Source organism: Clostridia bacterium (genome assembly GCA_024653205.1).
Classification (GTDB): domain Bacteria; phylum Bacillota; class DSM-521; order Neomoorellales; family SLTJ01; genus JANLFO01.
This window is the reverse complement of sequence record JANLFO010000001.1, coordinates 115344-172534: the sequence shown is the minus strand read 5'-3', so window position 1 is coordinate 172534 and position 57191 is coordinate 115344. Positions and strand designations below refer to the sequence as shown.

General features: G+C 64.4%; 57 protein-coding genes and 4 pseudogenes (2 of these 61 cut by a window edge). 5 read left to right on the top strand and 56 right to left on the bottom strand.

Going from position 1 to position 57191, the window contains the following annotated elements; all coding sequences use genetic code 11:
- Positions 1–201, top strand: partial view of a GerMN domain-containing protein gene (locus tag NUV99_00855; GenBank protein MCR4418696.1) — the 3' portion only. The gene continues 351 nt to the left of window position 1, outside the view; only the last 201 of its 552 coding nucleotides appear in the window; its start codon lies off the left edge, out of view; it ends in the stop codon at positions 199–201.
- Between the two features lie 44 nt (positions 202–245).
- Here the strand turns inward: NUV99_00855 and NUV99_00850 are convergent, their stop codons facing one another.
- Complete coding sequence (locus NUV99_00850; GenBank protein MCR4418695.1) at positions 246–1094, bottom strand: Wzz/FepE/Etk N-terminal domain-containing protein; 849 nt, start codon at positions 1092–1094, stop codon at positions 246–248.
- Between the two features lie 573 nt (positions 1095–1667).
- On the opposite strand from NUV99_00850, the gene NUV99_00845 reads away from it, so the two are divergent.
- Positions 1668–2927, top strand: coding sequence for an MFS transporter (locus tag NUV99_00845; GenBank protein MCR4418694.1), 1260 nt, complete (start codon positions 1668–1670; stop codon positions 2925–2927).
- Between the two features lie 24 nt (positions 2928–2951).
- Here NUV99_00845 and NUV99_00840 read toward each other — a convergent pair whose 3' ends face one another.
- The 11 genes from NUV99_00840 to NUV99_00790 form a co-directional block, all read right to left on the bottom strand.
- Positions 2952–3887, bottom strand: coding sequence for an ADP-ribosylglycohydrolase family protein (locus NUV99_00840; protein ID MCR4418693.1), 936 nt, complete (start codon positions 3885–3887; stop codon positions 2952–2954).
- A gap of 12 nt (positions 3888–3899) precedes the next feature.
- Entirely contained in the window at positions 3900–4805 is a 906-nt protein-coding gene (locus NUV99_00835; GenBank protein MCR4418692.1) for a RimK family alpha-L-glutamate ligase, read from the bottom strand.
- A 10-nt stretch (positions 4806–4815) separates the two neighbouring features.
- On the bottom strand, positions 4816–5787 hold the full coding sequence (gene mch, locus NUV99_00830) for a methenyltetrahydromethanopterin cyclohydrolase (GenBank protein ID MCR4418691.1): 972 nt from the start codon (positions 5785–5787) through the stop codon (positions 4816–4818).
- On the bottom strand, positions 5769–6626 hold the full coding sequence (locus NUV99_00825) for a formylmethanofuran dehydrogenase subunit C (GenBank protein ID MCR4418690.1): 858 nt from the start codon (positions 6624–6626) through the stop codon (positions 5769–5771). Before NUV99_00825 ends, mch begins: the two co-directional genes overlap by 19 nt.
- Positions 6623–7510 (bottom strand): formylmethanofuran--tetrahydromethanopterin N-formyltransferase, encoded by an 888-nt coding sequence (fhcD, locus tag NUV99_00820; GenBank protein ID MCR4418689.1) that lies wholly within the window; start codon positions 7508–7510, stop codon positions 6623–6625. The genes NUV99_00825 and fhcD overlap by 4 nt, the downstream gene beginning before the upstream one ends.
- Entirely contained in the window at positions 7501–9126 is a 1626-nt protein-coding gene (locus NUV99_00815; GenBank protein ID MCR4418688.1) for a formylmethanofuran dehydrogenase subunit A, read from the bottom strand. The genes fhcD and NUV99_00815 overlap by 10 nt, the downstream gene beginning before the upstream one ends.
- Positions 9095–10393, bottom strand: a complete 1299-nt coding sequence (locus tag NUV99_00810) for a formylmethanofuran dehydrogenase subunit B (protein ID MCR4418687.1) — start codon at positions 10391–10393, stop codon at positions 9095–9097. The genes NUV99_00815 and NUV99_00810 overlap by 32 nt, the downstream gene beginning before the upstream one ends.
- Complete coding sequence (locus NUV99_00805; GenBank protein MCR4418686.1) at positions 10390–10710, bottom strand: formylmethanofuran dehydrogenase; 321 nt, start codon at positions 10708–10710, stop codon at positions 10390–10392. Before NUV99_00805 ends, NUV99_00810 begins: the two co-directional genes overlap by 4 nt.
- 30 nt (positions 10711–10740) lie before the next feature.
- Positions 10741–11691: an ATP-grasp domain-containing protein gene (locus NUV99_00800; protein MCR4418685.1), complete on the bottom strand. Its 951-nt coding sequence runs from the start codon at positions 11689–11691 to the stop codon at positions 10741–10743.
- A gap of 77 nt (positions 11692–11768) precedes the next feature.
- Complete coding sequence (locus tag NUV99_00795) at positions 11769–12434, bottom strand: hypothetical protein (protein ID MCR4418684.1); 666 nt, start codon at positions 12432–12434, stop codon at positions 11769–11771.
- A 106-nt stretch (positions 12435–12540) separates the two neighbouring features.
- A complete protein-coding gene (locus tag NUV99_00790) occupies positions 12541–13719 on the bottom strand; it encodes a hypothetical protein (protein ID MCR4418683.1) in 1179 nt (392 codons plus the stop codon).
- Between the two features lie 110 nt (positions 13720–13829).
- On the opposite strand from NUV99_00790, the gene NUV99_00785 reads away from it, so the two are divergent.
- Positions 13830–14642: a HisA/HisF-related TIM barrel protein gene (locus tag NUV99_00785; GenBank protein MCR4418682.1), complete on the top strand. Its 813-nt coding sequence runs from the start codon at positions 13830–13832 to the stop codon at positions 14640–14642.
- Here NUV99_00785 and NUV99_00780 read toward each other — a convergent pair.
- The 27 genes and pseudogenes from NUV99_00780 to NUV99_00650 all read right to left on the bottom strand — a co-directional run bounded on the left by NUV99_00780 (position 14617) and on the right by NUV99_00650 (position 43317).
- Positions 14617–15327, bottom strand: coding sequence for a (5-formylfuran-3-yl)methyl phosphate synthase (locus tag NUV99_00780; GenBank protein MCR4418681.1), 711 nt, complete (start codon positions 15325–15327; stop codon positions 14617–14619). The genes NUV99_00785 and NUV99_00780 overlap by 26 nt on opposite strands.
- 51 nt (positions 15328–15378) lie before the next feature.
- The gene (locus tag NUV99_00775; GenBank protein MCR4418680.1) at positions 15379–16320 is read right to left on the bottom strand and encodes a triphosphoribosyl-dephospho-CoA synthase; all 942 of its coding nucleotides are present in this window, start codon (positions 16318–16320) and stop codon (positions 15379–15381) included.
- 9 nt (positions 16321–16329) lie between these two features.
- Positions 16330–17592 (bottom strand): ATP-grasp domain-containing protein, encoded by a 1263-nt coding sequence (locus tag NUV99_00770; protein ID MCR4418679.1) that lies wholly within the window; start codon positions 17590–17592, stop codon positions 16330–16332.
- Positions 17589–18443, bottom strand: a complete 855-nt coding sequence (locus NUV99_00765; protein MCR4418678.1) for an NADP-dependent methylenetetrahydromethanopterin/methylenetetrahydrofolate dehydrogenase — start codon at positions 18441–18443, stop codon at positions 17589–17591. The genes NUV99_00770 and NUV99_00765 overlap by 4 nt, the downstream gene beginning before the upstream one ends.
- Positions 18444–18477: 34 nt before the next feature.
- Positions 18478–19095: a DUF447 family protein gene (locus NUV99_00760; protein ID MCR4418677.1), complete on the bottom strand. Its 618-nt coding sequence runs from the start codon at positions 19093–19095 to the stop codon at positions 18478–18480.
- Positions 19092–20462 (bottom strand): DUF6513 domain-containing protein, encoded by a 1371-nt coding sequence (locus NUV99_00755; protein MCR4418676.1) that lies wholly within the window; start codon positions 20460–20462, stop codon positions 19092–19094. Before NUV99_00755 ends, NUV99_00760 begins: the two co-directional genes overlap by 4 nt.
- Before the next feature lie 10 nt (positions 20463–20472).
- Positions 20473–21012, bottom strand: a complete 540-nt coding sequence (locus NUV99_00750) for a flavoprotein (GenBank protein MCR4418675.1) — start codon at positions 21010–21012, stop codon at positions 20473–20475.
- 4 nt (positions 21013–21016) lie between these two features.
- Entirely contained in the window at positions 21017–22036 is a 1020-nt protein-coding gene (locus tag NUV99_00745) for a hypothetical protein (GenBank protein MCR4418674.1), read from the bottom strand.
- A 98-nt stretch (positions 22037–22134) separates the two neighbouring features.
- Positions 22135–22884, bottom strand: a complete 750-nt coding sequence (locus NUV99_00740; GenBank protein MCR4418673.1) for an aquaporin family protein — start codon at positions 22882–22884, stop codon at positions 22135–22137.
- Between the two features lie 162 nt (positions 22885–23046).
- Positions 23047–24528, bottom strand: a complete 1482-nt coding sequence (locus NUV99_00735) for a DUF2193 domain-containing protein (protein MCR4418672.1) — start codon at positions 24526–24528, stop codon at positions 23047–23049.
- A 167-nt stretch (positions 24529–24695) separates the two neighbouring features.
- Positions 24696–26690 carry a sigma-54-dependent Fis family transcriptional regulator gene (locus tag NUV99_00730; protein ID MCR4418671.1) on the bottom strand — a complete coding sequence of 665 codons (1995 nt, stop codon included), beginning with the start codon at positions 26688–26690 and terminating at the stop codon, positions 24696–24698.
- Between the two features lie 576 nt (positions 26691–27266).
- Complete coding sequence (locus NUV99_00725; protein ID MCR4418670.1) at positions 27267–27425, bottom strand: hypothetical protein; 159 nt, start codon at positions 27423–27425, stop codon at positions 27267–27269.
- A complete protein-coding gene (locus NUV99_00720) occupies positions 27407–28621 on the bottom strand; it encodes an MFS transporter (GenBank protein MCR4418669.1) in 1215 nt (404 codons plus the stop codon). The genes NUV99_00725 and NUV99_00720 overlap by 19 nt, the downstream gene beginning before the upstream one ends.
- 117 nt (positions 28622–28738) lie before the next feature.
- On the bottom strand, positions 28739–30292 hold the full coding sequence (locus NUV99_00715) for a diguanylate cyclase (protein ID MCR4418668.1): 1554 nt from the start codon (positions 30290–30292) through the stop codon (positions 28739–28741).
- Positions 30293–30606: 314 nt separating this feature from the next.
- Positions 30607–31395: a helix-turn-helix transcriptional regulator gene (locus NUV99_00710; GenBank protein MCR4418667.1), complete on the bottom strand. Its 789-nt coding sequence runs from the start codon at positions 31393–31395 to the stop codon at positions 30607–30609.
- Between the two features lie 150 nt (positions 31396–31545).
- On the bottom strand, positions 31546–32301 hold the full coding sequence (locus NUV99_00705; protein ID MCR4418666.1) for a CpsD/CapB family tyrosine-protein kinase: 756 nt from the start codon (positions 32299–32301) through the stop codon (positions 31546–31548).
- Positions 32262–33683: a Wzz/FepE/Etk N-terminal domain-containing protein gene (locus tag NUV99_00700; protein MCR4418665.1), complete on the bottom strand. Its 1422-nt coding sequence runs from the start codon at positions 33681–33683 to the stop codon at positions 32262–32264. The genes NUV99_00705 and NUV99_00700 overlap by 40 nt, the downstream gene beginning before the upstream one ends.
- Before the next feature lie 143 nt (positions 33684–33826).
- Entirely contained in the window at positions 33827–36187 is a 2361-nt protein-coding gene (locus tag NUV99_00695) for an O-antigen ligase family protein (GenBank protein MCR4418664.1), read from the bottom strand.
- 67 nt (positions 36188–36254) lie between these two features.
- Positions 36255–36461 carry a hypothetical protein gene (locus tag NUV99_00690; protein MCR4418663.1) on the bottom strand — a complete coding sequence of 69 codons (207 nt, stop codon included), beginning with the start codon at positions 36459–36461 and terminating at the stop codon, positions 36255–36257.
- A gap of 218 nt (positions 36462–36679) precedes the next feature.
- Positions 36680–37597 carry a hypothetical protein gene (locus NUV99_00685; protein ID MCR4418662.1) on the bottom strand — a complete coding sequence of 306 codons (918 nt, stop codon included), beginning with the start codon at positions 37595–37597 and terminating at the stop codon, positions 36680–36682.
- 10 nt (positions 37598–37607) lie between these two features.
- The gene (locus NUV99_00680; GenBank protein MCR4418661.1) at positions 37608–38021 is read right to left on the bottom strand and encodes a clan AA aspartic protease; all 414 of its coding nucleotides are present in this window, start codon (positions 38019–38021) and stop codon (positions 37608–37610) included.
- Positions 38022–38188: 167 nt separating this feature from the next.
- Positions 38189–40030: an S-layer homology domain-containing protein gene (locus NUV99_00675; protein MCR4418660.1), complete on the bottom strand. Its 1842-nt coding sequence runs from the start codon at positions 40028–40030 to the stop codon at positions 38189–38191.
- 232 nt (positions 40031–40262) lie between these two features.
- Positions 40263–40418 (bottom strand): annotated as a pseudogene (locus NUV99_00670) (DUF5615 family PIN-like protein).
- A complete protein-coding gene (locus NUV99_00665) occupies positions 40418–40735 on the bottom strand; it encodes a DUF433 domain-containing protein (GenBank protein ID MCR4418659.1) in 318 nt (105 codons plus the stop codon). Before NUV99_00665 ends, NUV99_00670 begins: the two are co-directional and overlap by 1 nt.
- 224 nt (positions 40736–40959) lie before the next feature.
- Entirely contained in the window at positions 40960–42594 is a 1635-nt protein-coding gene (gene murJ, locus NUV99_00660; protein ID MCR4418658.1) for a murein biosynthesis integral membrane protein MurJ, read from the bottom strand.
- Between the two features lie 94 nt (positions 42595–42688).
- On the bottom strand, positions 42689–42943 hold the full coding sequence (locus NUV99_00655) for an AbrB/MazE/SpoVT family DNA-binding domain-containing protein (GenBank protein ID MCR4418657.1): 255 nt from the start codon (positions 42941–42943) through the stop codon (positions 42689–42691).
- Between the two features lie 149 nt (positions 42944–43092).
- The gene (locus NUV99_00650) at positions 43093–43317 is read right to left on the bottom strand and encodes a type II toxin-antitoxin system HicB family antitoxin (protein ID MCR4418656.1); all 225 of its coding nucleotides are present in this window, start codon (positions 43315–43317) and stop codon (positions 43093–43095) included.
- 163 nt (positions 43318–43480) lie between these two features.
- Here NUV99_00650 and NUV99_00645 point away from each other — a divergent pair, with 163 nt between their 5' ends.
- Both NUV99_00645 and NUV99_00640 read left to right on the top strand, forming a co-directional pair.
- Positions 43481–43879: a nucleotidyltransferase domain-containing protein gene (locus NUV99_00645; GenBank protein ID MCR4418655.1), complete on the top strand. Its 399-nt coding sequence runs from the start codon at positions 43481–43483 to the stop codon at positions 43877–43879.
- A complete protein-coding gene (locus tag NUV99_00640; protein MCR4418654.1) occupies positions 43872–44315 on the top strand; it encodes a DUF86 domain-containing protein in 444 nt (147 codons plus the stop codon). The genes NUV99_00645 and NUV99_00640 overlap by 8 nt, the downstream gene beginning before the upstream one ends.
- 115 nt (positions 44316–44430) lie before the next feature.
- Here the strand turns inward: NUV99_00640 and NUV99_00635 are convergent.
- The 17 genes and pseudogenes from NUV99_00635 to galE form a co-directional block, all read right to left on the bottom strand.
- A pseudogene (locus tag NUV99_00635) lies at positions 44431–44979 on the bottom strand (GDP-mannose 4,6-dehydratase).
- Between the two features lie 128 nt (positions 44980–45107).
- On the bottom strand, positions 45108–45752 hold the full coding sequence (locus NUV99_00630) for a hypothetical protein (protein ID MCR4418653.1): 645 nt from the start codon (positions 45750–45752) through the stop codon (positions 45108–45110).
- Positions 45753–45811: 59 nt separating this feature from the next.
- A complete protein-coding gene (locus tag NUV99_00625) occupies positions 45812–46528 on the bottom strand; it encodes a hypothetical protein (GenBank protein ID MCR4418652.1) in 717 nt (238 codons plus the stop codon).
- A gap of 676 nt (positions 46529–47204) precedes the next feature.
- A pseudogene (locus NUV99_00620) lies at positions 47205–47430 on the bottom strand (UDP-glucose 4-epimerase GalE).
- Positions 47431–48122: 692 nt separating this feature from the next.
- Positions 48123–49181 (bottom strand): hypothetical protein, encoded by a 1059-nt coding sequence (locus NUV99_00615; GenBank protein ID MCR4418651.1) that lies wholly within the window; start codon positions 49179–49181, stop codon positions 48123–48125.
- A 1232-nt stretch (positions 49182–50413) separates the two neighbouring features.
- A pseudogene (locus NUV99_00610) lies at positions 50414–50535 on the bottom strand (NAD-dependent epimerase/dehydratase family protein).
- Positions 50525–50791 carry a hypothetical protein gene (locus tag NUV99_00605; GenBank protein ID MCR4418650.1) on the bottom strand — a complete coding sequence of 89 codons (267 nt, stop codon included), beginning with the start codon at positions 50789–50791 and terminating at the stop codon, positions 50525–50527. The pseudogene NUV99_00610 and the gene NUV99_00605 overlap by 11 nt, the downstream one beginning before the upstream one ends.
- Positions 50788–51102: a hypothetical protein gene (locus tag NUV99_00600; GenBank protein ID MCR4418649.1), complete on the bottom strand. Its 315-nt coding sequence runs from the start codon at positions 51100–51102 to the stop codon at positions 50788–50790. Before NUV99_00600 ends, NUV99_00605 begins: the two co-directional genes overlap by 4 nt.
- Positions 51090–51950 (bottom strand): dTDP-4-dehydrorhamnose reductase, encoded by an 861-nt coding sequence (gene rfbD / locus NUV99_00595; GenBank protein MCR4418648.1) that lies wholly within the window; start codon positions 51948–51950, stop codon positions 51090–51092. Before rfbD ends, NUV99_00600 begins: the two co-directional genes overlap by 13 nt.
- Positions 51943–52404: a dTDP-4-dehydrorhamnose 3,5-epimerase family protein gene (locus tag NUV99_00590; GenBank protein ID MCR4418647.1), complete on the bottom strand. Its 462-nt coding sequence runs from the start codon at positions 52402–52404 to the stop codon at positions 51943–51945. The genes rfbD and NUV99_00590 overlap by 8 nt, the downstream gene beginning before the upstream one ends.
- 141 nt (positions 52405–52545) lie before the next feature.
- Positions 52546–53025: a hypothetical protein gene (locus NUV99_00585; protein ID MCR4418646.1), complete on the bottom strand. Its 480-nt coding sequence runs from the start codon at positions 53023–53025 to the stop codon at positions 52546–52548.
- Positions 53025–53270: a hypothetical protein gene (locus NUV99_00580; protein ID MCR4418645.1), complete on the bottom strand. Its 246-nt coding sequence runs from the start codon at positions 53268–53270 to the stop codon at positions 53025–53027. Before NUV99_00580 ends, NUV99_00585 begins: the two co-directional genes overlap by 1 nt.
- A 35-nt stretch (positions 53271–53305) precedes the next feature.
- Complete coding sequence (locus tag NUV99_00575; protein MCR4418644.1) at positions 53306–53635, bottom strand: hypothetical protein; 330 nt, start codon at positions 53633–53635, stop codon at positions 53306–53308.
- Positions 53636–53692: 57 nt separating this feature from the next.
- The gene (locus tag NUV99_00570) at positions 53693–54340 is read right to left on the bottom strand and encodes a hypothetical protein (GenBank protein MCR4418643.1); all 648 of its coding nucleotides are present in this window, start codon (positions 54338–54340) and stop codon (positions 53693–53695) included.
- Between the two features lie 36 nt (positions 54341–54376).
- Positions 54377–55357 carry a hypothetical protein gene (locus NUV99_00565; protein ID MCR4418642.1) on the bottom strand — a complete coding sequence of 327 codons (981 nt, stop codon included), beginning with the start codon at positions 55355–55357 and terminating at the stop codon, positions 54377–54379.
- The gene (locus NUV99_00560) at positions 55354–55818 is read right to left on the bottom strand and encodes a hypothetical protein (protein ID MCR4418641.1); all 465 of its coding nucleotides are present in this window, start codon (positions 55816–55818) and stop codon (positions 55354–55356) included. Before NUV99_00560 ends, NUV99_00565 begins: the two co-directional genes overlap by 4 nt.
- 645 nt (positions 55819–56463) lie before the next feature.
- Positions 56464–57191: the 3' portion of a UDP-glucose 4-epimerase GalE gene (gene galE, locus NUV99_00555; GenBank protein ID MCR4418640.1), read on the bottom strand. Its footprint extends 268 nt past the window's final position; only the last 728 of its 996 coding nucleotides appear in the window; the start codon falls outside the window, past its right edge; it ends in the stop codon at positions 56464–56466.

Genomic DNA, 57191 nt, shown 5'->3' with positions numbered 1-57191 from the left:
ATCACCCGGCTCTCCGTGGGCAGCCAGGGCGAGGCCCTGGTGGTGGCGGCCATCGCCAACACCCTGACCAAGTTCCCGGAAGTGGAAAGGGTTCAGATACTGGTCGAGGGGAAGAAGGTGGAAAGCCTGGCCGGTCACGTTGACATCTCGCAACCGGTGGGCCGGAATGACGCCGTAGTGCGGTTGGAAGGAAGCTCGTAGGCGGCCCGATCGGCTGCCGAGCGGCAAGTTGTGACCGCCGGCCCCTATTTCTCCGCAGACCCGGAGCGGCGCCAGTATTCTTTTCCGAAGGCCCAGAGCACGGAAACCATCAAGCCTAGTACTCCGGCTACGGCCATGTTCAGCGCCGGTCGGGGCCGCACCGGGTCGGGAAGGGTATCGGCCGGCTGCACCACCTGTACACCCTTTAAGGAGGCCAGCTCCCGCTGCAGGCTGAGGTAGCGGTCGGTAAGTCCCAGCTGCACCTCTTCCTGCCCTTGAACGCTGGTAAGGACCATGGCCCGCTCAAACCGGGCTTCTACGGGCTCGTCCGAGGCGGGGGCCGCCAGGAACCGCCGCGATTGCTCGATGGCGGTCTGCACTTCTGCCAGTCTCTGCTTCACCGTGGACAGTTGCTGCTGCAACAGGTTCCGCAGCACGGCAATCTCGCTTTCGCTCTCCCCGGCGTAGAGTTCAATAAGGCTCTTTATCAGCGCCTCACCCGCGGAAGGCTCCGCCGTCTCCAGGGCGATCCGTACCAGGCTGGAGTTCTGGACCGGTTCTACTCTTAGAGCCAACCTGAGCTGCTGGACCGAGACCGGGTCGGAGGCCACGCCCGCCCGCCGGGCCGCCCGGCCCAAAAAATCCGGACTGGTCAGGATCTCCCTGGCCGTGGCGGCGTTAGCGTAAAGCCCTCCCGACATCTGGGGAAGGGCGAACAGGCTCTCCACCCGGTACACCGGGGGCAAGACGTAGCTCCAAACCGCGGCCAACACCACGGCGGCGGCCACCACTGCCGCTACCGGCCACCTGAAGCGCCAGATGACCGCCGCGTATTCCCGGAGATCTATCTCCTCCTCTGCCGCGTATTGACGTCCGATGACTTCCTCGGCCATAAGAGCAACGCCCCTTTCTCAGGACACCGGGTTCGGCCGCGGGGTCCGGCCCCAGGGCGGCGGCCCGGCCCTGCGCTCGTACGACGTATTTAGTGTCATTTCTTCCTTGGAGTACGATTTCCTCCTGGAAACGTGGGCGAGCCTGCGGCACGGACCGGCCGAGCAGCGGCAACAGGGGCATGAGGCGAGTCATCTCCACTTCCCACGGGCAGTCCGGGTTTCCCCCGAGAACCAGGAGTGTCCCCCGGGACAGGACCACGGGATTTTCGGGCCAACAAGCTGGTGGATCCCCACTTCTTCGAGGGCAGTGCTGGTTTTGCCCGAGTACCTGAAGCGTGCCGGGTACCGAACTGGGTGAGAGCGAGCGCGGAGGCCGGTCGGAGGCCAAGGATGGCCGGAGCCGCGCCGGCGCCATGGACGGGTTCTTGCGCGGGAAGCCGGCCGAAGCGCGAAGGTCGAACCCTAGTTTGGTCGGCTAAGCGACCGGTACGAGGGGAAACCAGCACTGCCCCGGGACGAACTGGGGATAACTCGGGCCAACAAGGTGTTGACGTCACGGCCACAAGGACTACAATGGTAAAAAGGAACTACAGAGAAAGGCTGATATGCATGGAGCACGATTCCGGCAGCAGTTCCCCACACTCACGCCTGTGGACCAAGGATTTCTGGCTGATCTCTCTGGCCACTTTCTTCCACCTCTTCTCGTTCCAGATGCTGACGCCCACCCTGCCTACATACGTGCAGACCCTGGGGGCCTCGGAGGGTGTCATCGGTCTGGTGACCGGCCTATTCGCTGCCTCCGCCCTCATGGTACGTCCCTTCATCGGCCGCGAGCTGGATCGCCGGGGCCGCCGGAGTATTTACCGCCTGGGCCTGGTGTTGTTCGCCCTGGCGGTGCTGACCTACCGCTGGGCGTACAGCCCGGGCTGGGTGCTGACGGTACGCCTGGCCCACGGTTTTGCCTGGGGAGTGGCGACTACCGCGGCCGGAACCATTGTAACCGATCTGGTGCCGCCGGAGCGGCGGGGCGAGGGCCTGGGCTACTACGGCATGTTCATGAATTTGGCCCTGGCCATAGCCCCCGCCGCCGGGCTTTACATAATCTACCACTATCACTACCCGCCCCTGTTCTACGCCTCCACCGGCCTGGCCCTGGTCGCCCTTTACCTCGCCACCCGCCTGGGCCAGGATCGGCCGTCTGCCACCTCTCAACGCGCACCGCAGGGCGCGAGCGCCCTTTTCGAGCCCGGGGCCGTTTTCGCGGGCATCCTTGTCCTGCTGTTGAGCTTTGCCCAGGCAGGCATAGGAACCTTTTTGCAGCTTCACGCCCAGCAACGCGGCGTGCCCAACGTGGGTGCGTTCTTCACCGTCCAGGCGCTGGCGTTAATGTGCGTGCGGCCGCTGGCCGGCCGCACTTTCGACCGACGCGGTCCCGGTGTGGTGGTAATACCCGGCCTTTGCGTGGTCATAGTGGCCCTGCTAATGATATCCCGCGCTTCCTCCCTGGCCTGGTTTCTGTTCGGCGGGCTGCTGTACGGCATGGGCCACGGCGCGCTGCTCCCCAGCTTTCAGGCCATGTCGGTAGCGAATCTTCCTCCCGAGCGCCGGGGCGCAGCCAACGCCACCTATTTTTCCGCGTTGGACCTGGGGGTGGGCGCCGGCAGCATTGCCCTGGGCCTGGTCGCGCAAGGGTGGGGGTTCTCGACCATGTACGTTGCCGCAGCCGCCACGATACTGCTTAGCCTGATCATATTCCTTCTGGCCCGACCCGCGCCCGCGCCGCAGGCAACCGCGCGCCTGTCTGAGGAGGAACCGGGGCGCCTCCGGGCCTGACCCCGCCCGCCAGGCCTCAGGTCCTCAGTCGCCTTGTGCCGTCGCCGCCTGCCAGAGAGCTTCCGCCAGAAGCTCCAGGTATTCCCGGTTCTCGAGCTTCTTCACCCACGCTTCCGGAAGCCCCTCGTTGCCGAGCCAGGCCCCGGAAAGGGCACCGGTCATGGCGGCGATGGTGTCCGCATCCCCTCCCAGGCTCACTGCCTCCACCACCGCCCGCTCGAAGCAATGGGGATTCCGGAGAAAACAGCAGACGGCAGTAGGCACGGATCGGAGAGCCTCTACCCCGTTCCCCAACCGGGCGACGAGCTCTTCCTTGTTCCCGGCGGAGACAAGCTCTCTCACCATACGCAGCCTGTCCCTGAATTCCCGGTGGGTGGTAAAACCCATGAGGCGGTCCAGAAACTCGTCCGGAGAAGCCCTGGGGCCCAGAAGCAGGGCCAGGGCTACCGCCTGGGCCTGGATCAGGGCCCCCTCCCGGCCGGAGGGATGGGCATGGGTCAGACTGCTGGCCGACAGGGCCACCTCGCGGAGCCTTGCCGGGCACCGGTGGTAGAAAAGTCCGATGGGTGCCACCCTCATGGCCGCCCCGTTGGTAGAGGAGCCCCCCACGCCCACCGTTTCCGCGGCCCTATCCCACGGCAGCCCCGCTTTCACCATCTCGAAGACGCGCGGCGCCGTCAGCCCGTACCCCCGCCAGGGCTCCCGCTCGTAGTTGTGCAACCAGGTGTTGATCATGTGCCGGGCATCGAAACCCCGGCACGCAATCAAAGACTCGGCCGCTCCCACGGCCATATGCGTATCGTCGGTGTAGCGCAGGACTTCCCGATTGCCGGCGGCCGTCCGGACCTCCGCCTTGCTCACTGCTGCCCGGCCCTCGAAGGGAGCCCCCAGGGCATCGCCGAGAGCCAGGCCCAGCAGGCAGCCCCGGAACTTGGACCGCAACCAAGCGTACGGCTCCATGAAGGCCACCTCTCACCTTTTCCGCCCCCCGATTCTTGCCAGAACATGCCCGGCAATAGCCCGGGCAATATCCGGCTCCGCCACGGATTGGAGTCCTACCCAACCCGGAATCCCGTTGGCTTCGATCACGTACGGGCTACCCTCTACTACGGCCAGGTCAACTCCCAGATAGTCCGCGCCCAGCACCCGGGCCGTATCCACGGCCAACGCCGCCAGCCGCGGGTCGAGATCCGCCGGCTCCGGCCACCCGCCGCAGGCCAGGTTGCTCTTCCAGGACGCCGAACACCTGCGCATGGCGGCCAGGACCGCTCCTCCCAGCACGAAGACCCGCAGATCCTCTTTGTGGTGGCCGAGAAACTGCTGGAGGTAGTACACGTAGCGACCCAGTTCCAGAGAGCGGAAGACCCGGTAAGCAATGTCTGGGTCTTCCAGCAGCACCATCCCCACCCCCCGCGAACCGAAAAGGGGTTTCAGGACTGCCCGGCCCATGGCCTCGAAGGCGGACATGGCCTGGTCGAAACGCTCCACCACCACGGTGGCGGGTACCGGCAGGCCGTGCCCGGCCAGGTGAAAGGTGGTGAAAAACTTGTCCACCGTCTTCTCCAGGACTGCGGGCCGGTTCACCACCAGTACTCCGTCGCCCTCAAGCTGGTGCAGGACGTCCAGCCGGTAGACTACCTGCTCCAGGGAGCCCCCGGGCAGCGATCGCACTACCAGAGCGTCGAGTTCGTGGAGGGCGACACCCGAGAGGTCTTCTACCCGGCAAACGAAGCCCCCTGTCCCCGCCGCCACCCGGCTGACGAACCCCCTGGGGGAGAGACGGCAGACCGTTGCTTCCTCACGCCGCAGGGCTTCCTCCAACAGCCCGGCCTCGCGGCTGTTCCTGCCGGCGAGAATTCCCACCCGTGGACGTTCCATCCCGCCGCGATCACTCCCCCTGGATCTCGGTCAGGGCAAAGGACCGGGCCAGGAGGTCTGCCCGCCTGCTTCCGGCGCGAAAGGTTCGTCCGCTCACCGGGCTGGAAAGGCATACCTCGGCGGGGCTGAACAGGTGCGGATCGATGGCGTAGAAGTCCCCGTACTGCCGCCACAACTCGCCGAAAGGCTTTCCCCAGTCCCGCGAGGCCCGTGAAGGAAGCTCCCTGGCCAGCCTCTCCAGAGCCTCGTCCCCGTCGTCTACCGTGTAGCATACTGTGGAACCGTAAAGCACCGCATCGTTCGTGCGTCCGAGCGCCTCGGTATCGTCGGCCGCGACGGGCGGCACCACGCAGGTACCCCAGGCGCGTACCACCCGCCTGGGGTCGTAATCCACGGCCAGCATCTTGTGGAGCCCGGTTTCCACCATCCGGGCCGCCACCTGCACCGATCCCACCGGGGAGGCGGTGGGCGCCACCAGCACGTATAAACCAGAAGGGGGAACCCCGCACTTCTCCGCGACGTACTCGATTACCGCCGGGGAAGGCAGTTGACCCGCCTCCAGGGCCAGGACGGCGCAGTCGGCCTGCTCCCCGTAACCCAGGCGCCCGACCAACTCCTCTGCCCGGGCCAGAAGGCGGGCCGGACCGGAACCCATAGCCCCGTACCCGTCGCGGCGGAGAGACCAGCCGGCATACTGGCTTCCCAGGCAGGCCAGTGCCGGGTGATCCGTGGCCACCATTACCGCCGGCCAAACCTTTCCCCCGAATTCCCCCGGCAGAAGGGCGACACAGGCCAGATCGGCCAGACAGATCCGGGCAAAATAGAGCCCGGCTTCCCAACCGCCCGGAGCCTGCACGCCGCAGTCGACAACTGTGGCTCCGGCCACTTCGGCAGCCGAGATGCGGAGTTCCCGGCGGCGGGCGAGCATCTCCTGCACCAAGGCTGCCGCCCGCCCGTTCAGGCTCAGTTCGTGCCCGCCCATATCAAGACTTCTCCTTTCCCCAGCTCGTTGTGATCGCCGGTGAACCGGTGAAACCCGCTCCGGACCGCCTCCTCCGGCAGCCGGAAGCCCTCCCTATCCAGGTAATTCTTCAGGACCAGCCAGAAAAGCGGGGTAAAAAGGCCGCCGTACCGGAACGTCGGCAGCAATTCGCAGGGCGAAAAGAGTATCGCGGTTCCCCGCCTCATGGTGGCCCCAACCCGTTCCCCGGCTTCCCCGCAGACCAGGAGCGTGCCGCCCCTCATGCCGTAGCCGGCGAAATCCAGGGCTCCACCGCCCACGGCAATGATGCCCCGGCGCATGCGCGCCCCCACCATCTGTCCGGCCCGGCCGGAAATGATTATCAGTCCGCCTTTCATTCCGGTGGCATAGCCGCAATAGGCCGCTCCCGCCCGGTGCCCGGCATCGCCGAGCACCACGATCTTGCCGCCTTCCAGATGAGCGCCCAGCCAGTCTCCCGCCGTCCCTTCCACCACCAGAAGCCCCGAACGCATTTGGGCCCCGGCGTGGGGCCCTACCGGGCCGACGACGTGGAGCAGGCCGCCGTCCATTCCCGCGCCCACACGCTTGAAGCGGCTCAGATCGCCCTCAACCCGCAAGGCCGCATCTTCTCCCGCTTCCACCGCAAAGTACCTTCCCAGCGGCTCCTCCCGGTTTCCAACCAGGAACCGCAACTCCTCTATCTCGCGCCGGCTCTTGCCGCACAGGTTGGACGGCATGATAATCCCGGCTTCCACCGGTACCGGGGGGGCTTCCCGCAGGCGCAGCACCGTCGGCCGGCGATAATCTTCCGGCGGCCGCCACCGGACCTCGGCCCTCATTGTTCCATCACGTCCCGCAGGCGAATTTGATACTTGCCCAGCTTCCCGCCGTAGTTGCCGGCGGTTATCCTTACCACCCCTTCGCGACAGGCTGCGGTTATACCGAGGCGCATGGCCTCCAGCACCGCCTCCAGCGACAGGCCGTCGAGCACGATCTCCAGCACGGCGTTCGCCTCCTTGGGCACCAGCGTCAGTTCCACTCTTCCCCTGAGGGTGGGGCAGAGCCGCTCGTTGGTGGAGGCGCTGAGGAACTTGTACCTGGACCCCACCTTGCTGCCGCTTCGCACAATGCCGCCGGGAAAAGGAGCGATCACGCCCCGCACCGGGGTTAGGGCTGCCACCGCCGCCTCCGCCGCCTCCAGGGCCGTCTCCACCGAGCGGGCCATGAGGATGAAATTGCCGCCGCCGACTCCTCTGACCACCCCGAATTCCTCGTCTACCAGAAACTCGCCTTCCATGACCGGGATGCGCCAGAAGCGGCGTCCGCCTATCACCTTGCTGGCCTGAAAGCCGTCTCCAAAAAAGCGGAGCCTGCCGCCCACGTTTACCCTGTTCGGCTCCTTGCTCAGCCCGTCAAAGCAAGCCGTGGTGGGAGCGGTCATCACCGCCTGGCCGATACGCAGCAGGAGGTGCTTCTCCAGGTCTTCCCGGCGAGGTGCGAAGAAGAGGCAGTCCACGCCGGGCCGTCCGTCGGGGGTATCCGAAGCCGGCCCCTCCACCCCCGCCTCGATGCCGCAGCCGATTACCGAGGTGGCAAAGCCGGTGGCCGCAGCCGCGGCCTTCCGGGCCCATTGTTCGCTAACGGCGGTAATGGTAACCCGGGCCGCGTACATGGAGAAGGCCTCGGCAAAAGTGTCCTCGATTTCTACCCCGTTCAGGAACAAACTACCACCTCCCGCAGGCGAAAGTAGTCGTCCTCCACCGGGTAGTTGGCCGGAGAAATGCTGTAGTAGCTCGCAAACTCCTGGCGAAAAGCGGAAGGAAACCGGTAGTCGCTTCTGAACTCGACCCCCAGCGTCTTGCCCTCGGCGTCCGCCACCGGCTCGCCTTCCCTGACCACCAGCCGGCCTCTCTTGAAGACGTAGACCGGCCGCGAGAACATGGCCGCCACGTCCTCCTGCTTCCGGTAGAGGACCACATCCGCATCTGCCCCCACCCCCAGATGCCCTTTGCCCTTGAGGCCCAGAGCCCTGGCCGGTCCCGCCCGGGTAGTGATTACCACCTCCTCCAGGCTGTAGGCCCGATCCAGGGACGCCAGTTGGGTCAGCCGGCGCACCCCGGCCGGCAGGCGCTCCAGTTCCGACCGCCGGTAGTCCGGATCCATAAGCAGCCTGATTATTTCCGGGTAGACGTGGAAGGGAGCGCCGTTGGGATGGTCGGTGGTCAGGAACATCTGCCAGGGGTTGACCAGGAGAAGAAGCTCCAGCCCCACGGCCCACTGCACGGCGTTGACGAGAGCGTTCCGGCGGTAGACCATGGGTACCACGCCGGAGCCGGTTTCCAGCTCCAGATCGCAGCTGCCCCACTTGCCCCCGGTCAGGCGATAGAGACTGTACTCCAGGGGGGAATCGGCGGTCATGGTGGCGGCCGGCCCGAACATTACCTGCCCTACGTCCGCCGTGAACTCCGGGTGTTCGTTCAGGAACTCGGCCACCGAGGCCGCCCCGGAACGAAACCGTCCTTTCTTGTTGACGTCATAGGAGTGAAACTGGAGGTGGGCGAAGTGTGCCCGCCTCCCGGCCAGAGCCCGCATGGTTTCCAGCGTGGTCGTCACATTCCCCGCCCGGCCGATGTCGTTGGCGTGAATGTGCACCGGGTGCGGCAGGCCCAGATCTTCGGCGACTTCCACGAGAGCCAGCAGGATATCCCTGGGAGTGATCTCGAAGGGAGGAACCGGCGTGTCCAGGGTAACCGCTCCCCGGCCCCACTTCCAGTTCTCCACCCCTCCCGGGTTGACCACCTTTACGGCGTATCCGCCGGCCGCCCGAAGCAACCAGCCTACCAACTCTTTCAGCAGGCCCCTGTCCCCGGTCTTGATGGCCTTCATGACGAAGTAGTTGTTGCCCATGAGGACGTAGCAGCCCTTGTCCACCAGGGGGAGATCGGCCAGCTCTTCGTGGACGTGCCTGGCCTTAAGAGGCGGCACGCTGGCCTCAAACACGGTGGTGTAGCCCAGGCCGGCGTAGCGGTAGCCGGTTACGAAGATGCTGGGAACCGTGCGGCCGGTACCGGACCGGAAGTCCCGCCTCCGCCTGACCGGGTGCGCGTAGTGGTCCTCGGGCAGCAGGATGCGGCCCGAGGTTACCTTCGGGCCGGCGATATGGCTATGGATTTCCACCGCTCCCGGGGTTACGATCAGACCGGTAGCGTCCAGAACCTCGCACCGCCGGTCCGGGGAAGGCGGGGGGACAATCTTGCCCCCTTCGATAAACAGGTCTCCTACCCGGCCACTCGGCCCGTTGGCGGGGTCAATAATGAGACCGTTGGCGATCCTCAGCACGGGCGATCCTCTCCCTTAATCGTCTCAAGACTTCTTCGTCCGAGGGAAGGCCCAGATCCACGAGCTTCTTTGCCCGTAGGGGAACGTTGTCCATCCGGTAAAAAGTGCCCGCCGCGGCTACCCCGGCCGGGGCTACCGGGATGGTTACCCGGGCGAGGGAAGCCGTTAGGTTGGGGTGAGGATCGATCACGATTACCGGAATGGAGGCCAGGTGCCGAACGCACGTCCCGGGAAGGTGGGCTGCCGGATCGGCGCCTATTACCAGACAGGCGTCGACCTCCCCGCGGGCCAGAAGGTCCACGGCGGTAAACTCGCCGGGATTGAACCGCGGGTATCCGGCACTGAAATTCACCCCGAACGGAAAACCGGTCTGCCAGGCCAGCACGTTCTCGCTCCCGGCCACGTTGCCGTGTCCCCGCATCGGCAGGGCGTGGAACCTGGTGTAGGCGTTGAGTTCCTTTACCAGCGTCAACAGCAACTCCAGGTTGGCCTCCCTTCCCCGGCTCATGGTCAACCCCATGCCGAAGAAGACCGCGCCGTACCGGCATTTCTTCATTAGCTCCGCCAGTCGGGCCCACCTCTCTACGGGCACCCCCGCCGGGTGCCGCCCCTCCACCGCCACCCCCTTGACCAGGGCCCGCAGTACGGTCAGGGCCTCGTAGTCCTGCCCCGGGGCAATCTGCAGGAACTCGTCTGCCAGCCGCGCCGTAGCCGTGGGCCTCACGTCCACTACCACCACGGTTCGGTCCTTTCTCCCTTGGGGCGTCAGCAGTCCCCTGGCGCCGACGGAATAGCGGACGAAATGCCTGGGGCTGGATTCGGCCGGATTGCTCCCCCAGAAGACCACCAGATCGGCCCGGTTCTTCGCCTCGCCCAGGCTGCACGTGGGGAGTCCGGTCTGTTGCCGGGCCATGGTGGAGGGGCCGTGACAGTGAGAGGAAGTGCTGTCGATATTGGCCCCCAGCAGCTCGGCCAGGGCTATGGCCTCCTTCTGCGCCTCGGCCGGGATCGTGCTCAGGCCGTAGATCAGCGGATAGCCGGCCCGCAAGAGCAGCCGGGCCGCCTCCTCCAGGGCCGCCTCCGGGGAAGCCGGCTGCCCGTTTATCGACGGGGAGGCCGTGTCCCGGGCGGCCAGAAACTTGGCCCGGCCAACGGCGCAGGCCCGTCTCACCCCCCGTATGCTCCCGCCCTCCAGCTCCACTTCGAGATCGTCGCAAAGGCTTCCGCAAAAGGTACAGACCACGTCGCCGACGACCACGCCCCTCACTCTCCCGTGCACGGCTCCACACTCACCGCCGTACTCTTGAAAGCAGGCATTCCCGAACCCCCGGTATCCGGATCCACCAGCCGGTTGGCCACCGGGCCCATGGCCAGGCAGAACAGGCCGCCGGGGAGATCTGCTTCCCTGCAGGCGACAACGATCTCTCCGTGAAGGCTCCGCACCCGGACCCTCCCGCCCGGCGCGATGCCCAGTCGGCCCATGTCCTCCCGCGCCATTTCCAATACCGCTACCGTTTCCTGGTACTCGGGCGCTTGCTTGCCCCGGGCTACGGATACGCCCTGCTTCAGACTCCGTACGGTGATCAGGGTTCCGAAAACCGTAGTCAGAAGCGATCACCTCCCGTTGGGATTTTCGGCCAGGCGGAATTCGGCCTGCCCCTCTACGGCCCAGTCTTCGGGCAGCCGCAGGCGCAGACAGGCGTCCAGCAACGCCGCCGCCAGGTTGGTCTTGCTCACCCTGGCCAAAGCCACCCAGGAGTCGGTTATGCGGGGATTGACCTCCAGCACCACCGGGCCGGCCGGGCCGAGAACCATGTCCACCCCCACGTACCCGGCCAGGCCGGGAAGGGCCGCCGGCACGCGGGCGGCCAGAGAGAGTGCCTTCTGGGCCTGGGGATGGGCATAGGGCACGCTAACCCCCCGGTACCGGAAAACTCCCCGCTCGTCCAGGTACACCAATTGCCTGTTCAGGCTCAATGCCAGGCAACGACCCGTGCCGGGCAACACCAGCAGGCTCACGCTCACCGCCTCTCCCGGCACGTAGTCCTGGACCAGGAAGGCGGAGACGGCGGAAGCGGCTTCAATTTGTTCCACCGCCTCACGCAGCCGGGCACCGTCCCGGACCAGGAACGTGGCCGTGGTCCCGGCCCCGTCCAGCGGCTTGACCACCACCGGATAGCACAAGGAACCGGCCACTTCCCGCACCGCCCGCAAGGGAAAAGAACGGCCTCCGGGCACGGGTATTCCCCGTCGGCTCAAGAGGCCGGCGGCAGCTGCCTTGTCCGCCGCCTTTCGAACGCCCAGAGACGTGCTCCCGAGCACCGGTTTCCTCTCCCGTTCCGCCAGGGAGGTCAGTTCCTCGAGCCTCCTTCCGGTTTCCGGGGCAATCAGCACCACCGCCTCGCAGCCGGACAGACAATCCGCAAAGGCCCGCGGGGAACCGGAACACCGAATCTGCAGACGAGGGTGGTCGGCGGGGAAAAGTGGCACCAGATCCTCCCGGAGAACGGTCAACACTTCCACCTCCGGGATCTCTAGGAACTCGCCGATTAGGCTCGCCAGCATTGCATACCCCTCTCGGCCCAGGGCCCCGTTCCCGGCTCCGACTTCCCCACGGGCACAAAACCACTCGTAGGCGAAGACTACCATGCTGCCCCTCTTCCCCCCGGAGGGCACCTGACCGCTCCCCGGCCTTCCTCGGCCTGCCCCAGAACCGCCCTGAGCACCAGCTCCGGATCCGTCCCCTGCACCACCCACGCGTCTGTCCCCGGCGGCACCAGCTCCGGGAAACACGGATCTACCAGTTCGGCCGGCGGGATCGCCGAAGGACATCCCGGTTTTACCAGCACCAGGCGGTCGGCCCCGAGGCGGCGCGCCAGGTAGGCGGCTACAGAATCGGAGGTCGCCTCCCAAGAACGCGGCAATTCCTCCGGCGGCACCTTCCTCATGAAGGAGGCGCACAACAGTACCGTCGGCACCCCGGGAGGAAACGCCTGCCCCGGCCTCCGAAGCCCGGAGATCTCCAGAACCCGGCTTCCCGGCAGGAAGTGGTGCAGAACGTAGCCGTACTGGTCCATAGCCTTTAGCGCCATGAAATGAGCTGCTTCCTGACCCAATCCCAACACGGCCGACCAGTACCTTACCCCGTCCGCAAAAGGGCCACCGCCCGGCACCAGGGCAAGCCGTAGCGGGGTTTCCCGGGCCGCCTTCCCCAAAACGGCAAGGAGCTCCTTTAAAGTCTCCCCGTCTCGTTGGTAAACCAGGCTACCCCCAATCTTCACCAGCGGTTTGGCCGAACGGTTGTCCATACTCCGCCCTCCCCGCCACGGCGGCTGCAAGCCTTTTCGGTCAACCGGCCCCGACCAAGAGGCATTTAACCTCCGGTCACGGCCGGTTACCGGGTCACAGCCGGAACTATCTACGGCCTCCGCCTTGTAGGCAGTCGGCCAGCAGCCAGGCGACGGCGAAAGCGGTCAGGGCCGCCGGCTCCCCGGCCCCGGATTCCTCGCTTGCAGCGGCAACCGGCACGAGCTCCCACCACCGCCGGGCTCCAACCCCCAGCCTTCTGGCCACCTCTGCCAGAAAAGGCACGCCGAGGCCGGCAAGTATCAGCGTGATGCCATCCGGCCAGACCCGGAAGTTCTCTCTTTTCTCCTCCAAACGGTCGGGCCGAAAGAGAAGACGGGCGATCTCCTTTCTGGAAAGCACCTGCCAGATGGCCTCCAGTACCAGGCTCAGGTGTTTTTCCTTTACCTGGTGGGCCAGCAGCAGGATCTCCTCCCATCCCATCGCTTCCAGGTCCTGCGCCACCAGCCGGGCCAACCGGCGGGCGCAGTCCACCGGTCCCGGCGACCTCTTGTCCGGCGCCGGGATACCGTACTGCTCCGCATCCAGCCACCCCAGAAGGCGGTAGACGTCTCCCGCCACGGTGAAGTACTCTGCCGTGGTGCGGCAACATGCGCCGTCAAGATAGACCCGCCCCGCTATGTCCTGAACCGGCGTTCTCAGCAATCCGGTGTACACCAGTTCCCCGCAGGCCAGGCGCTGCTGATCCGTGTATCCGGCCGCCAGCACCTTGTTAGGAACGAGGGGTACGATATCGGTAGTGGTGCTGCCCATGTCCAGCAGCAGGGCCGGGCCCGGACCGGGCCAGCACCGCGACATCACAAGTGCCCCGGCCAGCCAGTTGGCGGCGGCAGCCGCCAGCGGACGGTCGTAAGCGTACGAGAGTTGCTCAAACCGGCAGTCCAGGGTCCAGACCCACACCGGTACGCCCTCGAAGGCCGCTCTCACCGCCTCGAGTATCCGCCTGACTCCCACCACGCGGCTCGCGAACACGTCACAGAGTTCGGCGGTTGTGGTTACCCCTACCGCCTGCAGCCTCTGCTCCGGCACCAAAAGGGAGGCCGAACTCCGCAAGCCCCCGAGGACCCGCTCCAGACCCTCCACGTCTGCGAATACCTGGTGGCTCACGCTCACCCCGCAGCACCGCAGGGGCTCCCCTGCCCCGACCGGAGTTCCGGCAGCGGAAAACAGGAAACAGGCCTTGGTGTTGACGCCACCGATGTCCAGACCCAGAATCAGGCCTGCCACCCCCTGGGTTGGCAGCCGGTGCGCTGCCGGCCGAACCTGTCCTTTGACCGGCCGGCAGTTTCCCTGTACCATAGAGAACGAGGGGAGAATCGTCCGAACGGGAGGAAGCCATGAAGCCTTTTCAGATCATACCGGCCATCGACCTGAAGTCCGGAGTGGTGGTCCACGGCCTGGGAGGAAAGCGGCGGCAGTACCGCCCTGTACGCAGCGCCATTGCCGGTTCCCCCACTCTGGAGGCAGTGGTGGACGCCTGCCAAAGACTCGGTCTTTCCCGTTTTTACGTGGCCGATCTGGACGCTCTGGGCCCCATCCAACCCGGATCCCGTTCCTCGCCGACCCGTCCCCTGCGTCCCACCTCCAACCTGAAGCTGTTGCAGAAACTCCTGACAGACCGGCCGATCACCTGCCTGGTAGATGCCGGCGTAACCTCCCACCGCGAACTGCCCTGCCTTTTCTCGCTGGGAATCCACCAGGCGGTCATGGGGACGGAAACCCTGGCAGACCTCGGCGAGCTCGAAAAGGCGGTCAGGGTCTGGGGACCGGAAAAGATCGTGGTAAGCCTCGACCTCCTGCAGGGCCGGGTCCTCAGTCGCTCCCCGGAACTCCAGCTCCTAACGCCGACCGAAGCCCTTCGCCTGCTTGCGCGCCTGGGCGTTGCCTCGGTAATCCTGCTGGAGATCGACCGGGTGGGTACCGGCCGGGGGATCAACCGCGACCTGGTCTCCCTCTGTCTCCGGACCCTGGAAGCAGAGGCGTTACCGGGCGGTGGTCTTCTCGCCGGCGGCGGGGTGCGGTGCCTCGAGGACCTGAGGTGGCTACAGGAGGCCGGAGCCGCCGGCGCCCTGGTGGCCACCCTGCTTCATCAGGGAAAGCTGACCGTGGAGGACCTGGCCGCCTTCAACTCGGCTGCAGGAGGCGCTTGAGCCTGCCGACCCGTTCCGCCGTGACGCACCCGTTTACCCGGTCGCCCACGCAGGCGGCGGACCGAATCCCGATGACCGTGGGGCACAGGGCGAGCAGTTCGACCACCTCTTCTTCGCCCAGCCTGCCCGCCAGCCCGCTGGTGAGGCCGTTCGCCCGGCAGGTCCCCACAAAGGCCTCCAGCTCGGCGGTGGCCGTCACTCTAGGCAGAGGAGGGCCCGTCTTATCCCAGGTGTCCAGGAGGCAACCCGCGGCTCCGGCTTCCTTTGCCAGCCCCGGCAGGTCGGCCGGGCGCCAGCTACGGCCCGTGGTGTCGGCGTACCCCACGGCCACTACCCGGGGAAGTGTCTCGCCCCCGAGTTCAGCCACCGCCTGCACCACCAGCTTCAGGGTGCGGTCGATTTCCTCCTTTTCCACCCAGCCGGGAAAGCCGATCTTCAAGTAAGCCGGAGCGAAGCCGGCGGCACCCAAGGCCGCCCAGGCGGCCGAGGTGGGCCGGCCGGGATATTCGCCCAGGGCGAGGCTCACCGGTTTTCGTCGGGCTACCGCCTGCATTATCTCGCCCACCGTTCGGGGCTGCGGCGCGCCCAGAGGGCCCTCGGCCGGATTCTTCACGTCGATCACGTCGGCCCCGCCGTGGAGGGCCTCCAGCGCCTCCCGGGCAGAAACCACGCTAACCAGGAGCAACGGCCACGCCTTTTCGGACCGGGAGGTCTCAGGCAACCTTCCTCTCACCTCCTAGGCAACCCCCCGTCTTCCCGGCCGTACTTCCTTCCACCAGCCGGGCCCCTGAAGTAGAAAAGCCAGAAAGAGGGCGGCAGTGACGATATCCGCCGTGGACCCCGGATTGAGGAGGCCAAGGCCTCCGCCGCCCCTCAACCACCGATCCAGCTCGGCCGCCTGCTCCCGGCCGGCCGGCGTCCCCCAGCCCCCGGCGGCGCCGACTGCCCGGGCCCGGAGGGACGCTTCGCCAGAGGCCTCCCGTCCTTTCTTCCGGGCGATCAGGGTATCGCCGGCGCGGGCCAAGAGATAGACGTGGGCGTCTGCCACCGCCTCCGGCAACGGCAGTCCCCGTCTCAGGGCCCGGTCCAGGGCAGGCAGCGCTTCATCCAGAGTCAGGGCGAAGCCGTTCGCGTACTCTCCCGCCACCAGGTCGCGCTCGGCCGCCAGTTTCATGGCCTCGAGCAGGGTAATCTCCGGCCGCTCGGTCTGGGAAACATCGTGGGTGTCCGCCTTTCCCAGGCCCCCGGGTGAGGCCAGCCGGATGGCCCGGTAGACGTGGCCGGCGTCTTCCCGTCCCAAATCCGTCAGGATCCGGGCCAGGGTCCGGCGCAGGGACTCCGGGACTTCCAGGCCCATCCGGCAAGGGTCGGCACATCTTTCGCCCGGCGCCCACTCTGCCCAGGCCCGCGCCAGAGGGGCGAACAGGAGCACGATTCCCAGATTGGTGTTGACCGGCACCCAGGCCCGCGTGGCCTCCACGCACGCCAGGACCGCCCGGCCCACCGAGCAGCTCTCGATTTTTGCCAGCACCCAGGCTATGGCCGCCGCGCTCAGAAGGAAGTCCTCCAGGGTGCAATCGGGAAAGTCGTGATGACGGTTCACGTTGCCTACCTTGGGCGCGGCCACCTCCAGACAGCAGGCGGCCTGGGCCGCCAGCGCGATATCCCGTCTCAGCATCCGCCAACCTCACCGCACGGCCTGAATTCTCCTGCCTTCCAGCGTCCGCAGCGCCCACTCCAGCCTGGCGGCCAGCTGCCGCCGGCAGTGAGCCCAAGAATCTCCGGCCGCCAGCACCGTGCACACCGGGCGTCCCGCCTTCACCGGGGTCCCCGGCTGGGGGATATCCCGCATGCCCCACCGGTACAGCTGCTCCCAGGGCCATTCCGGGCTCACCTTAAAGTCGTAGGGCGCATAAAGTATGGCCTTTCCCCGGCAGGCCGGCCCGGGGCACCCGGCCAGGTCAGGGCCCCAAGCCAACCCCATCCCGCCGCCCCTTTCGTCCCGGTCGCCAAGACCCTCGCCGCTGCAGGCGGAAAGGTGCAGCGGGAAGAGCGGCTTTCCCCTCAATTGCTCGAACAGCTCCACCGAGCCGGACCACCTCGGGTTTACTTCAAGAATCCAAATGCCTTCCGCATTGAGGATGAAATCCACCGTATTCAGCCCTCTGAGGCCGAACCGGGCCGTCAGCGCCCGCGTTGCCTCCACCAGCCTCTCCCTCCAGAAGGGAGGTCTTAGGGCTTCGGGAGGGATCAGGGGGACGATGTTGCCGCCGTAGCCAAACGGCCTTTCCGGCCGGCCGGCCAGGAGCTGGAGACTGGCTCCGATCACTACCGCCCGTTTCCCATCGGCCGCGAAGGTGGCGGAACACGCCAGGCCGGGAACGAATTCCTGTATGACGCAAGTCCCCTCGCCGGCGATTACCGCACCGGACCGTGACCGACCCGCAGGCGGCAGCGGCCGGATCCCTCGACCGCCGCCGCCCCGAAGCGGCTTCACCAGCCACCTCCTGGCTCCGCCCGGCAGCCGGGGCCCTTGCTCCCAGGGGTAGGTCTCCGGGAAGCGGACGCCCGTATCCCTGACGGCCTCGGCCAGCCGAAACGGATTCCTAACCTGCTGCAGGGTATCGGGGGAATTACCCAGCAGCAGCCCTCTCTCCCAGAACCACCGCAGCGCCTCCGGGTGGTTTTCCGGCCCTGAAGCCAAGACCAGGCCGCCTATACCCCCGCCCTTGCCGGCGCCAGACCGGATCTCGTTCTGAGCCAGCTCGAGCAGGGCGGGCACCGTCAACTTCCGTCCTCGCCGCTCCGGGGTAATCACCGGGCAGAAAGCCTGCTGATCCATATCGGCGAAGAAGTCGAAGCCCATTACGCTAAAACCCGACCTGACCGCCGACTCGGCCAGCGCCCGGGTACTGGTACCCACCAGAAGGAGCGTGCCTTGGCTCTTCATAGGTGCCCGCTGAGCTCGTAGATCTCCTCCAGGTCGAAAACCTGGTCGTTGGCCTCGAACAGCCTGCCCAAAGCGGTATGGTGAATCCTCATCTTCAGCCCGCCGATGGCCAGAGCGCCGAACACGATCTTGCCTTCCCGTTCCTCACCGTCGTCCGTGGCCTTGATACCTTCGATCCCTAAAGGCTCTACCGCATTCACATCTGCCAGCACCTTGAGTTCAGGCCGGGAAACCCAGGTCTCTCCGGGCACCAGCCTGACGCCGGCAGCGCCGCAGGCCAGTACTGCTTCTGCTCCGTTCAGGGCTGCCTCCAGGTCCTCCCCTCCGGTGACACAGATGGGCTCCACCTCCAGGCCTCGCTGCTCCCGAAGCTTTTCGGCCGCGGACCGGGCTCTATCCGGGCTTCGGGAGGAGAGCCTGACCCTGGCCCCTTCGCGAGCCAGCAACGCCGCCGCCCTGAGCCCCACCGGCCCGGTTCCGGCCAACACCAGCACCCTTCTGCCCTCCAGCTTCAGAGCCGAAGCCATCTTTCTGACCGCCGCCGCAGCCGTGGTGTTGCAGCCGTTGGCGTCGAACATTACCGAAACCCGGAAAGGTCCGAAGAAGGTCTTGAGAACCTGCCCCATGACCTCCTCCGCCTCGTCCACTTTAGAACCGCCAACGAATATGGCCGTATGCCGCAGGTGGGACACCTTGCGGGTGAACAGTGCCCCGTACACCAGGGCGCCGACTTCCCCGGGCGTCACGCCGCCGTACGGGAGGACCACCTCTGCCCCCGCGTCACAGGCGGTGATGAGGTCGAACGCGCTAGGCTTGGGGTCAACGTCAAGGTGCAGCAGGACCGGTCTCACGGTCTCCTCACCTCCGATCCGAAGCTTTCACCGATCACGAACCCGCCCGTCCCGCCGGCGGCACCGGAGGTCTGAGGCCCCGCGCCTCAAGATAGTCACGTACCAGGCGGAAGGCCGTCTTCTCCCGGGGACCGCCGGTCCTTTCCACCAGCCTCTGCCAGTAGTCCCAGCAGGCCAGAACCTCCGGTCCCACATAACCCACCCGGGTAGCGGCTATCGTGGCCTCCAGCACCGCCCACTGGGCCCGGCAAAAGCCCTTGAACCCGCCGTGGCCGCCCACAGTGTGGACCACCCGGCCGGTAACCCGGTCAACCCTTGCTCCCCGCCGCACCTCCTCCTCCGCCGCCACTACAACGAATTCCCACCGCCCCGGCGCGCCTCTCATCCCCGGCGGACGCACCGCGAACGACGGTTCCCATTCCGGTAGGGCGTCGAAGAGGGCCGTGGTTACGTAGAGCAGCACGTCGTCGACGAGATTGACTACCCCCTGTCGCACTTCCAGAAGGTTGGCCCCGGTTCGCGACCCCCGGTACACCCGGAGCCCTATTTCCGCCCCGCGCCCGATGTCTGCCTCCTCCACGACCACCCCCATCGGGGCAAAGTTGGGGTTTCCCGCCGCGTCCGCGCTGGACACTATGGTCTCCCGGATCACGAACTCCTCCCCCTGCCGTCCCGCTCATCCAGGTATCCCCACCGCAGCGGGCAATCCTGAACGTACTTCTTGCCCAGCCGAAGGGCGGTCTCGGCCCTCTCCAGCTCCCGGCCGAGATAGAACGCGTGCCCGGGGTCCGACACGTCAAGCGCCTCGAACAACTCCTCGGCGCGGCGGCCGCGGACGAAGACGGAGCGGTTGAAGACGTATATGCTTTCCGCCCCTACAAAAATCCGATAGTGGCGGTCTCTTACCAGGGCCTGCATCTCCGTCAGCTCTTCCTCACCGAACACCTCCCGCCGCGGTTCCTTAAGCACCAGAAGGCCGTAGTCCACGTGCTTGGGCAATCTGCCCAGAGTCCGTGCCCGGTGCATGAGGCGGCGGGCAAGGGCTACTTCCCGCACCGCACCCACGGCCCGGGCGCTGACCTCGGTGGTCAGGACGTAGTCTATTTCCAGTTCTGAGGCTATCCCCACCAGCAAAGCGTTGATCCCGATGCTGTCTGCATCCACCAGTTCGGTGACGTTTCCCAACCCCATGAGGAACGGTTTGTCCGGAAACTCGTGCCGCAGGCGCAGGTAACGCTCCAGGGACCGGGCCAACCCCAGCCCGGGCGGCTGGAGTATGGGGTCGATTACGTAGGTCCTGCCCCACCTCTCCATAGCCTCGATCACCCGGTACAGGGACGCCAGGTCGTCTTCCTCCTCGGGGATCACCACCGCCGGGCAGGAGAGTTCGGGAATCAGGGGCAGGTGGCGGAGGCTTAGGCTCAGGAGCAGGTCCGCCCCCGCCTCACTTGCTTCCAGGAGGTCCTCAGACCGGCAGCCGTCCACACTCACGCGGAAACCTTCGTCCTTGAGCGCCCGGATCACCTTCCCCAGACCGGGAAATGGCCTATCCGCAAAGCATCCGAGGTCGATAATGTCCGCGCCGCTTTCGCGGTAATAACGGGCCCGGCAGAGGATCTCCTCCCTGCCCAGCCCGGCGGCATCCACGATTTCCGCCAGGATCTGGGGTCTCCGGGGCGGCCGGGCATCCTCCCCGGGAGGATCTCTCCCCTCCAGGCCCATTTCTTGCCTCCAGAAGACGGCAAGGTCCTTCAGGTCGTCCGGGCCGCGGAGGACCCGGCTGCCGGTTGCCCCCTGTATGGGCTCGAGGGGCCCCACACACCTTCCCGGTATGACCACAACTTCGGGCCGGGCGGGCCACACACTCCGGGCCAAGCAGCGGGCGATGTATTCGGTACTCATCAGCGCCGCCACCCGGCGGTCCAGCACCTTGATCTCATAGCCGCCGGGCGGAAGAATCCCGGCCACTTCCCGCTCCAACGCCCTGGCGGCCAGCTTTCCGGTAACGAAGACGTACATCCTGCACCCCCTAGCCGGCCCGACCGCTATCCCTGACCCAAGCCCGAAGCCGGTCCCCGAGTTCTTCAGTACTGCGGACCACCGTCACCCCCGGCCAGGACGAAAGGCGCTCCGCGTTTTCCAGATCTATCGGACGGGGAAAAGCCACCACCCGCCTTCGGCCCGGAGCTTCGGAGACTACCTCCCCTGTCGTATCGGTGGGAAGCACTACCAGCGGTATCCGGCACTTGCCCGCATGGGCGAAAAGGTTGGTGACCACCGTATCGGATATCCCGCAGGCCATCTTGGCCACCGAGTTGGAGGTGGCCGGGGCGATCACCACCAGGCGGTAGATCGAGGTGTACAGGCGGCCTACCGCCCGGTTACCGTTCCGATCGTCCCGGTAGAACCGGCGCGCCGCCTCCTGGATCGTCTGGAGGAGCCCGTAACTCCTGAGCACCTGATACCCTGCCTCGGTAACGAATACGTCCACTTCCTTCAGCGAACGGAGAAGCTCCGCGCACTCCCGGAGAAAATGTCCCGCGCCGGTAATCCCCCAGGCAATGCTCATGGGTTCAGTTCTTCCCCCGTCCGTAAAGGGCCATGGTGTTCTCCTCGGCCGGACCGCACAGGGCGCCGCGGTTCATGGCGGCCGCACCGAAAACCTGAACGCGAGCACCGAAAGCCAGCCGGGCCTTTCTCACCAGGTCCTCGACCTTCCCGCGGGGAGCAAACCCGTAGACCGTCGGCCCCCAGGAACTCTGGCCCACCCCTGCCGCTCCGTGCCGCAAGAAGAATTCCGCCAGCTCCGCCCCCAGCCCGGTGGAGAATACCCCTCCCTGGACGGAAGCAAAGTACCCGCCGATCGTCTTCTGCATGGCGGTGACCGCTTCTCCAAAGGCCACCAGGTCCTCCTCCACCACCGCCGGCAGAAGCTTCATCAAGACCAGGCGGGCGAGATACCCGGCAGTCCCCTCGTCCATGGGTTCGAGCCCGGCGAAGGCTGCTGCCTCCTCTTCCCCGGCCACTTCCCGGACGGAGGGCGGCAGGCCCACCACAATTCCCCAGCTCCTGGGAAACGGAATCCGGGCAGTTACCGGCGGAAGGGAACGCCGTGGAGGCGATCCGGGAGAAGGCACCCGCAGACCGCCATCAACCACCAGGCCGCCATGGGCAAAGGCCGCCACCCCGATGCCGGATCGGCTCCCCTCCCGGTCGGTTACCTGCGCCAGTTCCCAAACCGAAGGGCGGAGGCCGTACAGCCGGGTAACCGCTACGCCCACCGCCAGGGCCAGCTGGGTTCCCGACCCCAGCCCCCTGTGGGCAGGTATGGAGCTGAGAATGCGCAGGCGGGCCCCCGGCAGGGAGTAATGATCCAGGTACTCCTGCACCAGGGCCGCCGCCCGGGAGGCGGCACTCTCCTCGACCTCCCCCGATACTTCCACGCGAAGCCCCGAACCTCGTTCGACCACCACCTCCCAACCGGGGCGCTCGATGGCCACCCCTACGCTGCCGAACCTCCGACCGAGGTTCCCGCACAGGTCAAGCTGGCCCAGGTGCAACCTGGCTCCCGTGCGTACCCGTACCCCGCCCATCTCTGTCTCCCCTCCGTGAGGGGGCGTCCCGTTCGAGCGCAGGACGCCCCCCGGCACCGTCAAGGCCCGGGAACGCCCCGGGCCAAGCTCGGGCGCAGCTACTCCTTCTGCTTCACCACACCCTCATAAACCAGGACCGCCAAAAGGGCTCCGATAATGGGCCCCACCAGATAAGCCCAGAAGTTGGCCCAGAGGTTGGGGCCCCCTACCAGGCTGTCGATCAGGTAGGGTCCGAAAGTACGGGCCGGATTGATGCCACAACCCGAAATGTTGCCCAGGGTGGTGATCAGACCGCCCACGGTGAGACCGATGATGAGGCCGGCCCAGCCCTGCGGAGCCCTGCGATCCACGGCGATGCCCATAATGGTCAACATGAGAACAAAGGTGCCGAAAGTCTCGGCCCAGAAAGCCTGGAAAACGGTAAGTCCCGGGAAGGGAGCGGGAGCGCCAAGCCCGCCTACCGTGGAGCCCTCGTACCCCAGCAGACCCAGCAAGGTGAGAGAGCCCAGCGCCGCACCCAGAAACTGAGCCACCAGGTAAGGTACCAGCTCTTTGGCCGGAAGCTTCTTGCCCGCCCACAGCGCTATGCTCACGGCGGGATTAATGTGGCACCCCGATACCGGGCCGAAAACGTATATGGCGGCGGCGATAATGATGGCGAAGGCCATGCCGACGGCAAACCAGTCTCCCAGCCCGCCGAGGGCCCCGATACCGATGTTAAAGCTGGAGGCCTTCTGCTCGCCCGCTGCCAACATCAGCGTCACCGCGGCGGCTCCCGGCCCCACGATCACCAGCATCCAGGTGCCGATGAGTTCGGCCAGAAACTTCTTTCCCAGGGAGTAAGCCATGGCAATCCTGCTCCTCCTTCTTTGTGAGAACTGACCGGAGCCAAAAAAGAAGGACGGGCAGCGCGCCACTCCACCCCGGTTCGCAGCTGCGCACCGCCATGACGCCGACCGCCCGTCCCTTGCTCCCTCGCCCGTCTCCACCTCTGCTTCGGGTTCCTCTCCTTACACCGCTTCCTTCCAGTTGCAGTGGTTGTGACGCTTGACCAGCGTGCACACCGCACAGTCCTTGCACACCCGCGCCGGCGAACCGGGCTTTGTCGGCTCCAGGGCGATGATGTTGGTCATCAGAGTGGCGGTCACCGGCTCGCTGGTGAGCAGGCAGGGGAAGTCGGCCAGGCGCATCAGCGAAGAGAACCTCACGGTTATGGCGCAAGCGGGATAGGTGTACCGCTGCGGGTTGCTCAGCACCTCGTTCTGGTCCACCGGAGCGAGCTGCACCTCCACGCCGCGCACCTTGCCGCCCGAACCTATGGGCGCGGGCTCCAGAATCTTGGCGCCCCGGAGGATCATGTCCATGAAGTCGCAGTTATGCAGCTCCGCCGCCGCTCCCCGGTTCGGGTACATCTGGACGTAGTTGGTGAAACGCTTAACCAGCAGATCGACCACCATGGGAACGGTAAACCCGTCTTTCTCCAGGATGTAGGCGGTGGCCGCCGCCGTAGATCCGGTGGCCACGCTGAGAACGTCGTAGGCGCTCTTGTAGCCCTGCTGCAGGCCGTGGTTCAGGGTTTCCTCCATAACCCGGGAAACCGCGTCGATGATGGCCATGGTTACGTCGTCCTTGGCCATGTTGTACATCGACTGGCTGATGTGGTGGGCCACATCTCCCACACAGTAAGCGGGTACGGTTACGATGTTGCCGTAGTGGACTCCGGCCTTGACCGCCGCCTCCACCGCGGGCTTGATGCTCTCCTTATACCTTTCCATGTAGGCTTTCACGTCGAACGAGGCATGGCCGGCCTCGGCCATGAGCTTGGCCTGGGCCTCGATCGGCCGATCGTAGACCAGCTTGAGGGTCTCGATCTCTGCCCTTACCGCTTCGGCAACCGTCTTCCCGGCTTCCAGCGCCGCGGCGAAAGCCGCCCCTATTCCGTAGGAGGTATTCATTCCCCAGGACTTGGCCGACAGGATGGCCTGCTTGTACGCCCTATCGATGTCGAGACCGTTCAGGATCGTATTCACCACGTTGCGGGTTGAGCCGGGGCAGAAGGCAAAGTCCACCACGCAGGTGGGGCCGTAAAAGCCCCCGTAGCGGCGGACCGCCTCCCGGCCGATAAGCACCTCGTTATCCTCGATGGCTTTGATGAAGGCTTCTACCGCCCTGCGGAAGGGCGGGTCCAGTGCGTAGAGGATTTCCAGAACCGCCGGCGTCTGATAGTGCTCTACGAAGGGATCATCCTCTGGCCGCACCGTGTCGGTGAGCTGGCAGAGAATCTGGTAGTGGGCATTGACCGAATCCACATGGAGCCGGAAGACTTCCGCACTCTGCCCCTCGGCGGGCTGCATACCGTTGACCGCGTCCACGTAGGGTTTGGCGTCGGTAACGCGAAAACGGCTACCGCGCTTTTCCCTGATCACCTCGAGGTCCGCCTTTTGTGCGGCCATGGCTTCGGCCGCCATCTTGGAATAAAGGGCTTCACTCACTGCTCAACACCCCCACCGGAAGACTTTTCAACTAAGTCTGTCTACGCAACTACCATGCCAGCCCCTCTTAGGGATGAAGTGCAGCTGCCAGGCCCTTTCTGCGTGCCGCAGGTGCGCGGCCTGTGGCCCAATCTGAAGCATGTGTCACCTGTTGCCTGACACAGGTGCTACATGATCTTTCGAGGCACGCTGATCCCGTATCTCTTGAGCTTTCGGTACAGGGTGCTCCGGCTGATGCCCAGCACGCGCGAACACTTGGCAATGTTACCCTCAACCGTCTCGAGCGTTTCTACTATCAGCTGGCGCTGCTGACGATAAAACGCCGCCTCCGGCAAGTGGGGGACCGTCAGGTTGGCCGTCCCGCCGGCCTTGAGCATCGCCTGCAGGTAGTCGGGCAGATGCTCAACGGCAATGGGCTTTCCCTGGGCCAGGTTGACCGCCCTCTCGATCAGGTTGGACAACTCCCTAACGTTTCCCGGCCAGGAATAGAGGTAGAATATGTCCAGCACCGCCGGGTCTATCTCATTGGGCGGCATGCGTAAGAGGGCGGAAAACTTCTGGATGAAGTGCTGAACCAGAAGGGCGATGTCTTCCCTGCGCTCGCGCAGCGGCGGCACCCTGATGCTTACCACGTTGAGCCGGTAGTAGAGATCGCCCCGAAAATTGCCTTTCTCCACTTCCTTCTTTAGATCCCTATTGGTCGCGGCGATCACCCTGATGGTCACCGGGATTGGCTTTAACCCACCCACCCGTACCACCTGTTTCTCCTGAAGCACCCGCAGGAGGGCCGCCTGCGTCTCCCAGGGCATGTCGCCCACCTCGTCCAGGAAAACCGTCCCGCCGTTGGCCAGCTCGAACTTGCCCGGCCGACCGCCGCGCCTGGCGCCGGTAAACGCCCCCTCCTCGTACCCGAAAAGCTCGCTCTCCACCAGCTCCCGGGGAATTGCCCCACAGTTTATGGCCACAAACGGCCCCGCCGCCACCGGGCTGGCGTTGTGAATGGCCTGGGCGAACATCTCCTTGCCGGTTCCACTCTCCCCTTCCAGCAATACGGTCGACGTGCTGCGCGCCACCGACTTGGCTGCCTGGATGGCCCGGCGGATGGACGGGCTGCTGCCCAGAATATCCTCGAAGGTGAAACGCGCACTCGCGCCCACCATCTTGGTTATTAACCTGTGCACGCTGCCCATGGGCCGCAGGGTGACCACGCCCCCGCACACCTTCTGCTCTCCGTCCAGTATCGGCCGCCCGGACATCAGGAAATACATGGGGCCTCGCCCCGTGTCTACGAAGATCTCTTGATCGGTGAGCACCTGCTGGCCCTCAATGATATTCCTAATGGTCGCCGTCGGCAGGTTGAGCATCTTGTCCAGCGGCTGTCCCAGGCAATCGGCTACGGTGACCCCCAGCATCCTGGCCGCCACGTGGTTCACCATGGTCACCGATCCGTGGTGGTCAAAGGATACCAGCCCGTCGGAGATGGCCTCCACTATGGCGGCAATATTGCTGTAGGAACGAGAGATCTCCGCACCGGCCGCTTCCAAGCGCAGATGATTCTCGATGGCCTGAACGGCCGCCACCACCATTCCCAGGGTGTGGGCGTGAGCCCGCCGGTAGTCCCCGGAGACGTCGAGAATTCCGATCATCTCGCCGTCCTCGTTGCGGATGGGAGCGGCAGAGCAAGTCAGCCAGTGGTTAGCCCGGCAGTAGTGCTCGGTGGCGTACACCTGCACGTGCTTCTGCTCCACCTTGGCCAGGCCCATGGCGTTGGTTCCCTTGCTTTCTTCGTCCCAGAATTCGCCCACCCGAAAGTAGTAGTCCCGATTGAGGATTTCTTCGTCGCCCATGAGCTCGAGGATGCAGGCTTCCCGGTCCAGCAGAACCACTACAAAGCCGGAACCCGTAACCAGGTGGTAGAGCCGCTCCAGAAAGAGCCGGGCAATCTCGATCAGCCTGGCGTACTGCTTTCGTCGGGCTCTTATTTCGCCGTCGTCGAGCCGCTTGGCTACCGGCCGCTCGGGACTGAGGTTCCTCGACAGACACCGCTGCCACGATTGAATAATGGCCGGGTCCACGTACCTGGCCGCCGTGTCGGGACTGCCGCGCCGAAAAACAACGGCCTCCCAGAGACGATAAACCCTTTCTACTCGGTTCTGCCCCATCTGGTCCACCCCTCCCCAATCTAGTAGCCGAGTCCTCCCACCGACGGTAACCGGCCCTAATGAAGATGCTGTCCCGGAAGATGCCGTGACGCACAAAGGACCCTGTTCGCGGGGCAATCCGGATAAGTGTAGTCAGAAAGCCAATCCTCCGAAGAGGACTGCCTAGGCCCCCATGGCCGGCCATGCGGGTGCCGTTTGTGGGTTTGTCCAAACTAGGAAGCAACAACAATGCCAGGCCCGTGCCCTGACTGGTAATTTCATGCAGCACGGTAGTGTCCCGAAACGGCACATCGGTTGCGTATGCCTGCCGGTCAGGTTGACTGCCCGTAGCCTGCCGAGGTGGAGGGAGATTCCTGTAGCGCTCCGCTACATGTGCCAGGATGAGCCATAAAGAACTCCGTAAAGCGCGGGCCGAAGGAGGGTCCAATACCCAATATGGCGCCGGGTTGGGGGTTTTGGGTCACGCAGGTGAGGGCAATGGCACTCCTGCCTCCGCCCGCACCGGGCAAAGGCATGGCAACACCTCCGGGGTTGGCCGGATCAACCGCCGGCAGGTGCGCCGGGCTCGGACGCCGGTCAGGCCGGCGCCGAGGCGCTCCGCACCTGCCCTCCGGCCCTGAAAAACGGCAGCAGCACCAGCACCCCGCAGAGGAAGCAGGGCAGGGCCAGGACAAAGAAATTCAGGCCCGCGCCGAACCCCGCCACCTGCAGGGCGCCTACCAAAACCGGCCCCAAAATAGATCCCAGCCGTCCGAAGGTAAGCGCCCAGCCCACCCCGGTGGAGCGGACCCGGGTGGGATACACCTCTCCTGCCACCACGTGCTGGGGCATAGGCACGGACAATATGAAAGCGCCGGTAGCGGCAGCCGCCACCACCAGGCCAAGCCCGAGGAGACGGCGGCGAGAAGGCACAGGGCCGCGCCGCCGAGCAGGTAGTAGCCCGCCAGCACCGGCTTGCGGCCCCAGCGATCCATGAGCAAGCCGGAAACCAGCCCTCCCCCCACGGCGCATACCGACTGAAACATGCCCAAGCCATAGCCCTGGGTGACGGAAAAACCTGAAGCCAGGAGGAGGGAAGGCAACCATATAGAAAGCCCGTAAACGGCCAAGAAGGCGAAGAAATAGGTGATCCAGAGCAGGAGCGTAGTCGGCGCCAGCCCTGACCCGAAAATGTCCCGAGCCCGGCTCCCGGATGATGCGGTGACGAAGGCGAAGTGTTGCCGGCCCCATTCCCGGGGCGGCGTCCCGGCCGCCGCCTCCAGGCGCCGGACTTCGCGGAGCGCCTCCAGGTAGCGGCCCCGAACGCTCAGGAACTGTACCGACTCCGGCAGCCGGAGCCAAAACAGAGGAAGCAGCAGCAAGGGAAGCATGCCCACCAGCAGGGCCGCCCGCCACCCCAGGGTGGGCACAATCAGCATCCCGCCCAGCGCCGCCACGGCCCAGCCGAGATTAAACCCGCAGGCCATGATCGTCACCGCCTTCCCTCGGGCCCGGGCAGGGGCATACTCGGACACCAAGGCAATAGCTATCGGCAGCGCCCCACCCATGCCTATGCCCGCCAGAAAACGCAGTATCGCGAACCAGAAGAAGCCTCGCGCCAGACCCGCAAGCCCTCCGAAGAGAGCAAAAACGGTCACCGCCAGCATCAGAGCCCGTTTGCGCCCTATGCGGTCCGCCACGGCCCCCAGGACCGCGGTGCCCACCATGAAGCCCATGAAGGTGTAGGAGGAAAGAGTGCCGCCCAGGACCGGGTTGAGGCGCCAGTCCCGCATGATTTGGGGCAGGGTGTAGGCGATAATTTGGGAGTTGTAACCGGAAAAGAGCTCCACCGATCCCACCAGGAGCATCAGCCCGTAGTGAAACCGGTTCAGGCGCAGACCATCCAGCCAGCTTACTACCGTTTCGTCCTCGGTCAGAAGCCGTCCCCCCAAACCGTAAGTTTTGCCTAAATATTCGTTGCCGCCGGCCGTTCTCCTGCCCCTGGAAAAGCCGATGGCCCGTTGCCCCGGATTTCAAGAGGGTAGCCCGGGCCCGGCGAGCCGGCCTCATTATGAGTCCCCGATTAGCCCAAGAAAGATCTCTACCAATTTAGGGTCGAACTGCCTCCCCGCACCCCGCTTCAGTTCCGCCACCGCTTCCTGATGGCTCAGCGCCCTCCGGTAGGGCCGATCCGTGGTCATCACCTCGTAGGCCTCCACCACCGCCAGTATCCGGCACAGGAGGTGGATTTCCTCTCCGCGCAGGCCCTGCGGGTAACCCGTCCCGTCCCACCGCTCCCGGCACTGAAGGATAAGGTCGGCCACCGAGGCCAGCTCGGGCGAGGACAGCGCTATGCGGTACCCGATCTCGGGGTGGCGCTTAACCTCCTTCCACTCTTCCGTCGAAAGCGTGCCCGGCTTGAGAAGAATATGCCGAGGCACACCGAGCTTACCGATATCGTGTACCTCTACCAGCAGGCAGAGACGGTCCATCTCCTCCCGCGAAAGCCCCACCGCCTCGCCCAGCGCACAGGCCATTTCCCGCAGGCGCTCGCTGTGCAGGTCCTTCTCGGCCAGCACCGCCTTTAGCACCCGGAGTACCGCCAGGCGCGGCTCGCGCCCTCTGGCCAGCTTGTCCCGGTACATGGCATCGTCCGCTTCCTTGTAGACGGACCACAGGGATACGGAGGCGTCCTGCGCCGCCGCCGTGCCGATAGAAAGGCTCAGCGGCAACTCGGGGTGGGACAGGTTATCCTCCTCCACCTCCGCCAGTATCCGCTCCGCCACCGCCTCCGCCCCCTTCCGGTCGGTACCGGGAAGGAGCACCACGAACTCGTCTCCGCCCACCCTGGCCACCACGTCCGAAGCCCGCAGGCAGGCCGCTATCGCCGCGGCCGCCCGGCGCAGAAGCTCGTCGCCCCGTTCATGCCCGAGCGCATCGTTTACCACTTTTAGCCCGTCCAGATCGCAGATCACGAAGCTCACAGGGAAAAAATGGCTCTTCTCCAGGCGGCGCAGCTCCTCTTCAAAGTAGGCACGGTTGTAAAGCCCGGTGAGGGTATCGTGGGTGCTAAGGTACTTCAGCTCCTCTTCCGCCTTCTTACGGTCCCCGATGTCGCGAATGCACTGGACGGCGCCGATCAGCTTTCCGTCCGGGGCGTAAATCGGCGCCGCCAGGGTCCAGAAGCGAAGCCCCTTGCCTTCGCAAGCGTTCGGGGCAAACCCCTCGGCGGCCACGACCTCGCCCATGCGCTCTATCTTGTCGTACTCCTTCTCCCACTCCCTGCCGTTGCCCAGCACCAGGTTGACCAGCAAGGGCCGGGGCTGACCGTAAAAGGGAACGGCGCAAGCGTAGCCACCCTTCCCCAGTATTTCTTCCTTCTTGACTCCCGTCATCTGTTCGGCGGCCCGGTTCCACACCAATACCTTTCCCTCGCGGTCCACGGCCAGGGTGGCGTCGGGAAGATAATCCACAACCTGCTCCAGGAGGATCGCCCTCTCCTCCGGCTGGCCCCGGCCGAACCCCGAGCCGGCGTGCAAGATCCCCTCAAGCAAATCTTTGGCCGCTCCCACCGCTTCCTCCGGAAGCAGGTCCACCAAGGCGTGAAGTTCTTCCCTGCTCACGCGTATATCGCCTCGCCGCCGCCGACCATTACGCCGGCGGACCTCCTCTGTGAGAATAGCAATTCTTCACTCATAAGGCAAGTCCTTCCTAGAAGGAAAGGCTCCGCCTTGGGAGGTCAGGCAGCGCGGCCCCTCCTCCCATCTGAGGAAGCGTTCGCCGCCCACCCGGACAACTATGCCATAGCCGAACACCACTTGCGCCGGGCCCTAGAGTGCCTTTTGGACATAGGGCGGCACATCGTGGTAAAGAAGAGACTTCGGCCGCTTTGCCGGCTATATCCTGGAATACCTGGAAAGCGAAGGCCAAAACCCGGTTACCCGGGAGGGGTCTGGGCGTCCAGGTCGAAGGCCTGGCGCACCCACGTCCACAGCTCCTGCTCGTCCGGGAGCTGCGCCCGCCGCCAGGGGCCGGTCAAGCTCCGAGCGGCGGCCAGTTTCTCCGAAAGTTCGGCCACATAGCCGGACAGGCCGGCCCGCAGGTACTCCTCCAGCGCCGCCCGCACCAGGGGTTCGTCGCACACCAGGTAGGCGGCGGCCCGCACCGCCCGGCGGCCCCGGTTTACCACCGGCAGCCAGGGCGGGGCAAAGCGGTCGTGGCGGTCGGCGGCCAAAAGGCGTAAGTACCGCTCCGCCTCCAGGGCGCCCAGCACCGGCTTTAAAAAGAAGCGCTGGTCTCCCGAAACCTTGAGCAGGGTTCGGCCGTGGCTGCGCAGCAACAGAGAGGCCGCCACTCGACGCCCCTCGCGAGCTTCCCGCTCGTACCGGGCCACCGAGAGGTAGGTGCCGCCGGCCTCGGGAACCTCCCGGCCAGGCCCCGACCCAGCCGGCCGGGCCTTATCTCCAGAAGGAGAAACCCCGGCCGCGAACGCCGGCCCGGCCCTCCCCTCGAGGGCTTTATACCCCGCCTCGTCGCCCGGCTTTTTCGGCGGTACTCTTTCCCGCCAGTCCGGCCCCAGCTTGCCGCGTATGTCCCGGAGGACCGCCTTCACCGTGCCCGAAGCTATTCCCAGGGCCGCGGCTATCTGGCTCCGGCTGTACCCCGCCCTCGCCAGGGCGGCCACTTCCCTCTCGAAGGGCGTCAGAAGACTATGCCATCTTCCCACCCACCAGCCTCCCCTTACGGTCCACGGACCTGCCGCAGCCGCAAAGTACCGGCCGATAGAAAGACCGCTCGGCGGCCATCGTCTGCGGACAAACCTGCCGCCCTTCAAGGAGAGCGTCCGGTCCCCTGCACGGGCCGCAGGGCCCCGTACCTACAGCTCCTCGCCGGCGCCCTCGGTGCCTTCCCCGCGGTCCGTCCGGCGGCCGGCGCCGTCGCCGTAGTAGTACCGGTAGTGGTAGTAATAGTACCCCTCGGTATCGGGCCTGAGCCCGTTGAGCACCGCGCCCAGCAGGCGCACCCCGGTGCGCTCCAGGGCTTCCTTGGCCTCCTTGAGCAGGTCGGTGCGGGTAACCCCCGCCCGGGCCACCAGAATGGCGCCGTCCACCAGGGGCGCCAGCACCGCCGCGTCGGTGACCGCCAGCACCGGAGGCGTGTCCACCAGCACCAGGTCGTAGGCCGCGGCCAGGGCCGGCAGCAGCCGCTGCATGCGGGCCGAGCCCAACAGCTCCGCCGGATTGGGCGGGATGGGACCGCTCGTGAGGACAAACAGGCCGGGCAGGTCGGTGGAGCGAACCAACTCCGCAAAGTCCAGGTCCTCGACCAGGGCGTTGGTGAGCCCCCGCCGGTTCTCCAGCTTGAAGGCCTTGTGCATCACCGGCTTGCGCAGGTCGGCGTCCACCACCAGCACCCGGCTCCCGGCCTGGGCCAAAACCACCGCCAGGTTGGCCGCCACCGTAGACTTTCCTTCTTCCGGCCCGGCGCTGGTGAAGAGGAGGCTCCGCAGGGGCTGGTCCGGGGAAGTGTAGCTGAGGTTAGTTCTCAGGGTACGAAAGGCCTCGGAAACCGGCGAGCGCGGATGCCGTTTGGTCACCAACAGCGGCCGACGGTCTCGGTCCTCCCCCGCCACGCCTCGCCCACCCCCTTCCTAACCCTGGCTTCGGGCACCGTGCCCAGCACCGGCAGGCCCAGGTGCCGCTCCAGGTCTTCCGGCTCCCGCACGGTATTGTCCATGTACTCCATCAACAAGGCCAAGCCCACCGCCACCACCAGGCCCACCGCCGCAGCCACGGCCAGGTTCAGCCTCTTGTTGGGCTTCACCGGTTGGTCGGGCACCAGGGCAGGGGCGGCCAGCAGCAGGGAGACGGAGCCCAAATCCATAGAGCGGGCCACCTTGGTCTCCGTGATCTTCTCCGCCAGCAGGGCCTCGGCCTCTTCCAACTGCTGCACCTGGCGCTCCAGGCGCGAGCGCTCCGTGGTCTTGGCGGTAAGCTCCGCCTGCAACTGCTCCAGCCCCTTCTGCACTTCGGCGATGAGGCTACGGAGACTCGCCATCTGGGCCTCCTTTTCGGCAATGGCCGCCTCCTTCTCCGCCACCGCCTGCTGCAGGCTAACGTAAACCGGGTTCACCTCTTCCACCGTCACCGTCAGCGGGGTCGCCGGCGCCGAGCCTTCCCCGGCGCCGCCTGCTCCCACCAGGGCGAGGGTTTCGGCGGAAACCGGCTTCTCCACCTTAATGGTGGGCGAGGTGGAGCTCAGGCGCTCTGCCAGGGCCGCCCGCGCCGCCTCGAGCTGGGCCAGCTCCACCTGGGCCTGGTCTAGCTGGGACTGGTACTGGGTGAGGTCGGCCATGCGCTTTTCCGCTTCCTTCTGGAGCAGATCCACGCCGCGGGGCTTGGAATTGAATTCCCCAAGCGCCGCGGCGGCCTTGGCCAGGTCCTGCTGCACGCTCTCCCGCTGCTGCTCCAGGAACTCCACCGACTTGGCCATCTGGGCCTGGCTGTTCTCGGAGATGAAGCTCAGGAACTCCTGGGCCAGGGTGTTGGCGATGTCCGCGGCCAGCTTGGGGTCGCTGTGCCGCACCTTGATCTCGATAAGGTTGGTATCCTTCACCGCCGTAGCCTGGACCATCTTGCCCAGGCTAGCCGGGGTGTAGAGCACGGGGTCCAGGTTCAGCCGCTTGATGACCCGCTGCAGCACCGCCTCGGCCTTCACCTGCCCCACGTAGGTGTTGACCGTCATCTGGGGCAGGCGCGAAACCGTGCCCACCACCTGCTCCAGGCCTTCCTCCTGCTGCCGCACCTGCTGCCGGTCGGCGGGCTGGGTGACGATCAGCACCGCCTTCGCCTCGTAAACCGGGGGCAGAACAAAGAAGCTGAAAATACCGCTGGTCACCACGGCAATGACCGTGAACAGCACGATCATGGTCCGCCACTTACGGATGATCCGCAAATAATCGCGCAGGTCCAGCGTCTGCAGTACCGGCGCGGATCCTGTGACTCCCGGTTCCATACTACCCCTCCAACCCCGCCGGGCTGTGCCGTTGCCGGTCGATACTCTTCACCCGCCGCTCCCCTCGCTTATCCCTACTTTTCGACCCCAACTCGCCATATCCTTCCTGGCCCGTCGGCATCTGGCGCCGAAAATGCGCCGGCTCAGCGGCCGCGCAGCAGATTCTCGTACTCCTGCCTGGCGCCGGGGTAAAGGCGCAGCACCTCCCGCGCCTCCTCCTCCCGGCCGTCCCGCGTCAGGGCCGCCGCCAGCCAGGGCGCGGCCTCCCGGGCCAGGTTCTTGTCCTTGTAGGCCACCTCTAAGGCCGCCGCGGCCTCGCCCGGCCGGCCCAAAAGGTAGGCGGCCTGGCCGTACACCAGCCGCAGGGCCGGAGTGACGCGCAGGGCCGGGCCCTGCCAGGGAATCTCGGGACGGCGGCGCGCCGCCTGCTCTTCCACCCGCTCGGGGAGCTTCAGAGCCATCTCCAGCAGCCGTTGGGCGTCTTGCTCATAACCGAAGCGCGAGTAGTACTGAGCCCCGCCCACGTAAGCGCGTCCCAACTGCTCCCAGGCGCCCACGTCCCAGGGGTTGGCCCGCACCACCGCCTCGGCCTCGGCCACCGCCTCGTCCACGTACCCCTGGAGCAGGTACACCAGGGAAAGGGCAGCCCGCACCTGAGGGTTGTAAGGCTCGGCCCGGGCCGCCTCCCGGGCCAGGTCGCGGGCCCGCGCCAGGTCCTCCTCGCGGTTTTCGGCCAGGCCTAAGGCGGTCAGCACCTGGGCCAGATCGGCGGCGTAGGTGGCGGTGTAGGGGTCCAGGCGCCGCGCCTCCTGGTAAAGGTCCCGGGCCCGCACCAGCTCCTTGGCCTCCATGGCCCGGGCCGCCTCGGCGCCGACGCGCCCCGCACGGTAGAAGCACCACGACGGATAGAGCAGCAACACCGCCAGGGCCGTGGCCACCAGCGGCTGCGCCACCGGGTGGCTAAACATTCGCCCCAGCCTCTCCCGCGCCGGCCCCGTCCGCCGGGCCCGCCGCGCCGCCCGGTACCCCTCCTGCGCCCGCACCGCCCCCCAAAGGGACCAGAGCACGTAGGCCAGGGCCGGCAGCGAAAGGTTAAAGTCAAAGAAGCTATGCGCCCCCAGGGCCAGGGCTCCCACCCCGGCTGCCCAGATCAGAGCCCAGGCCTCTTCATCTTCCTCCGGGTCCAGGCGGCGCCGCAGCCGCCACAATTGGCGGCCGAAGCCGTACCAGGCCAGGCCGAAGGCCGCCAGGCCCAAAAGCCCGGCTTCCACCGCCACCTGGAGGAAGTGGTTGTGCACCTCGGTGGAAAAATAAAGGGTATCCTGGTAGCGGTGGTAAAGCGCGTTCCAGGCGCCGCCGCCGGCTCCGACCAGCGGGTAGTCCGCCAGCAGGCGCAGGGCGTCGCGGTCATACATGAGACGCATCTGAAAGCTGGGATCGTAGCCGGCAATGGCCTGGGCCCGGGCCAGAACCGGCGAAGGCAGGAGGGCTCCGGCCAGCGAGGGCGCGCCCTGCCCGGCCAAAGCCAAATAGAGCACGGCCACCAGCGCCGCGTAAACCACCCCGCCGAAACCCACCGCCCGCCGCACTCTCTCCCGGGCGTGGCGCCGCAGGAGCCGGTCACCGAAGTACACGCCCACCTGCACCCCGGCCACCGCCGCCGCCCCAAAGGCCAGGGCGCGCAGCGCCGCCGGCCCCTCTCCGGCCATGGCCGCGGGCAGGAAGCTGCGGGTAGCCAGCACGGCCGCGCCCACGCTGACGAAAAGGCCGAAAAGCGTGCGGTACACCCGGACCCGGGGCAAAAGCAGGCAGTAGGCCAGCGCCGCCAGGCCGTACATTATCCAGCCGCCCCGGGACTGGCTGCCCAGAAGGGCCACTACCAGGGCGAACTGGCCCAAACCGTAGAGCACCATAGGCGCCGGCCGCCACCGCCGGGCCTGCAGGGCCAGGCCGCCCAGCGCCGCCGTAGCCAGGTAGGCGGCCAGGGCGTTCTTGTACTGAAGAGTGGACATGATCACCCGGCCGTCAAAGGCACCTGGGTAGTAGAGGTAGCCGGCCGCCGCGGCCAGCCCTACCAGGGCCACCCCCACCGCGGCCCAAAAGTGAAGGGCCAACACCCGCGTCAGGCCCTTCGGGCCCGTGGCCAGCCGGGAAACCATGAAATACAACAGGGCGTAGCTCAACGCCTTGAAAAACGCGGATACCGCGTTAGGGCGCGACACCGGGGCGACAAGGGAAAGAAGGTAGGCGCCGGCGAAGGCCAGCACTGCCCAGTCGAGAAGGTCAAGGGAAACCGGGCCCTGCCGCCGCAGGAGACGGTCGGCCAGCCAGAGGAGAAAAACCGCGGCCAGGAATACCTGGGTGGTCAAGAGGTCCGGAGCAAAAAACAGGCCGCGCAGGTACGGCGGCACCACCAAAAGCGCTCCCACCCCGGCCCAGACCAGGGGGCGAAGATTGATATGTAAAAGCGGCGGTTGTTTCCCGCCCGCGGACGAACTTCCCATCTACCGAAACCTCCCGTTCCGGGTTCCGGTTCATTCACTTCGCCGCGGCGCGGGAAACTCCTGCCAACTATTCCCCCCGGGTGCTGAGACAACGCCGGGCAAAGGCCACCTGCTCGGCCAAGCGCGCGGCCACCCTTTCCGCCACCTCGGAGGAAAGCCTTTCCACGTCGGCGGTTCCGGCCGCCTCCCGGATGATCTCCCTAATCTGAAACTCGTAGTAGCCGAGCTGCCGCAGCTCCCGCACCAAAGCCCGAATCCGCTCCCGGCCTGCCACCACACCACCCCCGCAACCGGTCTTTACTGGGGCAGGCCGGTTTCGCCATTGGCTCCGCCGGCCCCGCGGCGACCATCAAAAAAGGGCCGGTTTCATTGCCTCCTGCCGTGCCGGATTGCACTTTCTGCAAGTCAAGTCAAGTAAAGAAACTTTGCCGCCCGGAACCGGAAATCCTTCCGCGAACCGGGGCAAAAAGTGTCGGCTTCGCTCGGCTCCGCTTAAAGCCCGAAAAGCGCGGCCGCGTTCTGCCAGGCCAGGCGCCGCGCCGCCTCGGCACCGGCTATTCTCTCGGCCCTGACCACAGCCCCGGCCAACAAGGCCGGCCGGTCCGGGCCGTGGGCGTCGGAACCCAAAAAGTGTACCAGGCCCCGCCGCACCAAGCCCGCCGCCGCCCGGGCCACCTCCCCGCCGTAGGCGCCGGTGAGGCTCCCGCCGTTCACCTGAACCAAGGCACCCCGCTCTACCGCCGCCGCCAGCCACTCCGGCCGGCGCCGCACCCCGGCGCAGCGCTCCGGGTGGGCCAGAACCGGCGTCACCCCGGCCAGAGCCAGGGAAAACAAAACCTCATCCGCCCAGCGGGGAACCTCAGCCAAGGGCAACTCCACCAGCAGGTGAGTTCCCAGGTCCCCCAGAGTGAGGATCTTGCCCCGGCCCACAAGCTCAGGCAAGGCGGGGTCCAGATAGGCCTCGGCGCCCACCAAGAGCCGCAACCGAGGGTCCGGACCGGCGGCCTCCCCCCCGGCGGTATCGGACGCGCACGCGACCTCGGACGGTCCGACGCCGCCGCCCGGATCTGCCGCGCGGGCAAGGTTGGAAGCTTCGGTGGCGGCCGTCTCGGCCCGGGCCGCCGAGGCAGGCCTTCCCGTGCCCAGGGTTACGGGCACCACGCCCTCGAGGCGGCGGGCCAGCTCTTCTGCCGCGGCCTTTATCTCGTCCGGCGAGGGCTCGTAGCTGCCGACCATATAATGAGGTGTCAGCACCATTGCCCGCGTGCCCGCCTGATAGGCGGCCGCAATGAGCTCCTCCGCCTCCTCCCAGGTAGAGGCGCCATCGTCCAGACCCGGCAGCAGGTGGGTGTGGCAGTCGAAGAACGGCTCCTCTGGTGTCGCACGTCTACCCAGGCCGAACCACTTCATGGTCCCGCGCTCATTTTACCTTGGTAACCGGCTGGTCCGGGTGGGCCGGATTGGGAACCACGCGCTGGGCCACGCAGTCCACCAAAAGGTCGAGCTTCTCCAGCACCGTCAGGCCGATTATGACCTCGTCGCCCAGAACCAGGGCCTCCTCCAGCGTATCCCGGCCCTGTAGCTCTATCACCAGCGGCTCGGTTACGCCCACCGGTTCCTTGCGCCCGTCCGCATACTCGGCCACCCTCTGACCCCGCAGGGCCAGACCCGGGCGTTCCACCACCTGCGGCGGCACCACCGATCTCACCGCCCCGGTATCCACCTGGGCGTCCGCCTCGTAGCGCCGGACTTCCCCGGGCCGGATCTGGCCCCGGCGGGCCAAGGCCTCATCTACCGCATTGGTCAGTCTAGCTCTAACCCGCACCTCGCCCATGCCTTTTAGACGCCTCCCCAGACTGCGCCTGAACCGGCGGCTACTCCCATTATAGCATAGCCGTGGCTACGGAAAATCGAGGGGAGCGGGTGCGGGGCCCGCTCCCCCGTTCCTTTCCGGGTCCCGGCTACTTTGCCGGTTGCCCGGGCGCGTATGCGCCTCTCCGCTTACTCGTTAAGCTCGCCCAGGTTCACCAGGGCCCGCTTCAGCATGACCGTGGCCTCGGCGCGGGTGGCCGTGCCCTTAGGCACCACCGTATCCGCGGTGCGGCCGCGCAGGATGTTCGCGCTCACCGCCGCGGCCAGGGCCTCTCTAGCCCAACCGCCGATCTGCCCGGCGTCGCTAAACCGCGCCAGGACGGTCTCCGGCGGCCCGGCCAGGACCGGACGCTTGCCCGCATAGACCAAAGCCCGGTAAACCATGGCCGCGATCTCCTCCCGGGTGATGCGCGCCTCTGGCCGGAAGCTGCCGTCCGGATACCCGCCCACCAGCCCGGCGGCGCGGGCGGTCTCCACGGCGCCGTAGTACCAGTCAGAGGCGGCCACATCCGTGAAGCTGGGCGCTGTGGGCTTAGCCTCGGTAATGCCCAGGGTACGGATCAGCAGGGCCGCGAACTGGGCCCGCGTAACCTGCCCGTTAGGCTCGAAGAGGGTCTCGCTGACCCCACCGGCGATGTGCCGCGCGGCCATGATCTCCACGTCCCGCTTGGCCCAGTGGCCCACCAGGTCGGCGAAGGTCTTCTCGTAGGCCATCACCGCGTACTTGGCCAGGGTCAGGGCCGCCACCTTGGCGGTCACCGTGTCGGCCGCCTTGTCTACCCGGCCGCCGATGTACTCCCAGGTACGGGTGGCCTCGTTATACCGGTATAGACCCAGCTTATCCTCGTCCAGGGCCACAGCAGCCACCTTCTGCCCCCGGAACAGTCCAAAGACATCCAGGGCCGCCAGAAGCCCGCTCCGGGCCGAGGTCGCTCCCGCGTAGCTCAGGGTGAGGGTGCCGGGCAGGGCCTTGCCGTCGAAGGCCAGTTCCAGCACCGCCACCGGGCCGGCCAGCCGATAATCCGCCGGCATGGCCACCGCCTGCCTGGCCTCCGCCTCGGAAAGCACGGTCAGGCTAAGGCTCAGCTCCGCTTCGGGCTTGGCCTCGAATTGAGCTTTGAGGTCGGCGGGAAGCTTAGACGGGTCGAAAGCCACGCAGGTATCGGGGGTACCCAGCAGCAGGCCAACGCCGGCGTTCAGGGCGGCCAGGACCGCCTGGGCCGGAGCCTCCACGGTGAGGGTCTTGAGGGTCACGTCAGCGGGCGGGGAAACGCGCAGGTCCACCGCGGCCTGGCCGGCCTGCTTGGCCTGCTGGGCCAGGTCGGCGAGCAGGTCCGCGTTCACCTGGACCGTGCCCTTGCCGGCCTCCTCATCCCAAGCCACGGTGCCGAAAGGAGTGGGAGTGGCTTCCTCCTCGGTTACGGGCGCAGGGGCAGCAGCAGGACCACCTCCGCCACTTGGGGGCCTCGGCTGCACCTCCAGATAGTACTGGGTATCCAGCGCGTCGCCCGCAGCAAACGCCAGCACGAACTTATCCCCGTAGCCCAGCTCATAGTTGGAGGCCACAAAGTTGTAAACGATGCTGTAGGCGTAGTAGGTCGTGGAACCTACTGTGCCGTATACCTCGTAGGTGATCGAATAGACGGTGTCCTTCACATAAACCGTCTGGCGAACGTCGCCGTCTACCATCACCTTGAACAGCAGTTGCTCGAATATCCCATCGAACTCCTCCGGGGTAAGCGGCTCTAGCTCCAAAGTTAGTTTGGCTCCGCTGCGGGGGACCTCGGTAGGATCACCTTCATCCGAGCTGAGGCTTTTCCCCTGATACTTGGCGTCAAATTGGAGCGGATCGGGCTGGGCGTAACCGGGGCCGGGCAGTGCGGTCACCGCCAGCGTAACCAGGAAGGCCACGAAGAGGACCAGGCACAGGTTGCCCGCTAAGTAGCGATCGCGGCTGAACAGCTTTAGCATCTCGTTTCACCTCCTTTCCGCCGCAGACTTAAGAAATACCAGGATTATTCTACCATGCTTGGCACGGCTCCGCAACCATACTGCGCAACTTCGCCCGCTTTGCCGGGGTGTATCCTGCAGTAGATAGAAGGGGAAAGTCCCGGTGGGCCACCCTGAACCGCACCCGTAGCGCCTTGAGGGCTTTTCGGCCACTTGCCGGGCCAGAAAGCCGGCTGGCGCCGCGCTAGCCCCTTATCCGCCCCAGTTCCGTAGCCCGGTCGAGCAAATCGGCATCAGATGCCCCCGACCTGCCGTCTTCCTGGGCTGTAAGAACGTCAACACCCCGCAGTCGCAAACCGGTGGTAATGGCTCGAGGTATATGTTCATCCAGGTAGAAAGATACGGTCACTAAAGGGACTCCTTTGTCCGCCTCAACCTGGCGGTCAGGCTAGGCGCGGCCAAATCCTTTCTGAACCTGGCCAGCTTCTTCAAACGTTTGCCAATCTCTTTCTCCATTTCCTCTTGGTGATCAGCATAGTACGCCAGCGCTGAGTAAATTTGACCCAGGCTCAAATATGGATGCTGAAAACGGATCTCTTCCGGGCTCCAGCCATAGGCCAGCTTCTCTGAGATAAGTTCTACAACTTTTAGGGTCGTCCCAACGATAATCGCATTGCCCTTGTGGTCTAGGGCTATATATCTGTACTCTGCTTCCGGCAAGGTCACATCCGTACCCTCCTGAATTGGCTCGGGATGATTTGCGGAGGCAAAAATAACAATACGCTCTCACCACCGCACGCCCTATCAGGACTATTCTACCACAAAATAGGGGCGATGGCGCCGAACACCGCCGGGAACCAAGGCCGTATACCACCACGTGCGCCCCTTTGCGCACCCGGAACCGAACGAAGCCGGCCGGGTCACGGTGGTTGTCCACCGCAGAGCCCCCTTTACGCCGGGGCGCTGCCGCCGGGCGGCCGCAGCAGGCGGGCGCACACCAGGACCACCAGATTTCCCACCTCGCGCACCAGCAGGGCCCGGCAACCCGCCAGGTACACCAGCGCGCCCGCCAGGGCCAAAAGCCCCACCCGCAGGCCAAGGAGCGCAAAGGCCGCCAGGCTCCCGCTTCCCGCCGCCACCGGCGGGAAAAGGGGCTCCGCCGCGCGGTTGAGCGCCCACACCGCCAGGCCCATCACCAGCGAGGCCGCCGCCACCCTGGCCGTGTCGGCCAAGAAGTAGCGGCCGCCCACGCCGCCCAGGCGCCGGCGCAGCCGCACCAGCATCAGTACGCAGTTGGCCAGCGCCGCCGCCGAGGTGGCCAGGGCCAGGCCCCCGTGCGCCAGGGGTCGCACCAGCAGAAGGTTAAGGCCCACGTTGATCCCCACCGCCGCCAGTCCCGTGGTCATGGGGGTGGTGGTGTCCTGCAGGGCGTAGAAGGCCCGGGCCAGGCAGTCCCGCCAGGCGAGAAACAAAAGGCCCAGGGCATAGAAAAGCAGGGCCACCCCGGTCATTTCGGCGTCGGCGGCGTCGAAGGCGCCCCGCTGGAAGAGCAGGGCCACCACCTCGCGCCGCAGCACTATGGCCCCCACCGCTACCGGCACCACGGCCGCGGCCAGCGCCGCCAGCCCGCGGGCGAGGGCCATCCGCAATCCGGGCAGGTCATGCGCCACCGCCTTTTGGGCGAACGAAGGGTAAAGCACGGTGATTAGGGAGGCGGCCAAAAGCCCCTGCGGGATCTGGATTACTTTGAGGGCGTAGTTCAGCGCGGAGATGCTGCCCTCCGGCAGGCCGGAGGCCAGCATGCGGTCCACCACCAGGTTGAGCTGCCCCGCACCCACGCCCACCAGCACCGGCAGCACCAGCACCGCCATCTTCTTCAGCCCCGGATGGGCCGGGTCAAGCACCGGCGCATAGCGCAGGCCCCGGCGCCGCAGCGCCGGAAGCTGGATGACAAACTGCGAGGCCACGGCCAGCACCGTGGCCCAGGCCAGGCCGGTAATGCCCCAGAAGGCGCCGGAGAGGAAGATGGCGGAAATCAGCACGAGGTTGTAGGGTATGCCCACGGCCGCGGGCACCAAAAAGTGCCGGTGGGCGTTGAGCACCCCCTGGGCCCAGCCGGCCAGGCCCATGAAGACGGCGGCCGGCAGCATGATGCGCACCATGGCCGCGGTGAGCCCGGCCTGCTCCGGCCCGAACCCTGGGGCCAATAACCGCACCAGCCACGGCGCCAGGGGCAGAGCTGCCAGGCAGATCAGAGCCAGTACCAGCAGCACGGCGTGGAAGCTGCTCCACACCAGGGAGGGCAACTGCGGCCGCTTTTCCTCCCGGTGCAGGTACTCGCTCAACACCGGGATGCCCACGGTGGTGATGGCGGCGTTCACGATGCCGAAAAGCATCGTGGGAATCACCGCCGCCACCAGGTAGGCGTCGGTGAGGGCGCTGGCCCCAAACACCGCCGCCAGGGCCGCCTCCCGGCCGAAGCCCAGGAACTTGCTCACCAACGTGGCGGCCATCACCCCGGCCGCGGCCCGGGCCACGGCAGCGCCGGCATTGCGCTTTGAAGGGATTACCTCTGCTTCAGGCAAGCGCGTTCCTCCTACCCGCTCGCGCCAGCAGAAGGGCGTGGGGCGTTCATGGCGGCCACAATACCGGAGGTATCCACAAAAATCCTGCGCAAGATTAATCCTCCGCCAGATAGCGATCGTGGTTCTCGGCCAGATCTTCCGGGCCCGAGAAAGAGCCTATGAGGTCGAAGAAGGGGCTTTCAAAAGTGAACGCCGGCGGCCGACCCTCGTTCAGTTTCCTGATTCTTATCTCGTTGTGTTCTAAAAGAACCAGCAGCCTGGCTCCTTTTTCAAGACCCAGCTTCCGCCTGATTTCCGCCGGGAGGGTTAGCTGCCCCTTGCTACTCAGCCGCACCACATTTGCTTCCATTAGTAAAAACCTCACGGTCCTTCGTACCCCGTAAGCCGACATCGCGCACGTCTAAGGCCCTGTATCCTGCCGCGGAAAGGACCCTCGCTGTAGAACGCTCTACGCACAACCTCCTACCGGCAAATCAAGTATACCACATCGGCCGCCTACTAGTACGCGGTGAGGTCCAGGCGCAAGTACCACTGCTCCGCGTAAAATCTCTCTTCCGGGACAGGGAGACCGTCCTCCTCGAGGGCGGCGATATAGCCGGCAATTGCCTCTCTTATGTTGGCAATTGCCTCCTCTTTCGTCCTCCCTTGGCTTATGCAGCCCGGAAGACTCGCACACTCCGCTACCCAGTAACTGCCTTCCAGGGCGTCCTCCCAGGGCGACAGAAGGTAGCCCAGAGTTTCCTCCAGGGGAAACGGGTCCAGCACCGAATTGGCGCAGTTCGACTAGATCCTTGACCCGGCAGCGCCGTCCGGCTATGATCAAGGTGTAACCGAGCTGGGAGGCGAATCACCTCTGAAACCGGACCCCACAAGAATCGGCAAAAAAATCGCACCCGTGCTGGAAAAGTTCGGGTCGCATACCTGCTACCTTTTCGGCTCTTACGCCCGCGGCCAGGCGGCGCGGGAAAGCGACGTGGACCTAGCCGTGGTCTTTTCCGGCTACGAACCGGCCAAACACGGCCTGGACCTCTTGGCAGAGATGGAAGCGGAGTTGACCCGAGCGCTCGCGCCCCGGGCGGTAGACCTGGTTTTCCTCCAGAGGGAAGGCATTACCTTTCGCTTCGAAGTGGTTAGCACCGGAACCGTGGTTTACTGCCGCGACCACGTGGCGCGGACCGACTTCGAGGACGAGGTAATCCGCGACTACCTCGATTTCGCCCCGGTTCTCGCCCGCTGCGAGCAGGAGCTGGTCGAAGCCATCCGGGAGGGCCACTTCTTTGCTTAACCGCCAACTCATCTTAGAACGCCTGGACATGCTGCGGAACTCCGTGAACCGCCTTAACAGGTTCAGGGAACTGTCGGAGGAAGCGTTTGTCGCCAACCCGGACAACTATGCCATAGCCGAGCACCACTTGCGTCGGGCCCTAGAATGCGTGTTGGACATAGGGCGGCACATTGTGGTAAAGAAGGGTTTGGGTCGGCCTCGTGACTACCGCTCCATAATTGAAATCTTGGGGCAGAACCAGATACTGCCCCCGGCTTTCGCCCGGGAAATCGTGGGCATGGCCGGCTACCGCAACCGCCTGGTCCACGGCTACGCCGAAGTCACCGGCCAGGAAATGTACCGAATAATCACCAGCCGTCTAGAAGACTTCGCCCGCTTCGCCAGCTATATCCTAGAATACCTAGAAAGCCACGGCCAAAGCCCAAAAGCAGAATGACCTGCCGCACCTCAGCTCAAAGGTTTGACTCACCGGGTCGAGGTCGCTGTACCGTAACACTAATTCGGGGCGCCGTCAAGGTGATCACTGGGTCTTCTTGTTGGCCGCTCTGGTTTCAGCCCTGCCCAACCTTGTCCAGGCCGAGGCGGGTGTACCACTCCTCGGCGTAGCGGCGGTACTCGCCGCTTTTGACCCGCTCCCACCAGGGGCGGTTGGCCAGGTACCACTCCACGGTGCGGGCAAGGCCCTCCTCGAAAGGCACCTCCGGCCGCCAGCCCAGCTCCCGACCGGCCTTGGCGGTGTTGAGGGCGTAGCGGCGGTCGTGCCCCGGCCGGTCGGCCACGAAGCGGATCAGGCCCTCCGGCTTGCCCAACAGGCGCAGGATCGCCCGCACCACCTCTAGGTTCTCCCGCTCCTCTCCCGCCCCTAGATTGTACACCTCTCCGGGCACGCCCTTCTCCACCGCCAGGGCCAGGCCCCGGCAGTTGTCCTCTACGTAGAGCCAGTCGCGCCGGTTGCGGCCGTCCCCGTAGACCGGAAGGGGCTTATCCTCCAGGGCGTTGGTGATCATGAGCGGGATGAGCTTCTCCGGAAACTGGTAAGGGCCGTAGTTGTTGGAGCCTCGGGTGATGACCACCGGCAGGCCGTGGGTCTTGAAGTAGGCGGTTGGTTTCTATGAAGGGCCCCGGGTCCATAATGCTGCAGTCCACGTGCGACTCGGCGGCGAAGTACTAAAGCCGGCCCCACCGGTCACCAAAACGGTTTCCACAGCTCCTCACCAACTTCTTATAGTTAATTCCTGGAAGGGATAATGTGCAGGAACGCAAGCCCCTTTTGAACGTTGTTCTCGTAGTACAGTGCCGGGTTAGAAACGGACTCGCCCACAAGGCTGAGGGCGGCAAAGTGAAGCACAGCCCCGACTTCCCGTGCTAGTCGCCTCAGGCCTTTTTCCGTTTGCCGGGTCCGGGAGGAGCTGATCCCGGCCAGCCCAGACAAGAGTGGCGGGCCAACGCCCTGTCCACCGCCATCACCGTGGCCGGGGGGCGCAGGAGTTAGAGAGGCTGCAGGAAGTTCGCTCCCTAATAGAAAGGCGGCGGTAGCGCCGCCGCACGGTAAGCTTCCTTCTCCCTCCGGCCATCTGGGCTCAGGGTCGCCATGCAGTTCCCAAGGGTCCCCACCGCTGGCCCTGAAAATCTCGTAGTAGTGGACCCACTCCGCCAGGTCCGCCTCATCGATAAAGGCCAGAATCCCCCCCCTCTGGCCCCCCAGAAACTGCTCGGCGCGCCTGTACTCGTCGTAAACTTCCATCGTGTCTAGCCCATAGCGCGCCTGTAGCTCCAGAAGCCGGCCTCGAGAGTAATCCGGCTCCCAAACTACCGCCTCCAAAAACCCTGCCTCAACCAGTTGCGGGTCGGCCAGGAAGTCGTCCAGGTACACGCGATCATCCCCAATCCACGCTTCAAGTTACATCCTCAGCTTGTGTTAGTACCGTAACACTAATTCGGGGCGCCGTCAAGGAGATCGTTCGAGGTACAGGGCTCGCCCTGATCCGGCGTCGCCTCCTGTCGGCCATTCTCTTCGGTTTTCGGATTAGGCTCCCGGGTGCCGACTGCGTCTCGCTGAAGAGGCTTACATATCACTTCCTTAACCTGAAGGCCTTTTTCGGGGTGGAACAATAAGTAGGTAGGGCAACCGGTGGCCACGATCGCCGTATCGGCACTCATGGAGATCACTTCCTCTAGCGGGTCCACATGACCGGCGTCGGTGGCCATCAGTACTGCCTGCACGCAAATCCGCATTCCGATACCGAACATACTAAGCACGTGCCGAATGGCGAGCAGCTTGGAGTCCCTAGTCCCAGGCAGAATAATCTCGTGGAAAGGGACGTGGGCGGAAACTAAGGGTATGTTTCGGCTCGCCAGCAGCGCCTTTACCTCCTCGGACACAGCAGGAGGCCTTGCCTCGCTGGCGGCGTCCCCCTCGCCCACCCTGACTACCTGGCCATGAGAAAAAGTGACCGCAATAATGCTAACCCCCGATCCGGAAAGGGAATCGGCCAAGCGAACGGGGCCCTCCCCGTCGGCGGTAAAGACGACCACCCTTTTAATTCCGCCCTCGAGTGCCCTACGGGCCACTAAGTCGATGGTTGTGGGCAGGTTGTGTCTACCCTGTCGCCAGAAATAGCAAACTTGCCTAGTAGTGAACTGGCTCAAGGCCCAGCCTCCTTTTTAGACGCGCTATTGTCCTATTATATGTATGCGCGACCCCGGGAGTCAAAGGATAGGTCTCAGCCTTTAAGTACTGTAAGCAAATGGTAAGAAAAATGGCCAAATTTAGGTCCGCTAGGTCCAGAACGGTCTCCGAAACCTCAACGGCATGCCGTCTGAACTGGCGTTCCGTTGCCGGGGAGGGGTTGGCATGTGCTCTACCTTCCTCTAAGTCCACGCGAAACTGATCCAATCCGGTGCCCTGGTGGGGCTGCAGGTGATAGGAGTAATCAAAAATGACGTAGCGGTCGCGGAATTTCTCGCGGGCGAGTTCCCTGTGGGCGTACACCGCCGCGCGGCGCAGTCGCAAGCGCTTGCCTCTTATGGACCACCCCACCAATCGCCGCTGTCTATCAAAGTTAAACTCTATCAGTTCGGGCAATCGGACGGGATCCTGGCAATGTTTGGCCAACAACTGTGCCAATTCGCTAAAGTAGGCGTGCGGATCAGGCACTCGCGATTCCACCGATAACCACCTCGGCTTGGTCTTCTCATTGAAGGCTCTGCTCTGTGCGAGGCTCAAACGTCCGTGGCCAGGCACGCTCACCCCCACTTGCCTTGCTACGAGCAGCGCGTGCCCCGTAACCACCCGGCGACCGCCTTAGTTCGCGCTTGTCGCGCTCTAACCCGCCTCCGCGTAACCCTGCGGGTGCCGGCGGTGCCACTCCCAGGCGGTGCGGACGATGGCCTCCAGGTCGGCGTAGCGCGGGCTCCAGCCCAGCTCCTGCCGGATGCGGCGGGAGGAGGCCACCAGCACCGCCGGGTCCCCCGGCCGCCGCGGCCCCTCCTTCACGATCAGGCTGCGGCCGGTGACCCTCGGCCGCTTCTATTACCTCGCGCACCGAGAAGACCCGCCCGAACGCGCATCAGTTTGAGCCTCCTTGACCGTTACGCGGGCCGCAAGGCACACCCTGCCGGGTCCGCCCAGCCGCTGAAGGGCGGGATTGTCCCCTGCCCGCGCCTGCCGCTGGATGAGGCGGATATCGGTCAGACAGAGGTCCGAGCCTGTGAGAGCGGTTACACCCCAGCGCTCTTTAGCACCTGGGTCCGGGCGCTTGGCAGGAGGCTTGCCCATAGTTTTACTTCGTCGACGTCCCATCCGCCCGCAGCAAGTGACCTGGCCACGCACTCAAGAACCGGTTGAGCACCAGCCTTGCCAGGCACCAAGTAACAGTAACTTTGGGGAGGACGAAAGCCTGGCCACAACGCCTTCAAGTGATACAGGCTCAGAGGCTTTGGTAATCGCCAAGCCTCACTGATCACGATTCCGTACCCAATTCGGGCACCTAGATAGTAAAGATCGAATTCCTCGCGCGTTAGGCCTGATTGGAATTGCACCTTTGCCCAGAGGCTCTGGGGCCGTTCCGCCAGCACCTTGTCCACCCTAAAGCCACCCACTAGACTCTTGATTGGGGAAGACACGTAGACCAAGACGAGGTCTCCCTTCGCCAGCTTGGGACAGAGCCGGCGTAACTCGACTGTCTTAACTCCGCTGAAGATTTTATCGGCGTGCTCGGGACGCACTGACAGCATCAGTATCCTATCCAACAGCATCGCTCCCCGTTTTGGTTTGGCCGAGCTGGTAAAGGCGTATAAAGATGCTATTAGATATGCGAATGGGTGACTGAACCTGAGAACCGCACCCCCTCTCCTCTAATAACAGTTGCTGTAGGGTTCCCCATGGAATCGGACTGCCAAATATTTCAGTATTGCTAAACTGAATGGCCATGATATCACGATCAAGGTCGTTTCTCGCTAAGGCCAACACATCTCTCCACTCGTATATGCCTAGACGCCGAAACTGCCGAAACAGGTCCTTGGGTTTGCCGATTACTAGTTCGTCAAGCATGGAACAGGCCCTAATGTGCTTGGAACCCAGACAGCCTTCCTCCTGGCTTACGTACCAAAGTACCCGACCAGGAGCTGAGAGAACCTTAGGACGGGCGGCGCGATAGTATACGTTTTCCTGGGCAAGTGCCACTTCTGCCTTCGCTCCGAAGAGGCTTTGCCTGGCCAACTCCTCGTCGAAAAGATGCATAGCCCAGCGAGGCTGTATCGGTACTACAAAGCACGGAATGTGTGCATCCAAAACCTTTACGGGCCAAAGGTATTTCTCTATAAGCGCTATGGTGCGTACGTCGTTGGTGTCCATTGCCTTCTGCAGGACGTCGGCTATGCGCAAGAGGTGATTGCGTACGTCAGAATACCTCGTAGCCAGCGCCTGCAGTTCAGCCGTGATTGTTTTGGCTTCCTCTACCGCAGGCAGATTAACTTTAGTCCATATGCCATTACGATGGCAAAATCCAGTGTCTTGGAGGATTGGCGGGATAACATCGTGGAGGTATTTATCAGTGACCCTCGTAAGCACACGCTTCTCTCTGCCAGCGCTGAGTACGCCGCAAAAGACCAGTCGCTGTGCCATGGCTTGGGCTAGCGGGCCGGGCGTCACGCGAAGGAGGGGTATTTGGAGTTCATTCTCGCTTGGCCTTGCGTATACAACTAACGCAAGGTAATTCTGTTCAGCATCGTTGACCATATAAGTCTCAAAGGTCTTAGGATCAGCCAGAAAGCGATTAAGCTGCCGACGGAATTCGGCCATACTCTCGCCCTGCTGAGGGCAACGGAACAGTCTGGTTATTAGATCACCTTGCCCGCTAGGCAGCAACTTAATCCTTACTAGCGAACCTGCTAAACGAGCAGGCTGATATTTTGCTCGCCTGGATAACGCATCCAGGTGTATAATGAGATCACAGGGGCGTATTACTGCCATCCCGCTGGCCTGGTAAATATCTTCTGCCTTAGCTAGTAAGTCCTTGTCTCGAGTAACGAAAAAGTGAGCGCCGCCACCAATTGCGCGGGCGACCTGACGGAGGTCGGACTCCTCACGTGGTTTCATTTGGCTAGGAAAAAGTCTACCTATTACCGTGATTGCGTTTTGCATATCTTCTAGCTTGCACGGTAGATGTGTGAACGTCGACGCAAAAGCACGGCGACGCTTTCGCTCGTGCGGGTCCCGATTGCGGTTAATTTCGTTGTAGATCTCGTCAGTAAGGCACAACTCTACGCTGTCATGAAGCCAATCGGCAACAAGTGCCTTCGATTCTTCGTTGTCCAAACTCGGCTCGGCGTCTAGGTCGTAAAATACGTTAGCATCCATCACCGCTTTGAGTTTCGAAGCCAGGCGTTTTTCATCAGCCGGGGTAAAAAGATTGGGATGTCCATGGTCTAGCCACCAGAAGGTTAGGTAGCTACCGGTGTAGCTTCGCCCTTGTCTGTCCGATCTTGCCACGAAACCCAGACGAGGCCACAGATCATGTGCCACGTAGTCGCGGCGACACCACAAGCCAATTCCTTGTAGGTGCTTTGTCTCTCTGCGCAAGTGCTGAACGAGGGCCCTTGCTACTCCTTGCCCCCTACTCGCCGGCTCAACGCAAAGGTGGACGATCATGGCGCGGTTGTTGGAAACTCTATATGCTAAGTATCCTACGCACTTTTGCTCTGCGGGCAGTGCAACAAGAATCCAGCCACGACGCGCGTAGTCTACAAAGGCGCCCTCAGGGAAGTACCCCAACGTTGCGCTATGAGCCCGCCACAGTTTTATTACTTCCTGCAGGAAGGAGGACGAGTGGTGCACCGGTACAATCCTCAGCCCACGGCACTGGCCTTCCGCACTTGGGGTGGCCCCGTTCACAGCCTGCATTGCCGCATCCCACCCTCCTTAAAACGTATGGGGGCACTGCGAGCCGCCACCAGGCGGTATGCCTGGAACCTGGTGATGGCAACTGGGACACGCCGCAAGGGCTTCTCACAAGGCCTGCCCTGCGGGCTGGGGAGCTTATCCAGGTTCACTATTCTTCGGTCCAGTAATTCGCCAGGGCGTAGCGGATGAAGTTCGAGCCGATAAAGCCGGCTCCACCGGTCACCAGAACGGTCTTGGTCTGTCTAACGCTCAATGGCAACTCCTTCCAATCTTGAGGTGCTATGCGGCCTCAGCCGCGAAATCTTCACGAAAACCACCTTGCCGCCCTCCTGCTGGATCTCCCTGGCCATCTGGAGGTTGAACTCCCGCAACTCGTGGTCAAACTCGGGCAGGAAGATCAAGGCCGCGTCCCCGGGCAGGCGGTTGTCCAGCTCGGGGTGCTCCAGGAGGTAGCGGCTGAACTCGATGGCCAGCTCGGAGTTCCTTTGGAAGAACTCGTCGCTTGTCAAGGGTTCTCACCCCTTAAGAAGTCTCTCTTATACATCCGCCAGTTAGATTTTATGTCATACTCGGCAAAGATCAAGGCCTCGTTCAGGCTCCTGGCGAAGATAGGAGCCTTTCTCTGCCTTCCGTGCCTGTCGATCAGGTCACGGTGAGCGAACCCGTGGGCCGTATCGTACCGAACGACCGGGTACCACTCGCCGCCCAATTTGGTTTCGTACTGAACACGGAACTCCACCACCCGTTTGCCCACCCGGCGGTGGAAATGGCGGTATCTGTCCTCCGGCGTGAGCATGGCCACGAACTCTAGGCTTCGCATGACCGCTCTCGCAGGTACCTCTCCAGCGCGTCCTCCCAGGGCGGCAGCCGGTAGCCCAGGGTCTCCTCCAGGGGAAACGGGTCCAGCACGGAATCGGCCGGCCGCCGGGCCGGGCGCGAGAACTCCGCCGTGGCGCACGGGCTTACCGTCACGGGCAGGCCGGCCAGCTTGAAGATGGCCAGGGCGAACTCGTACCAGGTGGTGGAGCCGCGGTTGGTCGCGTGGTAGGTGCCGCAGCCGCCCGTAGCCGCCAGATCGGCGATGGCCCGGGCCAGGTCCCGGGTGTAGGTGGGGCAGCCCCGCTGGTCGGCCACCACCCTGACCGCGCCCCGCTCGCGGCCCAGCTTCAGCATGGTTTCCACGAAGTTCCTGCCGCCGGGGCCAAAGAGCCAACTGGTACGCACAATGAAGTAACGGCCTCCCGCCTCGGCCACCGCCCGCTCTCCCCAGAGCTTGCTCCGGCCGTAAGCGTTGAGCGGCTGCGGCGGGTCGTAAACCTCATAGGGACCCGGCTTGGCGCCGTCGAACACGTAGTCGGTGCTGAGGTGCACCAGCACCGCCCCCGCCTCCCGGCAGGCCAGGGCGAGATACTTTGGGCCCAGCCCGTTCACCCGCAGCGCCCGGGGGTAGTCCGCCTCGGCGCCGTCCACGTCGGTGTAGGCGGCGCAGTTCACCACCACCTCCGGCCGGTGAAGGGTGAGGGAGTGGCGGATGGCGGCAAAGTCGGTCACGTCCAGCTCCTGCCGGGCAAGGGCTACCACCTCCCGGCCCCGGGCCCGGAACTCCGCCGCTACCGCCCGGCCCAGCATGCCGGCCGCCCCGGTCACCAGGGCCTTCCCGCTAGCCATGCTTGATCTCCCAACAGTAGGGGATGGACGGGTCGTTATAGGGCAGGCGCTGCTCGTCCGGCTGCTCGTAGTCGTACAGCTCGGTGGGAAAGTTGACAATTAAGGCCGTTTGCCCGCCCTCGGCGGTGAACCCGTGGTAGACCAGGGGCGGTATCTTCAACAGGCAGGGGTTAAGGTGGCCCAGGTGAAACTCGTTCACCACCCCCCTGGTGGGGCTGTCCTCGCGGGGGTCGTACAGCACCACCTTGGCCATGCCGCCCACGCACACGAAATGGTCCCACTGCCGGCGGTGGTAGTGCCAGGCCTTCACCACTCCCGGGTAGCAGGCGGTTATATAGGCCTGCCCGAACCTGGAAAACTCGGGCCAGTCGGTACGCAACATTTCCATAAGGTAGCCGCGCTCGTCCGGTATGAGGCGGAGCTTACGCACCGCCACGCCCTCGATCAAATGCATTCCGGCTTCCCTCCTTCCGCCGCCCTATAGCACCACTTCGGCGTCGTCGCCCAGGGAACGCCTATCCACATCAGGCCACCAGACCCAAGCTCACCAGCAAGTCGGTGGCACGTTCAATCTCCCCTGCTGACACCCGCCAGCCTACACGCGCCCCGCCTCCGTCTCTATATCGGATGCTGTGAGCTGCTTCCCGGTCGAGGATAGGATATAGAACACCTTAGCCGCCAAGGAAAGGGCCAGGTAGTTGTCCCTGTCTGCCTCGCGGATCTTGGCCAGGGTCGCCGTCAATCGCTCCCAATCGTAGCGGTACCGATCCCGAAGGGCCTCTACCACCACCTTGCCGTCCCGCGTGAGGGAATAGTCATACCGTCTTACCTCAAATCCGGTGCGCAGGTCAGGCCCGAGCGTAACTGCGCTCTCCTGAACAAAATCAAGGACCTTAGCCTTGCCGATAGCGTCGTCAAGCTCTGGCGAATAAGGGCCGTAGTAGTGGGGCTTGAAATGGAGGCCGAGTTTCAGCATCTCGCTTAGGAAATAGGCCCGCTTTTGAACCAGGGTTTTGCCTGCCATCTTGCCCCCCGCGGCTTCCAGCATCAACAGAAAAATCTCCAGGGCCCTCATTAGCGTATCACCTCCTCATCTTCTCCCTTGGCCAAACGACGAATGATCCCAGAGATAAGCTCGCCATACTCCCGTAGCTTGGTCCTCTTGTCCTTTTCGTCCTTAAACTGAACAGGAGCATACACCTCTACGAATTCGTCCCTTTCCGCCTCATTGATGGAGCGGAACAGGGTAGAAACCCGTGGTTGGGATCGCGCAGCTCCCGCCGTGGGGTCATGCCCATCTCTCCTTGCCTCCCCACCCAATTTTGCGAACTGCCTGCGGCCGGGTTTGACACAGCCTAAAGCACCACTTCGGCGTCGTCGCCCAGGAAAAGGCGCAGCGCCCGGCGGCGCTGGCCGTCGGCCCGCACCACCCGGCTGTGGCTCCCGATGAGGCTGTCCTCCACGTGCTCCACGTCCACCAGGCGGCAGTTTTCCAAAAGCACCGAGTGCTCCACCGAGACCCGCTCCAGGTGGGCCCCGGCGGCCACGGCGGTGTAGGGGCCCACGAAGGAGTCTACCACTACCGCGCCCGGGCCGATCACCGCCGGCCCCCGGACCACGCTGTTATGCACCCGGGCGCCCTCCTCTACCCGCACCCGGCCCATAATGCGGCTTTGCTCGTCCACCTCGCCCCGGATCTCTTCTCACATTGCCGCGCGAACAGCAGCCCAGCGTTTCCCCTCTCAGCGCATATGGACCAAGAGACGGACCAGCGTGGTCGCCACCGATAGAACGCCGATCAAAGCTGTGACAAACAGACCGCGTTTGAAATATGCCTGGGCCAATCGATAGTAGTCAGCGCTTCTGTTGGTGCTATGGTAGTTACGGACCGTGTAGCACCCTAACAGCGCGATTAGCCGCGCCGTGTAGTCTCTCCTCGAAACCGGTGCGGGACAGATAGCGTCCTTCGGCTGTAAGGCGTGACGGCCTCTCAAGTCCAAGGCCCGGGTAGCGTGAAAAACCGCGGTTATGAGGTAGACCATGGCAATACAAGCACCGCCAAGGCTCACGGCGGCGGTAACGGTCGAGCCGTTGCCCAATTCGTAGAACCATGCGGTCAGAGCCGGTACGATCGCAACTGCGGCTGCCCCCACTGTGGCCAACAAAGAGCTCTTGTTGTTGATCGTGGCCAATCTGTTTTCTTCTGCCTCATACAGGCGCCAGCTTAGGTCATACGCGCGCTCTAGCACACTTTCGTCCAGTTCATCTGGCGGTCTAAAAGAACAAAGCGCGATGGAAGGGCGCGGCGGCTCCGGGCCCTCCAATAAGGGCCAAATGATTTCTCTTAAATAGTTTAGCGCACTCATCAGGCGGCCTTTATCGCCCGGCATAAGCTCCTGCCACCTCGCTGGGTGCTCGGGGTAGACTTATGAGACCGACCGGTCCTTGGTAACCAACAGATCAACCAGCGTCGAAGTCAAGGGGAAACCACACTGCTTCTCCAGCCACGCCCACTGGCCATTCGGGTTGATTTCCAGGAAGAAATACCGCCCGTTAGGATCTAGTACAAGGTCGATAGCACCGAAGGCCAGATCCATAGTCTCTACCAGTGCCCTGCACTTGTTCTGCACTTCCCCGGGTAAAACCCAGGGCTGGTGTATTAGATGCGATCCCTCGCTAGCGCGCCAGTCAACCGGAGCCTTCTCCGGATCATCGTAGACTATAGCCGCGGCAAAGACTTTCTGCCCTACCACGGTGACCCGTACGTCCGCCGCTTTGGTGATATACTCCTGAAAGATCATAGGGGCTAGTCGCAAACCCTCAATCGCGGCGAGGTCGTTTCTCGTGAGCAACGTAGTAAAGACTACCCAATCACTACCTGGCACAAATCCCCGCCGTACCGGCTTTGCCACTATGGCACGATTCCTGGCAGCCATGCTTGTGTAGAATTGCCTTACCAGGTGTGGTTCGTTGCTTACAAGAGTTGTCGGAACCTGAAAGCCAAGGCCCTTGGCAACCTTAAGCTGATAGAGTTTATCGGTGGCGCGCCGTACTGCCCATGGCTTGCTCACCCAAAAGCAGCGAAGGTTCGCCCAGGTGCCGGCCAACGTCCATAGTGCTTCACTTTTGCAGTAGTTCTCGATTGGCGACGTCAACGATACGGTTCTATAAGTAGGAGCCACCGGTCGGCGATACCACGCTGCACCAATCTCTTCTAACTTGATCCGGCGTCCCTTGATCTCCAATAAACCATCGGGTTCGCTCCCGTCGTCAAAACATACCGATAACGAGGCGGATAAAGGAAAGTCCTCGGTATTGAAACGGACAAAGTCCAAACCGCGCCGGCGCAGTTCTAATACCACCAGATCGGTGGTTACGTCTTCGCGATTAGAGAGCAGGAGGATCATGGCCAAGGCAGCGGCAGGTCGTCCGACTGATCTTCCTCTTCCCGGGCGACCTCGGTTTTAGTTATATACTCTGGGGCATCCCCTATGGCCGCCACAGGAACTAAGGCATTTCGGTATTCGTGCCCCACAACCAATACATCCAGCCGCTCGTCATACTTCCACTGGCACCGCGCGCCGGCCGTCCTTACCCTGGCAAACTTTAGCATGAAAGGCTTAACAGATGTAGTACATATGCCTTTGGCGGCTGTTTCCTGTTCTTCGCCTTCATCCCAATAATCCTCGTCTTCCCGCCGTACCTTGGTCTTGGTTTGCAGCTCAGCAACGTTGGTCAACGCCACCGCTATGCTACCGGCTTCCGTAGTTAGTTCTAAAACTTCCCGGTCCTCCGCATACGTACCCGCCAGCCGATCGGAAGGAATCATAATGCCAAAACGTAAGGCGAGGGGATTGTTGAGCGCCACGATAGATTTCACTCCTTTCAAAGTGGTCTTACCGCTGCTCGGCCAACTCACTATACTTCTGCCGCGCTGGGCGAGGCGCGCTTTGGAGTTTAGCTGCTAGGCTACCAGGCCCCTGCGTCGGTCGACTTCCGGGGGGTCGACGATAAGACATAATCCACGTCACCGTTGTGGTCGCCCGCAAGTGACTTAGCCACCCACTCAAGAACCGATCGGGCACCTGATTTGCCAGGCACCAGATAACAATAACTTTGGGGTGGGTGAAAGTCTGGCCACAAGGCCCTTAGGTGATACAAGCTCTTTTCAACCCGGAGCGATTGCCTCCCCTACTTAACAGGGCGCGGTCCGCTTCTTGCATTGCCGGATCCCACCCTCCTTAAAGCCCATGGATTTACCTCAGGCTACCGCCTGGTATATCTGGGACCTTGTGGTGGGTCACTTGGGCACGCCACACCAGTCTACTCCGGGCCTAGGGTGAGGCTTCAAGTCCTCCACGCTGGCGATCACGTTGGCGTCTCGAGTGCCCAGCCGAGTATAGCCGGTTCTCGGCGTTGCCACATAGACTGCACGCCTGGCTATATACGGCCTTACGTCCGGCACATGCCTGGCAACGACCTGGCGGCCGCCTTAGTTCGCGCTTGTCGCGCTCTAGCCCACTTCCGCGTAACCCTGCGGGTACCGCCGGTGCCAGGCCCAGGCCGTGCGGATAATGGCCTCCAGGTCACCGTGGCGCGGACTCCAACCCACTTCTTGCCGGATGCGCCGGGAAGAGGCCACCAGTACCGCCGGGTCACCCGGCCGCCGTGGCCCTTCAACCACCGGAAAGTCCCGGCCGGTAACGCGCCGTGCCGCTTCTATCACCTCCCGCACCGAAAAGCCGCGCCCGCTGCCCAGGTTATATACCGCCGAAGGGTGGCCCTCTTCCAGCGCCTTAAGGGCCAGCACGTGGGCCGCGGCCAAATCGGATACATGGACGTAATCCCTCACGCAGGTCCCGTCGGGCGTGGGATAGTCGGTGCCGAAAATGGTAACTTCAGAACGCACCCCCAAGGCCGCCTGCAGCACCAGCGGGATGAGGTGGGTTTCCGGCCGATGATCCTCACCAAGATCGCCTTCGGGGTCGGCGCCGGCGGCGTTGAAATAGCGCAGAGAGATGTACCTAACCCCGTAGGCCGCGCCGTACCAGCGCAGGGCCTCTTCCAAGGCCAGCTTGGTGGCGCCGTAGGGGTTGGTGGGCACCAGCGAGTGATCCTCTTCAATAGGCACCTGCTGCGGTTCCCCGTAGACGGCCGCCGTGGAGGAGAAAACAAAGTACCGCACCCCCGCCTCGCAGACCGCCCGCAAGAGCGAAAGCCCCTTTTGAACGTTGTTCTCGT

Excerpts from the sequence above, each read along its gene's own strand:
- NUV99_00840 (MCR4418693.1), bottom strand. The coding sequence starts at position 3,887 with ATGGAGCCGTACGCTTGGTTGCGGTCCAAGTTCCGGGGCTGCCTGCTG.
- NUV99_00770 (MCR4418679.1), bottom strand. The coding sequence starts at position 17,592 with ATGAAGAGCCAAGGCACGCTCCTTCTGGTGGGTACCAGTACCCGGGCG.
- NUV99_00845 (MCR4418694.1), top strand. The coding sequence starts at position 1,668 with ATGGTAAAAAGGAACTACAGAGAAAGGCTGATATGCATGGAGCACGAT.
- NUV99_00565 (MCR4418642.1), bottom strand. The coding sequence starts at position 55,357 with ATGATCCTCCTGCTCTCTAATCGCGAAGACGTAACCACCGATCTGGTG.
- NUV99_00730 (MCR4418671.1), bottom strand. The coding sequence starts at position 26,690 with ATGGGGCAGAACCGAGTAGAAAGGGTTTATCGTCTCTGGGAGGCCGTT.
- NUV99_00680 (MCR4418661.1), bottom strand. The coding sequence starts at position 38,021 with ATGGGCGAGGTGCGGGTTAGAGCTAGACTGACCAATGCGGTAGATGAG.
- NUV99_00825 (MCR4418690.1), bottom strand. The coding sequence starts at position 6,626 with ATGAGGGCCGAGGTCCGGTGGCGGCCGCCGGAAGATTATCGCCGGCCG.
- NUV99_00700 (MCR4418665.1), bottom strand. The coding sequence starts at position 33,683 with ATGGAACCGGGAGTCACAGGATCCGCGCCGGTACTGCAGACGCTGGAC.
- NUV99_00600 (MCR4418649.1), bottom strand. The coding sequence starts at position 51,102 with ATGCGAAGCCTAGAGTTCGTGGCCATGCTCACGCCGGAGGACAGATAC.
- NUV99_00795 (MCR4418684.1), bottom strand. The coding sequence starts at position 12,434 with ATGGACAACCGTTCGGCCAAACCGCTGGTGAAGATTGGGGGTAGCCTG.
- NUV99_00745 (MCR4418674.1), bottom strand. The coding sequence starts at position 22,036 with ATGGGCGGGGTACGGGTACGCACGGGAGCCAGGTTGCACCTGGGCCAG.
- NUV99_00615 (MCR4418651.1), bottom strand. The coding sequence starts at position 49,181 with ATGGCCGAATTCCGTCGGCAGCTTAATCGCTTTCTGGCTGATCCTAAG.
- mch (MCR4418691.1), bottom strand. The coding sequence starts at position 5,787 with ATGGGCGGGCACGAACTGAGCCTGAACGGGCGGGCGGCAGCCTTGGTG.
- NUV99_00755 (MCR4418676.1), bottom strand. The coding sequence starts at position 20,462 with ATGTACGTCTTCGTTACCGGAAAGCTGGCCGCCAGGGCGTTGGAGCGG.
- NUV99_00655 (MCR4418657.1), bottom strand. The coding sequence starts at position 42,943 with ATGGAAGCAAATGTGGTGCGGCTGAGTAGCAAGGGGCAGCTAACCCTC.
- NUV99_00585 (MCR4418646.1), bottom strand. The coding sequence starts at position 53,025 with ATGAGGGCCCTGGAGATTTTTCTGTTGATGCTGGAAGCCGCGGGGGGC.
- NUV99_00835 (MCR4418692.1), bottom strand. The coding sequence starts at position 4,805 with ATGGAACGTCCACGGGTGGGAATTCTCGCCGGCAGGAACAGCCGCGAG.
- NUV99_00850 (MCR4418695.1), bottom strand. The coding sequence starts at position 1,094 with ATGGCCGAGGAAGTCATCGGACGTCAATACGCGGCAGAGGAGGAGATA.
- rfbD (MCR4418648.1), bottom strand. The coding sequence starts at position 51,950 with ATGGCTAGCGGGAAGGCCCTGGTGACCGGGGCGGCCGGCATGCTGGGC.
- NUV99_00695 (MCR4418664.1), bottom strand. The coding sequence starts at position 36,187 with ATGGGAAGTTCGTCCGCGGGCGGGAAACAACCGCCGCTTTTACATATC.
- NUV99_00675 (MCR4418660.1), bottom strand. The coding sequence starts at position 40,030 with ATGCTAAAGCTGTTCAGCCGCGATCGCTACTTAGCGGGCAACCTGTGC.
- NUV99_00740 (MCR4418673.1), bottom strand. The coding sequence starts at position 22,884 with ATGGCTTACTCCCTGGGAAAGAAGTTTCTGGCCGAACTCATCGGCACC.
- NUV99_00775 (MCR4418680.1), bottom strand. The coding sequence starts at position 16,320 with ATGCTGAGACGGGATATCGCGCTGGCGGCCCAGGCCGCCTGCTGTCTG.
- NUV99_00685 (MCR4418662.1), bottom strand. The coding sequence starts at position 37,597 with ATGAAGTGGTTCGGCCTGGGTAGACGTGCGACACCAGAGGAGCCGTTC.
- NUV99_00590 (MCR4418647.1), bottom strand. The coding sequence starts at position 52,404 with ATGCATTTGATCGAGGGCGTGGCGGTGCGTAAGCTCCGCCTCATACCG.
- NUV99_00570 (MCR4418643.1), bottom strand. The coding sequence starts at position 54,340 with ATGCCGGGCGATAAAGGCCGCCTGATGAGTGCGCTAAACTATTTAAGA.
- NUV99_00785 (MCR4418682.1), top strand. The coding sequence starts at position 13,830 with ATGAAGCCTTTTCAGATCATACCGGCCATCGACCTGAAGTCCGGAGTG.
- NUV99_00800 (MCR4418685.1), bottom strand. The coding sequence starts at position 11,691 with ATGCTGGCGAGCCTAATCGGCGAGTTCCTAGAGATCCCGGAGGTGGAA.
- NUV99_00750 (MCR4418675.1), bottom strand. The coding sequence starts at position 21,012 with ATGAGCATTGCCTGGGGGATTACCGGCGCGGGACATTTTCTCCGGGAG.